The 56,859-nt window shown below is 71.9% G+C and carries 49 protein-coding genes and 5 pseudogenes (1 of these 54 running past the window's edge); 33 read left to right on the forward strand and 21 right to left on the reverse strand.

The features are described 5' to 3' along the window. Window positions 1-235 precede the first annotated feature (235 nt). The 5 genes from KGS77_RS33470 (at window position 236) to KGS77_RS33490 (ending at window position 5,781) form a co-directional block, all read left to right on the forward strand. The gene (locus KGS77_RS33470; protein WP_242587056.1) at window positions 236-676 is read left to right on the forward strand and encodes an Lrp/AsnC family transcriptional regulator; all 441 of its coding nucleotides are present in this window, start codon (window positions 236-238) and stop codon (window positions 674-676) included. A 142-nt stretch (window positions 677-818) separates the two neighbouring features. Beyond that, complete coding sequence (locus KGS77_RS33475; protein WP_242587057.1) at window positions 819-2,459, forward strand: amidohydrolase; 1,641 nt, start codon at window positions 819-821, stop codon at window positions 2,457-2,459. Window positions 2,460-3,173: 714 nt separating this feature from the next. Continuing rightward, window positions 3,174-3,482, forward strand: coding sequence for a hypothetical protein (locus KGS77_RS33480; protein ID WP_242587058.1), 309 nt, complete (start codon window positions 3,174-3,176; stop codon window positions 3,480-3,482). Next, window positions 3,470-5,026 (forward strand): apolipoprotein N-acyltransferase, encoded by a 1,557-nt coding sequence (gene lnt / locus KGS77_RS33485; RefSeq protein WP_242587832.1) that lies wholly within the window; start codon window positions 3,470-3,472, stop codon window positions 5,024-5,026. The genes KGS77_RS33480 and lnt overlap by 13 nt, the downstream gene beginning before the upstream one ends. After that, a complete protein-coding gene (locus tag KGS77_RS33490; RefSeq protein ID WP_242587059.1) occupies window positions 5,023-5,781 on the forward strand; it encodes a polyprenol monophosphomannose synthase in 759 nt (252 codons plus the stop codon). Before lnt ends, KGS77_RS33490 begins: the two co-directional genes overlap by 4 nt. 143 nt (window positions 5,782-5,924) lie before the next feature. Here the strand turns inward: KGS77_RS33490 and KGS77_RS33495 are convergent, their stop codons facing one another. Further along, window positions 5,925-6,173: a hypothetical protein gene (locus KGS77_RS33495; protein ID WP_242587060.1), complete on the reverse strand. Its 249-nt coding sequence runs from the start codon at window positions 6,171-6,173 to the stop codon at window positions 5,925-5,927. Window positions 6,174-6,328: 155 nt separating this feature from the next. Between KGS77_RS33495 and fxsA the strand changes: the two are divergent. Further along, window positions 6,329-6,906: pseudogene (gene fxsA, locus KGS77_RS33500) on the forward strand (FxsA family membrane protein). 185 nt (window positions 6,907-7,091) lie between these two features. On the opposite strand, the gene KGS77_RS33505 reads toward fxsA, so the two are convergent. The 3 genes and pseudogenes from KGS77_RS33505 to KGS77_RS33515 all read right to left on the reverse strand — a co-directional run bounded on the left by KGS77_RS33505 (window position 7,092) and on the right by KGS77_RS33515 (window position 9,324). Then, on the reverse strand, window positions 7,092-7,469 hold the full coding sequence (locus KGS77_RS33505; protein ID WP_242587061.1) for an RNA polymerase-binding protein RbpA: 378 nt from the start codon (window positions 7,467-7,469) through the stop codon (window positions 7,092-7,094). A 354-nt stretch (window positions 7,470-7,823) separates the two neighbouring features. Continuing rightward, window positions 7,824-8,621, reverse strand: a complete 798-nt coding sequence (locus tag KGS77_RS33510; protein ID WP_242587062.1) for a glycerophosphodiester phosphodiesterase family protein — start codon at window positions 8,619-8,621, stop codon at window positions 7,824-7,826. Continuing rightward, window positions 8,618-9,324 (reverse strand): annotated as a pseudogene (locus KGS77_RS33515) (hypothetical protein). Before KGS77_RS33515 ends, KGS77_RS33510 begins: the two are co-directional and overlap by 4 nt. Window positions 9,325-9,433: 109 nt before the next feature. Here KGS77_RS33515 and KGS77_RS33520 point away from each other — a divergent pair. Then, window positions 9,434-10,938: pseudogene (locus KGS77_RS33520) on the forward strand (PLP-dependent aminotransferase family protein). A gap of 37 nt (window positions 10,939-10,975) precedes the next feature. Here KGS77_RS33520 and KGS77_RS33525 read toward each other — a convergent pair. Beyond that, window positions 10,976-12,735 (reverse strand): annotated as a pseudogene (locus KGS77_RS33525) (hypothetical protein). 238 nt (window positions 12,736-12,973) lie between these two features. Then, a complete protein-coding gene (locus KGS77_RS33530) occupies window positions 12,974-13,168 on the reverse strand; it encodes a hypothetical protein (protein ID WP_242587063.1) in 195 nt (64 codons plus the stop codon). Window positions 13,169-14,070: 902 nt separating this feature from the next. Between KGS77_RS33530 and KGS77_RS33535 the strand changes: the two genes are divergently transcribed. After that, on the forward strand, window positions 14,071-15,078 hold the full coding sequence (locus KGS77_RS33535; protein WP_242587064.1) for an SGNH/GDSL hydrolase family protein: 1,008 nt from the start codon (window positions 14,071-14,073) through the stop codon (window positions 15,076-15,078). 894 nt (window positions 15,079-15,972) lie between these two features. On the opposite strand, the gene KGS77_RS33540 is transcribed toward KGS77_RS33535, so the two are convergent. After that, window positions 15,973-16,608 carry a hypothetical protein gene (locus tag KGS77_RS33540; RefSeq protein ID WP_242587065.1) on the reverse strand — a complete coding sequence of 212 codons (636 nt, stop codon included), beginning with the start codon at window positions 16,606-16,608 and terminating at the stop codon, window positions 15,973-15,975. Window positions 16,609-17,507: 899 nt separating this feature from the next. Further along, window positions 17,508-17,981 carry a hypothetical protein gene (locus tag KGS77_RS33545; RefSeq protein ID WP_242587066.1) on the reverse strand — a complete coding sequence of 158 codons (474 nt, stop codon included), beginning with the start codon at window positions 17,979-17,981 and terminating at the stop codon, window positions 17,508-17,510. A gap of 184 nt (window positions 17,982-18,165) precedes the next feature. Here KGS77_RS33545 and KGS77_RS33550 point away from each other — a divergent pair, with 184 nt between their 5' ends. After that, window positions 18,166-18,606: a YchJ family metal-binding protein gene (locus KGS77_RS33550; protein ID WP_242587067.1), complete on the forward strand. Its 441-nt coding sequence runs from the start codon at window positions 18,166-18,168 to the stop codon at window positions 18,604-18,606. Window positions 18,607-18,671: 65 nt separating this feature from the next. On the opposite strand, the gene KGS77_RS33555 is transcribed toward KGS77_RS33550, so the two are convergent. Then, entirely contained in the window at window positions 18,672-19,046 is a 375-nt protein-coding gene (locus KGS77_RS33555) for an RNA-binding S4 domain-containing protein (protein WP_242587068.1), read from the reverse strand. Window positions 19,047-19,149: 103 nt separating this feature from the next. After that, a complete protein-coding gene (locus KGS77_RS33560) occupies window positions 19,150-20,250 on the reverse strand; it encodes a Ku protein (protein ID WP_242587069.1) in 1,101 nt (366 codons plus the stop codon). Window positions 20,251-20,290: 40 nt separating this feature from the next. On the opposite strand from KGS77_RS33560, the gene ligD reads away from it, so the two are divergent. The 6 genes from ligD (at window position 20,291) to aac(6') (ending at window position 25,157) form a co-directional block, all read left to right on the forward strand. Next, window positions 20,291-21,187 carry a non-homologous end-joining DNA ligase gene (gene ligD, locus KGS77_RS33565; RefSeq protein ID WP_242587070.1) on the forward strand — a complete coding sequence of 299 codons (897 nt, stop codon included), beginning with the start codon at window positions 20,291-20,293 and terminating at the stop codon, window positions 21,185-21,187. A gap of 54 nt (window positions 21,188-21,241) precedes the next feature. Continuing rightward, window positions 21,242-22,105: a DNA ligase gene (locus KGS77_RS33570; protein WP_242587071.1), complete on the forward strand. Its 864-nt coding sequence runs from the start codon at window positions 21,242-21,244 to the stop codon at window positions 22,103-22,105. A 558-nt stretch (window positions 22,106-22,663) separates the two neighbouring features. Further along, a complete protein-coding gene (gene snpA / locus KGS77_RS33575) occupies window positions 22,664-23,326 on the forward strand; it encodes a snapalysin (protein ID WP_242587072.1) in 663 nt (220 codons plus the stop codon). A gap of 232 nt (window positions 23,327-23,558) precedes the next feature. Beyond that, on the forward strand, window positions 23,559-24,107 hold the full coding sequence (locus KGS77_RS33580) for a ferritin-like domain-containing protein (protein ID WP_242587073.1): 549 nt from the start codon (window positions 23,559-23,561) through the stop codon (window positions 24,105-24,107). 154 nt (window positions 24,108-24,261) lie between these two features. Then, window positions 24,262-24,597, forward strand: coding sequence for a YkvA family protein (locus KGS77_RS33585; RefSeq protein ID WP_242587074.1), 336 nt, complete (start codon window positions 24,262-24,264; stop codon window positions 24,595-24,597). Window positions 24,598-24,683: 86 nt separating this feature from the next. Then, window positions 24,684-25,157, forward strand: coding sequence for an aminoglycoside 6'-N-acetyltransferase (gene aac(6'), locus KGS77_RS33590; RefSeq protein ID WP_242587075.1), 474 nt, complete (start codon window positions 24,684-24,686; stop codon window positions 25,155-25,157). Window positions 25,158-25,197: 40 nt separating this feature from the next. Here aac(6') and KGS77_RS33595 read toward each other — a convergent pair whose 3' ends face one another. Both KGS77_RS33595 and KGS77_RS33600 read right to left on the reverse strand, forming a co-directional pair. Next, window positions 25,198-25,404 (reverse strand): hypothetical protein, encoded by a 207-nt coding sequence (locus KGS77_RS33595; protein WP_242587076.1) that lies wholly within the window; start codon window positions 25,402-25,404, stop codon window positions 25,198-25,200. Between the two features lie 63 nt (window positions 25,405-25,467). After that, on the reverse strand, window positions 25,468-26,292 hold the full coding sequence (locus tag KGS77_RS33600) for a carboxylesterase family protein (RefSeq protein WP_242587077.1): 825 nt from the start codon (window positions 26,290-26,292) through the stop codon (window positions 25,468-25,470). Window positions 26,293-26,651: 359 nt separating this feature from the next. On the opposite strand from KGS77_RS33600, the gene KGS77_RS33605 reads away from it, so the two are divergent. Then, window positions 26,652-27,638: an aldo/keto reductase gene (locus tag KGS77_RS33605; RefSeq protein ID WP_242587078.1), complete on the forward strand. Its 987-nt coding sequence runs from the start codon at window positions 26,652-26,654 to the stop codon at window positions 27,636-27,638. A 141-nt stretch (window positions 27,639-27,779) separates the two neighbouring features. On the opposite strand, the gene KGS77_RS33610 is transcribed toward KGS77_RS33605, so the two are convergent. Beyond that, complete coding sequence (locus KGS77_RS33610) at window positions 27,780-28,901, reverse strand: hypothetical protein (RefSeq protein ID WP_242587079.1); 1,122 nt, start codon at window positions 28,899-28,901, stop codon at window positions 27,780-27,782. 494 nt (window positions 28,902-29,395) lie between these two features. Between KGS77_RS33610 and KGS77_RS33615 the strand changes: the two genes are divergently transcribed. Continuing rightward, window positions 29,396-29,602, forward strand: coding sequence for a hypothetical protein (locus KGS77_RS33615; RefSeq protein WP_242587080.1), 207 nt, complete (start codon window positions 29,396-29,398; stop codon window positions 29,600-29,602). A gap of 40 nt (window positions 29,603-29,642) precedes the next feature. Beyond that, complete coding sequence (locus KGS77_RS33620) at window positions 29,643-29,918, forward strand: hypothetical protein (protein ID WP_242587081.1); 276 nt, start codon at window positions 29,643-29,645, stop codon at window positions 29,916-29,918. A 169-nt stretch (window positions 29,919-30,087) separates the two neighbouring features. On the opposite strand, the gene KGS77_RS33625 is transcribed toward KGS77_RS33620, so the two are convergent. Beyond that, on the reverse strand, window positions 30,088-32,595 hold the full coding sequence (locus KGS77_RS33625; protein ID WP_242587082.1) for a SpoIIE family protein phosphatase: 2,508 nt from the start codon (window positions 32,593-32,595) through the stop codon (window positions 30,088-30,090). Between the two features lie 411 nt (window positions 32,596-33,006). Between KGS77_RS33625 and KGS77_RS33630 the strand changes: the two genes are divergently transcribed. Next, window positions 33,007-33,918, forward strand: coding sequence for a hypothetical protein (locus KGS77_RS33630; RefSeq protein ID WP_242587083.1), 912 nt, complete (start codon window positions 33,007-33,009; stop codon window positions 33,916-33,918). A gap of 227 nt (window positions 33,919-34,145) precedes the next feature. Here KGS77_RS33630 and KGS77_RS33635 read toward each other — a convergent pair whose 3' ends face one another. Next, window positions 34,146-35,174: a hypothetical protein gene (locus KGS77_RS33635; protein WP_242587084.1), complete on the reverse strand. Its 1,029-nt coding sequence runs from the start codon at window positions 35,172-35,174 to the stop codon at window positions 34,146-34,148. Window positions 35,175-35,257: 83 nt separating this feature from the next. Here KGS77_RS33635 and KGS77_RS33640 point away from each other — a divergent pair, with 83 nt between their 5' ends. After that, window positions 35,258-35,848 (forward strand): GNAT family N-acetyltransferase, encoded by a 591-nt coding sequence (locus KGS77_RS33640; RefSeq protein WP_242587085.1) that lies wholly within the window; start codon window positions 35,258-35,260, stop codon window positions 35,846-35,848. Between the two features lie 34 nt (window positions 35,849-35,882). Here the strand turns inward: KGS77_RS33640 and KGS77_RS33645 are convergent, their stop codons facing one another. After that, complete coding sequence (locus KGS77_RS33645; protein WP_242587086.1) at window positions 35,883-36,224, reverse strand: SH3 domain-containing protein; 342 nt, start codon at window positions 36,222-36,224, stop codon at window positions 35,883-35,885. Window positions 36,225-36,560: 336 nt separating this feature from the next. Beyond that, window positions 36,561-37,853: an MFS transporter gene (locus tag KGS77_RS33650; protein WP_242587087.1), complete on the reverse strand. Its 1,293-nt coding sequence runs from the start codon at window positions 37,851-37,853 to the stop codon at window positions 36,561-36,563. Between the two features lie 73 nt (window positions 37,854-37,926). On the opposite strand from KGS77_RS33650, the gene KGS77_RS33655 reads away from it, so the two are divergent. The 6 genes from KGS77_RS33655 (at window position 37,927) to KGS77_RS33680 (ending at window position 43,745) form a co-directional block, all read left to right on the forward strand. Next, the gene (locus tag KGS77_RS33655; protein ID WP_242587088.1) at window positions 37,927-38,685 is read left to right on the forward strand and encodes a DeoR/GlpR family DNA-binding transcription regulator; all 759 of its coding nucleotides are present in this window, start codon (window positions 37,927-37,929) and stop codon (window positions 38,683-38,685) included. Between the two features lie 44 nt (window positions 38,686-38,729). After that, a complete protein-coding gene (locus KGS77_RS33660; protein WP_242587089.1) occupies window positions 38,730-39,599 on the forward strand; it encodes an HAD family hydrolase in 870 nt (289 codons plus the stop codon). Continuing rightward, window positions 39,599-41,059, forward strand: coding sequence for a cytochrome ubiquinol oxidase subunit I (locus tag KGS77_RS33665; protein WP_242587090.1), 1,461 nt, complete (start codon window positions 39,599-39,601; stop codon window positions 41,057-41,059). The genes KGS77_RS33660 and KGS77_RS33665 overlap by 1 nt, the downstream gene beginning before the upstream one ends. Window positions 41,060-41,154: 95 nt before the next feature. Then, window positions 41,155-42,174, forward strand: coding sequence for a cytochrome d ubiquinol oxidase subunit II (locus KGS77_RS33670; RefSeq protein WP_242587091.1), 1,020 nt, complete (start codon window positions 41,155-41,157; stop codon window positions 42,172-42,174). A 118-nt stretch (window positions 42,175-42,292) separates the two neighbouring features. Beyond that, window positions 42,293-42,691 (forward strand): YciI family protein, encoded by a 399-nt coding sequence (locus KGS77_RS33675; RefSeq protein WP_242587092.1) that lies wholly within the window; start codon window positions 42,293-42,295, stop codon window positions 42,689-42,691. Between the two features lie 292 nt (window positions 42,692-42,983). Next, a complete protein-coding gene (locus KGS77_RS33680; RefSeq protein WP_242587093.1) occupies window positions 42,984-43,745 on the forward strand; it encodes a hypothetical protein in 762 nt (253 codons plus the stop codon). 49 nt (window positions 43,746-43,794) lie between these two features. Here KGS77_RS33680 and KGS77_RS33685 read toward each other — a convergent pair whose 3' ends face one another. After that, complete coding sequence (locus tag KGS77_RS33685; RefSeq protein ID WP_242587094.1) at window positions 43,795-45,225, reverse strand: amidase; 1,431 nt, start codon at window positions 45,223-45,225, stop codon at window positions 43,795-43,797. Window positions 45,226-45,374: 149 nt separating this feature from the next. Between KGS77_RS33685 and KGS77_RS33690 the strand changes: the two genes are divergently transcribed. The 3 genes from KGS77_RS33690 (at window position 45,375) to KGS77_RS33700 (ending at window position 49,482) form a co-directional block, all read left to right on the forward strand. Next, window positions 45,375-45,980 carry a TetR/AcrR family transcriptional regulator gene (locus KGS77_RS33690; RefSeq protein ID WP_242587095.1) on the forward strand — a complete coding sequence of 202 codons (606 nt, stop codon included), beginning with the start codon at window positions 45,375-45,377 and terminating at the stop codon, window positions 45,978-45,980. Between the two features lie 277 nt (window positions 45,981-46,257). Next, on the forward strand, window positions 46,258-47,601 hold the full coding sequence (locus KGS77_RS33695; RefSeq protein ID WP_242587096.1) for a UDP-glucose/GDP-mannose dehydrogenase family protein: 1,344 nt from the start codon (window positions 46,258-46,260) through the stop codon (window positions 47,599-47,601). Between the two features lie 201 nt (window positions 47,602-47,802). Beyond that, window positions 47,803-49,482, forward strand: coding sequence for an MFS transporter (locus tag KGS77_RS33700; RefSeq protein WP_242587097.1), 1,680 nt, complete (start codon window positions 47,803-47,805; stop codon window positions 49,480-49,482). Window positions 49,483-49,542: 60 nt separating this feature from the next. On the opposite strand, the gene KGS77_RS33705 is transcribed toward KGS77_RS33700, so the two are convergent. After that, window positions 49,543-50,784 carry an aromatic acid exporter family protein gene (locus KGS77_RS33705; RefSeq protein ID WP_242587098.1) on the reverse strand — a complete coding sequence of 414 codons (1,242 nt, stop codon included), beginning with the start codon at window positions 50,782-50,784 and terminating at the stop codon, window positions 49,543-49,545. 199 nt (window positions 50,785-50,983) lie between these two features. On the opposite strand from KGS77_RS33705, the gene KGS77_RS33710 reads away from it, so the two are divergent. The 3 genes and pseudogenes from KGS77_RS33710 to KGS77_RS33720 all read left to right on the forward strand — a co-directional run bounded on the left by KGS77_RS33710 (window position 50,984) and on the right by KGS77_RS33720 (window position 54,469). Further along, a complete protein-coding gene (locus KGS77_RS33710) occupies window positions 50,984-52,126 on the forward strand; it encodes an NAD-dependent epimerase/dehydratase family protein (RefSeq protein WP_347404561.1) in 1,143 nt (380 codons plus the stop codon). A gap of 109 nt (window positions 52,127-52,235) precedes the next feature. Next, a pseudogene (locus tag KGS77_RS33715) lies at window positions 52,236-53,788 on the forward strand (NAD(P)/FAD-dependent oxidoreductase); the annotation flags it as partial. Between the two features lie 207 nt (window positions 53,789-53,995). Continuing rightward, the gene (locus tag KGS77_RS33720) at window positions 53,996-54,469 is read left to right on the forward strand and encodes an SRPBCC family protein (protein WP_242587099.1); all 474 of its coding nucleotides are present in this window, start codon (window positions 53,996-53,998) and stop codon (window positions 54,467-54,469) included. Between the two features lie 51 nt (window positions 54,470-54,520). Here KGS77_RS33720 and KGS77_RS33725 read toward each other — a convergent pair whose 3' ends face one another. Continuing rightward, entirely contained in the window at window positions 54,521-55,390 is an 870-nt protein-coding gene (locus tag KGS77_RS33725; protein ID WP_242587100.1) for an NAD(P)H-binding protein, read from the reverse strand. 58 nt (window positions 55,391-55,448) lie between these two features. After that, window positions 55,449-56,021: a TetR/AcrR family transcriptional regulator gene (locus KGS77_RS33730; protein ID WP_242587101.1), complete on the reverse strand. Its 573-nt coding sequence runs from the start codon at window positions 56,019-56,021 to the stop codon at window positions 55,449-55,451. Between the two features lie 331 nt (window positions 56,022-56,352). Here KGS77_RS33730 and KGS77_RS33735 point away from each other — a divergent pair, with 331 nt between their 5' ends. Further along, window positions 56,353-56,859: the 5' portion of an RICIN domain-containing protein gene (locus KGS77_RS33735; protein WP_242587102.1), read on the forward strand. 732 nt of this gene lie beyond the right edge of the window; the window shows 507 of its 1,239 coding nt (coding positions 1-507); its start codon is at window positions 56,353-56,355; its stop codon lies beyond the right edge, outside the window.

Here is a 56,859-nt window from a genome sequence, read left to right on the forward strand (position 1 = left end):
CGTCTTAAGGCGTCGCATGGTGTTCATCCCCTCGGGTGGGCCGAACGGGCCGCCGGCTTCTTGACGGCGGGCGGCCTCGGCCAAGACGAGCAATTCCCTTCATGCCGCGTGCATAATCGCGGCAGCCGGTGGGATGCCAGGGCATTGCTGTGGCATTCGTCACATGAACGGCGCAAGCGGCCTCACGGCCCGGCGCGCGCTGCGCATATGCGCCCGGGCACAGTAGGTTGATCGCGTGGAGGAGTTGGACCGACAAATCGTGGATCTGCTCGTCAAGGACGGGCGGATGAGCTACACCGACCTGGGCAAGGCCACCGGCCTGTCCACCTCGGCGGTGCACCAGCGCGTGCGCCGCCTGGAGCAGCGCGGTGTCATCCGCGGCTATGCCGCCATCGTGGACCCGGAAGCCGTCGGGCTGCCGCTCACCGCGTTCATCTCGGTCAAACCCTTCGACCCCAGCGCCCCGGACGACATCGCCGACCGCCTCGCCGAGGTCCCCGAGCTGGAGGCGTGCCACAGCGTCGCCGGTGATGAGAACTACATCCTCAAGGTGCGGGTGGCCACGCCCCTGGAGCTGGAGCACCTGCTCAGCCGCATCCGCTCGCTGGCGGGGGTCTCGACCCGTACCACCGTCGTGCTCTCCACGCCGTACGAGGCCCGGCCGCCGCGCATCTGACCGCGCGTCCGCGCCGGGGCCGGCCCTCCTTGAGGACGGGAGGCCCGCCCAGGGGGCGACCGGCCCCGTACACCGGGCACGTACGCCGGGCGCGCACGACCCGCGCGCCGGTCCCCTCCGTACAGGCGTCAGACTGTCCGTCATGAGTGAGCGCACCGCCGAACCGGCCCGGCCCCGTACCGTCCTGCTGCGCGGTGGGGAGGTGCACAGCCCCGCCGACCCCTTCGCCACCGCCATGGTGACCGAGGGCGGCAGCGTCGCCTGGGTCGGTGAGGAGGGGGCCGCCGACTCCTTCGCCGACGGCGTCGATGAGATCGTCCACCTCGACGGGGCGCTGGTCACCCCGGCCTTCACCGACGCGCACGTGCACACCACCGCGACCGGCCTGGCGCTCACCGGGCTGGACCTCTCCGGAGCCCGTACGCTCCCCGAGGCACTGAACCTGGTCCGCCGCTACGCCGACGACCGCCCCGCCGACAAGGTCCTGCTCGGCCACGGCTGGGACGCGGCACGCTGGCCCGAAGGCCGCCCGCCCCTGCGGACCGAGCTGGACGAGGCCACCGGCGGCCGGCCGCTCTACCTCACCCGTGTGGACGTGCACTCCGCCGTGGTGACCACCGCCCTGCTCGACCTCGTCCCCGGCATCCGGGAGCTGGCAGGGTTCCACGCCGACGCGCCGCTGACGGGCGACGCCCACCACGCCGTACGGGCCGCCGCGCACGCCACCGTCACCCCCGCCCAGCGCGCCGGGGCCCAGGCCGCAACCCTGGCGCACGCCGTGTCCCTGGGCATCGGCACACTCCACGAGTGCGCCGGCCCCGAGATCTCCAGTGAGGACGACCTGACCGCCCTCCTCGCCCGGGCCGCCGAAGGCAGCGGCCCGCGCGTCGTCGGCTACTGGGCCGAACTGATCACGAACGCAAAGGACGCCGACCGTATCCGGGAGCTGGGCGCCGTCGGCGCCGCCGGCGACCTCTTCGCCGACGGCTCCCTGGGCTCGCACACCGCCCACCTCCACGCCCCCTACGCCGACGCCGCCCACACCGGCACCGCCCACCTGGACGCCGACGCCGTGGCCGCACACGTCGCCGCCTGCACCGAAGCCGGACTCCAGGCCGGCTTCCACGCCATCGGGGACGCGGCGCTGACCGCGGTCACCGACGGCGTACGGGCCGCGGCCGAACGTGTGGGCCTCGGCCGCGTACGCGCCGCCCGGCACCGTATCGAGCACGCCGAGATGCTGGACGAGGCCACCATCGCCGCCTTCGCCGAGTTCGCGCTGACCGCCTCGGTCCAGCCCGCCTTCGACGCGGCCTGGGGCGGCGGCAGCGGCATGTACGCGCAGCGCCTGGGCGCCGGCCGGGCCCGTACCCTCAACCCCTACGCCGCCCTGCTGCGGGCCGGTGTCCCGCTCGCCCTCGGCTCCGACAGCCCCGTCACCCCCCTCGACCCCTGGGGCACCATTCGCGCCGCGGTTTTCCATCGCACCCGCGAACACGGCATCTCCGCACGGGCCGCCTTCACCGCCCACACCCGGGGCGGCTGGCGCGCCGTCGGCCGTGACGACGCGGGCGTACTGGTCCCCGGCGCGCCCGCCGACTACGCGGTGTGGCGCACCGGCGACCTGATCGTCCAGGCCCCGGACGAGCGGGTCGAGCGCTGGTCCACCGACCCCCGCTCCGGTACCCCCGGCCTCCCCGACCTCACCCCCGGCCAGGACCTCCCCGTGTGCCTGCGCACGGTCGTCGGGGGCCGCACGGTGTACGAGCGGCCGAACGAGTGACTTCGGCCGGGCACCTGCCGGGGAAGCAGGCGCCCACGGCCACTCGCCCCACCTGCGAGACTCCGCGCTGACCTGGCGCGACGCGAAAACCACGCAGGTGGGGCAACTGTTGACAGCAGGCGGTCGACGGCCGGTAGGTTCGGCCGAGTCCACCACAGGACGTCCGATCGGGAGACTTCCGCGCAGTCGTCGAACGCTGCTGGGCCATGGGACGGCACGCCTCACCGCGCGCCGTCACTGGGAGCCAGGTCCAGCACCTGCGGTACGGGACCACGGAAAGGTTTCAGCCGGGACGGGGGTCCCTCCCTGCTCCTTGAGAGCCTGGGGGAAGGTGCGACCCGGGTGGGGCCCGGTAGCTCAGTAGACAACGGCTTTCGGTCGACCCGCAGCCAGCGGGCGCCAGGTCGGCCCGAAGGGCGCCGGGCCCCGATCCGCACCGCGCGGCCGGCCGCGCCGCCCCGAGCCGCCCCGCCCCCTGCGCACGCTCACCCCCTCGCGTCCCCTTCTTCGTGTCCTCGCGTCTTCGCGCCGATGACCTGACGCCGATGTCCTCGTGCTGATGTCCTGGTGCCTGACGTCCTCGTGCTGACGTCCTGGCGTCTGATGTCCTCGCGCACCCGCGGTCCGCCACCGTGCCGCACCGAGGTACGGTCTGCTCAGCCACCGGCTCAGAGCCTGTGTCATCACCGCACGACCTTCAGGAAGGCCGCGACCGTGCCATCGGGCCCCGCTCCCCACGAAGACGACGTACCGGCCCGCGCCGTCGGCGGCGCCACGGGCGTCGCTCCCGCCCCCGCCGGTACGGCCGTACCACCGGACGACGACACCGCGACCGGCGTCGTCCCCGGTGACGCCGGAACCGCTCCGTCCGGAACCGCTCCGTCCGGGTCCGGCGGTTCCGAGCCGCCCAGCGCCGCCGAGCAGGCCGGCACCTCCGAACAGATCCCCGAGCGGACCTCCCGGCCCCCGAGGCAGCCGGCCCGCCCGCCCGTCCCGGCCGCCTCCGGCGCCTGGCCGCCCTGAGCCGCCGCGAGGCGCCGCGTACCGCCCTGGCCGCGCTCACCGGCCTCGGGATGGCGCTGGCCTTCCCGCCGTACGACCTGTGGCCGCTGTCCGTCCTGGCCGTCGCCGCGCTCAGCCTGCTGACCCGGGGCCGCACCGGCCGCCAGGGCGCCTGGACCGGCTTCGCCTTCGGCCTGCCCTTCTTCTTCCTCCTGCTGAAGTGGCTGCACGTCGTCGGCTGGGACGCGGTCCTCGGCCTCTCCCTCATCCAGGCCCTCTATATGGCCTTCCTGGGCGCGGGACTGGCCGTCACCTCCCGTCTGAGGCTCTGGCCGCTGTGGGCGGCCTGCCTGTGGATCGCCGAGGAGTGGGCCCGTGACCGGGTGCCCTTCGGCGGCTTCCCGTGGGGCCGGCTGGCCTTCGCCAACACCGGCTCGCCCTTCACGCCGCTGGCCTCGCTCGGCGGTGCGCCTTTGGTGACCTTCGCCGTCGCCCTGAGCGGTACGCTCCTGGCGTCCTCCGCCGTCGCGCTGTGGAAGCTGCGCGCCCCGGGCCGCTCGCTGAGCCGGGCCCTGCCGGCCGTCGAGGCCCTCGGGCTGGCCGCCGCCCTGACCCTCTGCGGCCTGGCGGTGCCGCTGCCCACCAAGGCCGCCGACACGGTCGACATCGCCGTCGTCCAGGGCAACGTCCAAAAGCCCGGCATGGACTTCCTGGGCCGCCCGATGATGATCCTGGACAACCACGCCGCGGCCACCGAGAAGCTGGCCGCCGACGTCAAGGCCGGCCGGGTCCGCAAGCCCGACCTGGTCATCTGGCCGGAGAACGCCTCCGACCTGGACCCGTACCGCTACCCGCAGGCATACGACCGGATCACCGCGGCCGTACAGGCGATCGGCGTCCCCGTACTGGTCGGCGCGCTGGTCGACCACCCCGAGAAGCAGGGCTACGTCTTCAACCAGGGCATCGTATGGGACCCCGTGAAGGGCCCCGGCGCCTCCTACACCAAGCAGCATCCGGTTCCCTTCGGCGAGTACGTGCCCTTCCGGGAACAGCTCAGCAAGATCATCACACGCTTCAAGCGGGTGCCCCGCAACTTCTACCCCGGCGACCACACCGGCGTGCTGAAGGTCGGCCCGGCCCGGCTCGGCGACGTCATCTGCTTCGAGATCGCCTACGACGAGATCGTCCGCGACACGGCGAACGCCGGCGCCCGCGCCCTGGTCGTCCAGACCAACAACGCCACCTACGGACGCACCGGACAGCCCGAGCAGCAGCTTGCGATGTCCAAGCTGCGCGCGGTCGAACACGGCCGGGCCGTGGTCACCGCCGCCACCAGCGGCATCAGTGCCGTCGTCGCGCCCGACGGCACGGTCACCCGGCAGATCCCGGAGTTCACCCAGGGAGTGCTGAGCGCGCGCCTTCCGCTGCGCGACGAAAAGACCGTCGCCGACCGCGTCGGTGCGGCTCCCGAGTGGGCGATCGCTATCGTGGCCCTTGTGTCCTGCGTCGCCGCGACTGTGATCGGCAGGCGTGGGCGTACGAAGGACGAGAAGAGGCAGCAGTGACAGACGGCGGTCAGCGGCAGTACGGTCCGCTCGGCACCATCTTGGTGATCATCCCGACCTACAACGAGGCGGAGAACATCAAGCCGATCGTCTCCCGGGTGCGGTCCGCCGTCCCCGAGGCGCACATCCTGGTCGCGGACGACAACAGCCCGGACGGCACCGGAAAGATCGCCGACGAGCTGGCGGCGGCGGACGACCAGGTCCAGGTGCTGCACCGCAAGGGCAAGGAAGGGCTGGGCGCCGCCTACCTGGCGGGCTTCAGGTGGGGCATGGAGCACGGCTTCGGTGTCCTGGTGGAGATGGACGCCGACGGCTCCCACCGGCCCGAGGAACTGCCCCGGCTGCTGACCGCCCTCAAGGGCGCCGACCTCGTCCTGGGATCGCGCTGGGTCCCCGGCGGCCGGGTGGTGAACTGGCCCAAGCACCGCGAGTTCATCTCCCGTGGCGGCAGCACGTACTGCCGGGCCCTGCTGGACGTACCCATCCGTGACGTCACCGGCGGCTACCGGGCCTTCCGCCGGGAGACCCTGGAGGGCCTGGGCCTGGACGAGGTCGCCTCGCAGGGCTACTGCTTCCAGGTCGACCTGGCCCGCCGCGCCGTCAAGAGCGGCTACCACGTGGTGGAGGTCCCCATCACCTTCGTCGACCGCGAGCTGGGCGACAGCAAGATGAGCAAGGACATCATCGCCGAGGCGCTGTGGCGGGTCACCGCCTGGGGCCTGGGCTCGCGGGTGGACAAGCTGCGGGGCCGCTGACGCCGCGGGGGAGGGCGACGGCCGGAGAGCGACGAGCAGGGAACGATGGCCGGGAAGTGATGGGCGGGAAGTGATGGCCGGACCCGGCCGGGGCGCACGAACGCTGCCCCGGCCGGGCCCGGCCACGGGTTTTTGGTGGTGGGTCAGTCGGCGGGCTCGTCCGGGGTCGGGTGGTCCGGGTGCACGCCGGGCCGGTGGACGGCACCGCGCCGGCCGGTGCCGGACACGTCGGTGTCGGGGACGTCCGCGTTCTGCTCGTCCTCCTCGCCGGTGTCCGGGCGGGTTCCCTCCCACGGGTCCGGCGCCGCCTCGGGCCCGCCGACCTGCTGGTCGGGCATGTCGCGGGAAATGCCCGTGCCGTCCTGCTCGGGCGTCTCGGAGCGTCGGTCCATCGCGGCGGTCCTCCTTGAGGGTGGGTGAAAGCCGTGCCGGGGTACGGGTGCCCGGGCGGACCGGCGCCATGCGTGCTGCCGACCGGAAGATGACCATGGAACGAAGGGGCACCCCGCGTCGGGGAGACGGCGGCTGTGCCAGGCACACTTGAGGCATGACGTTCGACGCCACGCCACCGCCCGGTTCCCGTCCTCCCGCGCGCTCGCGCGCCCGCCGGTTCGTGCCGCTGGGCATCGCCGCGTGGCTGGTGCTGGAGATCTGGCTGCTGACGGTCCTCGCCGGGGCCGCGGGCGGACTCGCCGTCTTCCTGCTGCTGCTCGCGGGCGTGCTCGTCGGCTCGTACGTGATCAAGCGGGCCGGCCGCCGGGCCTGGAAGGGGCTGACGGAGACCCTGCAGGCCGGCGGCGGAACCGGCGCGGGCGCGGCCGGGGAGCGCCCGTCCGCGGGCGGCGGCAACACGCTGCCGATGCTCGGCGGGCTGCTGCTGATCTTCCCTGGGCTGATCACGGACGTGGCCGGGCTGCTGTGTCTGTTCCCGCCCACCCGTGCGCTGATCCACCGCCGCGCCGAGCGGCTGCTGACCCGGCGGGCCTCCTACGCCCCGGGACGCTCGGTGACGCCTTCCAGCAGGCCAGGATGCACCGGCCGGACGGAAAGGTCGTCCAGGGCGAGGTCATACGCCATGACGAGCCGCCGCGCCCGCACCGTCAGGACCCGCCGCTGCCGCGCTGAACCACGGGCCGCGCACCAAGAGGGCGGCCGGGAAGAGGACACGGCCGGCGCTGCGGGCGCACCCCGACGAGGACTGCGGCCGGGGCCGGGAGAGGACACGACAAGGGCCGGGGCCACTGCGGAACAGTGGCCCCGGCCCTCGTCTTGCCGTTACCGGGATCGCCCGTTCGTCGGACGGGCGACCGTCAGGCGGACTTGCGGTTGCTGTCGCGCGGATGCACGGCAATGTTCATGGTGCCGGAGCGCAGGACGGCCAGCCTCTCGGCCAGCACCTCCTCCAGCTCCTCGCGGGTGCGCCGCTCCATGAGCATGTCCCAGTGCGTACGCGCGGGCTTGCCCTTCTTTTCCTCAGGGCCATCGCCATCCACCAGAAGCGCTTGTGCACCACATACCTTGCACTCCCACTCCGGCGGAATCTCGGCCTCTACCGAGAACGGCATCTCGAATCGATGTCCGTTCTGGCATGCGTACTCCACCGCCTGGCGCGGGGCCAGGTCGATGCCGCGGTCGGTCTCGTAGCTGGTCACCACAAGTCGCGTGCCGCGAAGAGCTCGCTCACTCATGAATCGTGCCTCCCGGGCTTGTCGCCCACAGGACAGGTGTCGCTGTCGTCGTCATCCGGTCAACGTCCGGTCGGCGGTGAAGATTCCCGTTGTCGGGACATGCGCCCACCCGTCGCCCACCACCGCCCGTATTGGAGGCGCTGCGCGCCGCTGCCTTCCTTCGTGCCGCCCCTTGTTGTACCCACCAGCGCCCGGTTTGTCACATCTGGCAACAGATGTCACCTAACGCCTTCGCTAGTTCAGCGCGCAGTAACGGTCCGCCTGGTGAGCCAAAGGCGTACACTACCGGCCCCTGCCCCCACACCTAAATCCGCCCCCCGTACGGCCCGTCGGACGCCTCCGCGGGCGGGCGGCTTATGCGGGGACCCAGGCTCCCCGCCCGGCCAGTACCGTCCGCAGTGTCTCGATGCGGTCCGTCATGATCCCGTCCACGCCGAGATCGAGCAGCGACTCCATCTGCCGGGCGTCGTTGACCGTCCAGACGTGCACCTGAAGGCCATGGGCGTGCGCCGCCCGCAGGAACAGCGGGTCCACCACGCGCACCCCGGACTGCCGGGCCGGCACCTGTACGCACACCGCGTCCCGCCGCACCGCCGCGCCCAGCAGCCGGTCCAGCGGCAGCCGCCCCCGGCCGTACGAGCGCAGCCGCAGACCGGCCACCCCGCGGACGCCCAGCGACGTCGCCAGGCGGACACCGGCCAGCCGCCGGGCACGGGCCGCCCGGGCCTCGGAGAACGAGCCGACGCACACCCGGTCCCAGGCGCCCGCACGGCGCAGCAGGGCGAGCAGCGGCTCCAGGGCCGCCTCCGCCTTGACGTCCACGTTCCAGTGCGCCTGTGGGAACTCCTCCAGCAGCTCCTCCAAGAGCGGCAGGGGCTCCCGGCCGGCCACCCGCGCCCGGCGTACCGACCGCCACGGGAGGGCGCCGATCGCGCCGCGGGCATCGGTGACCCGGTCCAGCGTCGCGTCGTGGAAGGCGACCAGCTTCCCGTCCGAGGTGGCGTGCACGTCGGTCTCCAGGTAGCGGTAGCCGGCCGCCACCGCCCGGCGGAAGGCGGTGGCGGTGTTCTCCAGGCCGTCCGCCGCTCCGCCCCGGTGGGCGAAGGCCAGCGGCGCCGGGTGGTCGAGGTAGGGGTGGCGTACGGTGATCACTTGTGCAGTATCGCGCGTCCGGACCGCCCCTGGCCCCGGGCCACCACGGGCGAGTGCTGATCGGCCAGACCCTTGATCGCGAAGAACCGCAGGGAGAACTGGGCGAGCGGTCCGATCGCCAGCGCGTAGAGCACGGTGCCGGCCCCACCGAGCCGCCCAGCAGGAAGCCCACCGCAAGCACCGTCACCTCCAGGCACGTCCGCACCAGGCGCACCGGCTTTCCCGTACGGATGTGCAGTCCGGTCATCAGGCCGTCCCGCGGCCCGGGGCCGAAGCGCGCGGAGATGTAGAGGCCGGTCGCCATGCCGTTGAGCGTGATGGCGCCGAGCAGCAGCGGGATACGCACCTGTAGGGCGGACAGGTCCGGGACCAGGGCCAGCGTCGCGTCCATCACCAGACCCAGCAGCACCACGTTGGAGACCGTGCCCAGCCCCGGACGCTGCCGCAGCGGGATCCACAGCAGCAGGATCAGCGCCCCCGACACGATCGTCACCGTGCCGATGGTCAGCCCCGTATGCCGTGCGATGCCCTGGTTGAGCACGCTCCACGGCTCAAGGCCCAGCCCCGCGCGCAACTGGAGGCCCATGCTGATGCCGTACAGGACCAGTCCGGTGTAGAGCTGGACGAGCCGCCGGGGGAGCCGCCGGGCGGATGCGGGCCTCCCCTTCGGTGCGGCCCCGGATCGCGTACGAGATCCCCTCATGGCGGACAAAACCTTCCCCCTCCTGGCAGGATTGGACTGATGCATGACACCCTGTGGCTGATCGGCAGACAAGATCCATGGCCAATTCGAGGAAGGTGGACCGCTCGATATGACGCAGTGGACTTCAGCGGTGGGTGCCGCGCAACTCGCCCGGCTGCTCCGGTCGCAGGACGCCCGGGACGCGGCGGTCCAGTTGGGCGGGCGCCGTATCCCGGCCTACCGGAGCCTGGCGGACGGCGTACGGCTCCTGGTGCTGGAGGGGCGGGTGCCCGTCGCCGCCCGGCTCCCCGCCGAGCGTGAACTCGCCGCCGCCCTCTCCGTCAGCCGTACGACGGTCGCCGCCGCCTACGAGGCCCTGCGGGCCGAGGGGTTCTTGGAGTCCCGCCGTGGATCGGGAAGCTGGACCGCCGTCCCCGCGGGCAACCCGCTGCCCACCCGCGGCCTGGAACCGCTGCCTCCGGAGGCCGCAGGTTCCATGATCGACCTCGGGTGCGCGGCCCTGCCCGCCCCCGAGCCGTGGCTGACCCGCGCCGTGCAGGGAGCCATGGAGGACCTGCCGGTCTACGCCCACACCCACGGGGACTACCCGGCCGGCCTGCCCGTACTGCGCCAGGCGCTCGCCGACCGCTACACCGCCCGCGGCATCCCCACGATGCCCGAACAGATCATGGTCACCACCGGTGCCATGGGCGCCGTGGCCGCCATCTGCCGGCTGATCACCCGCCCCGGGGAGCGGGTGGCGGTCGACTCCCCGTCCTACGCCAACATCCTCCAGCTCATGCGGGACGCCGGCGCCCGTCTGGTGCCGGTCGCCCTCGCCGAACGGCTCGGGGGCTGGGACATCCCGCCTGGCGCCAAGTCCTGCGGGACGCCGCGCCCCGCATGGCGTACGTCGTCGCCGACTTCCACAACCCCACCGGTACGCTCGCCACCGAGGAGCAGCGCCGCCGGATGGTCGACGCGGCCCGCGCCGCCGGCACCACCCTGGTCGTGGACGAGACGATGACCGAGCTGTGTCTGGACCCGGAGGTGACGCCGCCGTGCCCGGTCAGCGCCTTCGACCCGGCGGGCAGCTCCGTGATCACCGTCGGCTCCGCCAGCAAGGCGTTCTGGGCCGGGATGCGCATCGGCTGGGTACGCGCCGCCCCCGACGTCATCCGCAGCCTGGTCGCCGCCCGTGCCTACGCCGACCTCGGCTCCCCGGTCCTGGAACAGCTCGCCATCGCCTCCCTGCTGCGCAACGGCGGGTGGGAGGCAGCCGTCGAGGTCCGCCGCGACCAGGCCAGGGAGAACCGCGCCGCCATCGTCGCCGCCGTGCGGCGCCACCTGCCCGACTGGGAGTTCTCCGTCCCCAGCGGCGGTCTCACCCTGTGGGCACGCACCGGCGGCCTCTCGGGGTCGCGGATCGCCGAGGCGGGGGAGCGGCTGGGGGTACGGGTGCCCTCGGGGCCCCGGTTCGGTGTCGACGGCGCCTTCGAGGGCTTCGTACGCCTGCCGTTCACCGTCAGCGGCGCCGTCGCGGATGAGGCCGCGGTACGGCTGGCCGGGGCGGCGCGTCTGGTGGCGACCGGTGCGTCCCTGGAGACCGAGACGCTGCGGTCCGTAGTGGCCTGAGGCTACGGGGGCCCGGTCCCGGCCCCGGCGGCTGCGCTCAGCCCTCGCCGCGCGCGCTGTCCGCCCCCGCCGGGGCGGCGTCGGCCGCGGCCGGTTCCAGGGGCTCCTCCAGGAACTGCGGTTCCAGGGGTTCGGGTTCCAGGACCTGCAGTTCCAGGGCCTCCGGCTCTCCCGGCGTTCCCGGTCCTTGCGGCGCCTCCGGTCCTGCCGGGACTTCCGGTTCTCCCGGTGCCTGTGCCGCCCCCGTCGGCGCCGAGGGCTCGGCGGACTCCATCGGGACCGTAGGTTCCGGAAGCAGCGCCAGCACGGCCTGCCGGTGGGTCTCGCTGGTGGCGTCGTCGAAGGGGTCGGGCGTGGCCGGCACCTGGAGCCGGTGCACCGGACCGGAGCCGAGCCGGGCGTAGCCGCGCCCGGGCGGCACCTGAGCCGTCGGTGTGGTGTGCGGGGGCGCCCCGAGCACCGCCGCCACCTCCTCCGCCGTGGCCGGGCCCAGCACCACCCGGGCCCGGGTGTGGGTCCGTACGGGCTCCGTGAGCAGCTCCGCACTCTCGAACTGGTCGGCGACCGCCACCGTCACATGTGCCGCCCGTCCGTGCCGCAGCGGGACCTGGAGGAGCCGCTGTGGATCGTCCCGTCCTTCGGCCGCCGCCAGATGAGCCAGCGCGGAAGGGCGGTCCACGATGATCCACAACGGCCTCCGGGTGTCCTGCGGAGCAGGCCGTCCCGCCTGCCGCGAGCGGTTGGCGGTGATCAGCCGGCGCTCGGTCTCGTGCGCCGCCCACTCCAGCGTGGCCAGCGCCCCCGACAGCCCGCTCTCCACCCCCATCACCCCGGCCCGCCCGCTCAGACACGCGAACTCCCCGGTGCCGCTCCCGTCGATCACCAGCACGTCCCCGTGGTGCAGCGCCTGGAGCGTGACCGACCGCAGCAGCGTCGTGAGTCCCGACCCGGGGCGCCCAGCGCCAGCAGATGCGGCTCGGTGGACCGTGGCCCGGTCCGCCACACCACCGGCGGCACGTCCCGCGTCTCCCGGCCCTCCCCGCTCGCGTCCACCACCGGAAGCGTGCGCGGTACGGCCCCCGGGTCGGTGAACCCCAGGACGGTCTCGCCCGGTGCCGTGACGAACCGCTGCGCCGCGATGTCGGTCGGCAGCGCCGCGAGCACGGTCATCACCAGCCGGTTCGCCTCTTCGTCCCAGGCGAAGTGGTACTCCCGGCCGCGCCCCGACTTGGCGTGCAGGATCTGTTCGATACGGGAACGGTGCTCGGCCTCCCCGTCCGTGAAGTACGCCGGGTACCGCAGCCCCAGCCGCGCGATCCGGCCGTCCTCGTCGAACCCGTACTCCTCGAAGGCCCGCTCCCAGTCCCCGTCGTGGGAGTACAGCGGACGCGGATCGGCCTCGGCGCAGAAGTACGGCACCAGCGCCTCGTAGAGCGCCTGGAGCCGCCCGGCCGCCTCCTCGCCCGGCCCGGTCCGGACCGGCACCCGCTCCCGCCCCGCCCAGCCCGCCACACCCATCACCGCGACCAGCGAGAGCAGCGGCCCGTACGGCACCAGCACGATGACCAGCAGCGCGCCGGCCGCGCCGAACAGCACCGGGCCACGGCGTTCCTTGGGCAACGCCGCCCAGCGCAGCCGGCCGGCCGTGACCAGCCGGCGCAGACCGCGGCCGATGGTGACCAGCGGGTGGAAGACGTCGGTGACGCTGTAGACGGCGGTACGCGCCAGCTCACGGCCGCGGGCGAGCGGCACACTGCCGCCGCCGCTCAGGACGCGGTGCCAAGATCGCCGGACCACATCTTCTCCTGTTGTCGGTACTGTGCGGCGCTCCGGACGGCGCCGGGTCCGCGGGGAGCGCGGCTCGCGTGGCGCGGGGGACTCACGCGGAGGCGAGGGCGCCCGGGGCGGGCGGCGCGGGAAGCGCGTCGGGCAAGCGGTCAGGACGTGGGATCGGGGCGCGGAGCCAGGACGTGGGATCACAACGTGGGTCGGGGCGCGGGGCCGGGGCGTGAGACCAAGACGGGACGCGGGCCGCTCAGAGTTTGATGCCGCCCAGCAGGCTCGCCAGGCTCGCGCCCCCGGCCTTGATGCTGGGGGCGATCGCGGTACCCGCGAGATAGAACCCGAAGAGCGCGCAGACCAGAGCGTGGGACACCTTCAGCCCGTCCTTGCGGAAGAACAGGAAAACGACGACACCGAGCAGTACGGCGGCGGAGACGGACAGAATCATGACGTTCTCTCCTGAATGGCGGGGACGGTCACCATGAGTCCTTCCAGCCTCACAGGAAGTGCCAAGCTGTCAAAAGCGGCAAACGGGTGACGTCCCGCTGAAACCCACTGAATGGAGTACCCCGGATATCCGCAGGGTCCCACTGACCGCATACTTGCAGGTCAGACCGAATTACGGACGCCATCTCCGCCCCGGGGAAAGTAGCCGTCCGGACGAGCGCCGATACGACACACGCCGCCCTGGCCCCGCCATTGTTGACTGCGCGTCAGGGCCATACCGAAAAGCGGCCGGAGAAACCGCCGCCCCGCCGCCGTCAGCGGATCAGGCGTGCCCATGGCCCGCGGTACTCCTCCGCCGAAAGTGTTGCACCAGCCTCGTCCGGCGCACCGTGTGCCCGCCGTGCGGGCGCCCGGCCGGAATCGCCGCTGCCCCTGGTCGCGGTAGAGCGCGACGGCGGCGAAGGTCGCCTGCATTCTGGCGTCCCGGACCGCCGACGAGAGTTTCCGTCGCGGAAGGAAGGAAATGGCGAGCGTGCCGCCGAGAGCCGCCGAGAGCCAGTGAGATCAGCAGTCACTTATCCGACAGCCTGGTCCAGGATGTGCGCGCATGACAGGTCCAGTAAAGCCACGGAAAAGGCAGATCGCTGATCCGGTGGCCGCGAAGAGCGAGGCGGTCCGGTAGCAGCACAGACGGGCGCAGCGCAGAGCGAGGCGTTACGAAGGACGGCGAGACTGCTTTTGTTCGTCTTCCGTTCGTCAGGCTACTCGTCCGGGTGTGGGCGTGACTCCCGTACGGAGGAAATGCCGGGCCCCTGACGCTCTCTTTTCAAGTGGGGCGCGCTGTGCTTCCCTGGTCTGCCGATGAAGTGAACCTGACATCCGACACGGGGTGGGGGCGGCCGAATGGACAGGCGCTGGACATGGCCGCTGCTCACGGCCCTGGCGCTGGCTCTCGTGGGCGTGTTCGGCTGGACCGCCGTCTTCGCCTCGGACCCGACGGACGCCCCCGCCGGACCCACGGCCGCCGACGCCCCGCCACCGTCCGCCGCCGACTCCCCGGCCGCCACCGCGGGGCTGCTCTCCTCCCCGTCCCCGTCCCCGACCCCGCCTCCGTCGAGGCCCGCGCCCGCGGCCCGGCCGCCACGGGCGGCGGCACCCGTGCTCTATCTCGGCGACTCCCTGGCGATGGAGAACCAGCAGGTCCTGGCAGAGCAGGTACGGGCTTCCGGGCGATCGGTGCTGCGCAGCGCGCCGTACTCCGGTACGACGCTGTGCGACTACCTGGCCGGGCCGGCCGGGGGAGAGGCGAAGTCGCTGGTCCCCGCGCGGGACAAGGCGGCGGCTCTGGTACGGGCCGTGCGCCCGCGCGTCGTCGTCCTCCAGTTCTGGGGCAACTCCTGGGGCTTCACCCCCTGCATGGGCGCCATCGCCGCGGGCACGCCGGAGTACTACGCGCGCTACGCGGCCGATGCGCGAACCCTGACGGAGCAGATCGCCGCGGCGGCACGGAACACGGGCATCCCCCGACCGAAGATCATTTGGGTCGCCCAGGGGCCCGACGCCTTCCGTCCCGGCCGGGTCCGCCGCGTCAACGCCATCTACCGGGCCCAGGCCGCCGCCACCGGCGACCTCGTGGCGGACGCCGGAGGAGAGGTCAGCCCCGCCGGTGACCGTTACGCCTGGGCCCGGGAACTCCCCTGCAACGCGTACGAACGCGCCCACCCCGCCTACTGCACCCGGCCGGATCGCGACGGCGGCACCGCCCAACTGCACCGCCCCGACGACGCCTTGCACTTCTGCCTGGCGCCCACGACCACCACGCCGCGCCCCTGCCCCGTACGGTCGCCGGGAATCGTCCGCTACTGCCGAGCCATCGCCGCAACGGTCGACGGCTACCTCAAGAGCCTGTAGGCAACCTGGAGGCTGCCCCGTATGAGGGCACCCGGAGACCACGCGGGACAACGGCGTCCGGCAGTGGTGCCGGTCGAGGGGGAGGCCGATGGTCGAGTTGCGTGCTCAGGCGGTCCGCCGGGCAGGTGGCGAGCCGTTCCCGGGCATGGTGGAGGTCCGGTTCACGGATGCGAGAGGGCGACGATGGACGCTGGTCGACAAAACACCGGTCTTTGACGCCGGGGACACGCTGGGACCGGGCTCGGCCTTTCCGCTGGAAGTCGGTATCAGTTGCGTGGTTCGCGAACCGGACGAACCCCGGAGGGGCGATGAAACCGTCACGGTCTCCACCGCATTTGGGACTCGGGGAGACAGCAACGCATGAATACACCGTCATCGCCATTTCAAGCGGAGCGGTCTGGGTCTGACGGGCCGGCCACCCGGATCGGGGACCGGTGCTCTGGTCCCACTGACCCGGCCCGGCTGAAACGAGGCGGGCCAACACTTGCTCGCCGGATCTGACCTGACTGCCCATGAACTCAACGACGCCGGCGGGCCGGAACCGATGTGTCCGACTCCGCCCTGCGCTTGCTGTCGGCTCGGCTGCGGAATCGCCTACGCCCAACTCGCCGCCGGATGCGGCGTCGGACCACCACCGTCTACCGCGGCGGGAATCGCTCAGTGACGCCGCAGTGTGCAGGCTCGACGGCGAGGAGCGGCACCGACTGCGCGGCGATTGCCGTCCGGGCAGCGGCGGGCACTCCCTCAAGGGCGATGCGAGTGATCGGCACAGATCCCCCTCGCCCGCTGTCAGAGAGAACCTCGATCCGTGCCTCGTCCAAGAGGCCCTGGCTGCTCTGCTGCTGCCGAGCCGACTGGAGCGCTGGAGGCCGCCTGCGCTCGTCAGAAGGCAGCTCATCGCGGCTGCTGCCCTCTGACGAGCGCAGTGGGCAGTGCCGCGCCGAGGATCAGATCACGCGGCAGCGCCAGTTCGAAGCGCTGTTCCAGTACGGCGAGCGAGGCACGGTGCGCCGCATCCCGCTTCCGTTCCTGCGGGATTTTGGCCGCGATGATGTCGGTGCGGACGATGTCGGCGCCGGGGCCGGTGATCTCCTGCGACCAGGTGTACATGTACATGTCGAAGCCGCACACATAGTGGTCGTCGTGGAAGTAGGCGAATGCGGGCGGCGGGACCTTCGGGTTCTGTTTCTCGTAGTACAGCTCGAAGACGTGGACCCCGTCCCGGGATGTCCCGTCGTGGTATGCGGGCCCGAGGACGGACGGCCAGTGGCCGTAGGCGATGGCGAAGCCCAGGCCGGCGTGGTCGCCGTAGCGGACGGCGATGCTGTCGGTGTCGCCGCGCTCGGCGTCGAGCCGGTCGATAAGCTCTTCGGCCTGCGGCCCGGTGGTGGCCTGGACCGGTACGGGGCCGCCGGTGGCGGCGAGGCGGGCGGCGAGCTGTTCGCCGGTCAGGCCCCGGGCCAGCTTGATGTAGTAGCCGAGCCAGGAGATGTCCCCGTCGGCTATCCAGGTGATCCCGCCGGAACTCACTGCGTGTCTCCGTTCTCCGTTGTGGCGCGGCTCGGGACCGGGCACGGGGCCGGCCCCGTGCCCGGTCCCGAGCCGCATGTGCGGTGTGCGTCAGTATCGTGCTATCGGATGTCGCACGTGATCGTCGGTCCCTGACTGTTGTCTGTGGGGAACGTCTTCGGCACCGACGTGGAGAACGCCGCGTACGGTACTGCGGGGAGATCATCAGCTTGATCGCCACCTCGGCCCGGCAGGGAACGGCAGGTGACCGGCGGGCATCGGCAGCGGTGTGAAACGGGCCCACAGTGGGTCCGGCTTCCGGCTTCCTTCCCGACGCGGGGCGGCCACCGGCTCGGGCGCCCTTTTCCGGCCCTGCGGCCGGCCGCGACGAGGGAGCCATGGTGCCCGTTCGCCGTTCCAGACGCGCTGGATGGTTTCTTCAGGCCCCGTCTCCGTCCCGCGAGCTCATGGCTATGCATGTCCGCCGGGACGCAGGCTGATTGGCTGATTGGTGGATCTGAAACGCAGGTAGTGGACGTGATGAGGTCGACGTTCAGCGAGGGTTGCAGCGCGGATCGTCCAAACCTGAGCAGCGGTCGCAATGGATGTCCATCAACTCGCCTGTGGGAATCAGGTATCAGAGCTGGGGGTGGTGTCTCCGGGAGCTCCGACGCGGGCGCCTCCCCGGACGCGACGAGCGCCCCCGGAAGTGGTGTGGGCGACGAACCGGGTGCGCCGCCCGCCGTTGGTCATCCTGCGGACACACCCATGCCCAGCTCACCACCGGGTCCGGTGTCGGCACCACCACCGCCTACCGGCACATCACCGAGGCCGTCGAGATCCCGGACGGCACCAGAGTTTTACAGCGTCGTCTCGCCGTCCGAACGTGAGGCTGTCTACCTGCCTACATGCCTCCATGTCTACGTGGCGTCATCGCCTCGTCGTCTCGTCGTCTCGTCGCCCGCCTCGTGGAGATGAGCCTCGACCGGTCCCAGGTGCTGGTCGTGGGCCAGGACGAGGTCGTCCCCAAAGGCGAGAACGCGAATGCTTCCGCTCGCGAACCGCAGGGTGATGCCGACGGCGAAATCGAGGTTGCCGTGCTGGTAGCGGATCTCTCGGCCGGAGAGAATCCGCCGGCCGGTGAATCGGGTCATGGGGAAGCCGGGCGGGTCTTCTTCGACCGTGGTGTGGCCGTATTCGTCCATGTCGTAGGGGCCGTGGGGCCGGTTGATCTCCAGGGACAAGCCGTCACCCGGCGTGTGGAACCGCACGGGGCCGAGGCCGTCCATGTGCAGCCACATGTGCAGGAGGGAGGGCTCGGTCTCCTGGTGGTGGTGCCAGGACGTCGTCACATGCAGCAGACGCCTGTCGACCAGGTCCTCAAAGCTGATCATCCGTCGATGCTTTCACGGCGCTCAGTGATTCGGCACCGGTCAAGGAGGGTTCGCTGCGTCCGTCCTCCCGGCCGGGAGGACGGCACCGTGCCCGGCCACTATGAGACGCCTTGGGCGCATGCCCCGTGAGGTCCGGACACCCCCCTGGAGGCGGGGGCCGGAGCCGAGCCGTCACAATCGAGGGGTGTCCAAGAACCACGCGCGCCGGCGAACGGCGATCACTTCCACCTCGCCCTGCCCGTGCGGGCTCGGCCGTCCGTACGGTGAATGCTGCGGCAGCTTTCACCGGGGGCGGGCGAGCGCTCCTACGGCGGAGCGCCTGATGCGGTCCCGTTACAGCGCCTTCGCCGTCGGCGACGTCGCCTATCTGCTGCGGACCTGGCACCCCTCGACCCGGCCCGCCGCCCTGGACCTGGAGCCGGAACAGCACTGGACCCGTCTGGAGATCCTCGGCTCCACGGGCGGCAGCGCGTTCCACAACGAGGGCACCGTCGCCTTCCGGGCGCACTTCGTCCTGGGCGGGTACGAGGACAGTCAGTACGAGAACAGCCGCTTCGTACGGGACGGCGGGCAGTGGGTCTACCTGGATGCCCTGCCGGACACCGGGCCGACGTCCGGCGGCTGAGGCGGGCGGATAAGTGGGCAGGTAAGGCGGGCGGGTGAGTGGACGCGGCAGTGACCGGGCCGGACTCAGCGTCCGCGGAGCTGTTCGATCTCGCGGCGGTCGCGCTTGGTCGGCCGTCCGGTGCCGCGGTCACGGTGGCCGACGACCGCCATCGCCTCGCGCGGCGGAGGCGGCGGGCTGTTGTCGATGAAGCACTCCGCGGCGACACTCGCTCCCACGCGCTTGCTCAGGACGCGTGAGACGACGACGATCCGCTCACGGCCGGCGAGCCGCAGCCGTACCTCATCGCCCTTGCGTACCGCCTGAGCGGGTTTTACGCGCTCACCGTTGACGCGTACATGCCCGGCCCGGCAGGCCGCGTTGGCCTGTGACCGGGTCTTGGTGAGCCGGACGGACCAGATCCAGCTATCGACGCGCGTGGTCCCCTCGTCTGAAGCCATGGCATGACTCTAAGGGCCGCGGGCCTCCGACCGGAGCAATGACCGTCGACGAACCGATGCGCTGTGTGTGCCGGTCCTCACCACGCCGGTGTCTGTCTGCCTGCTACGCCGATGCCTTCTTGGTCTTCTTCGCCGTGCTCTTCTTGGCCGTACCGCTCTTGGCCGTACCGCTCTTCTTGGCGGTGGTCTTGGATGCCGCCGTCTTCTTGGCCGAGGTGTTTTTCTTGGTGTCGCCTCCCTTGCCGGAGGAGGAACCGGAGGAGGAGGCCGACCGCGTCCCGGCCGTCTTGCGTGGTGCCGTCTTCTTCGCGGCGCTCTTCTTCGCCGTCTTACGGGCCCCGATCGAGGTGACCGAGGCGGACCGCTCCTCCTCATCCCTTTCGCCGTCCCCCTCGCCACCGCCGTCCGCCCCGCCGCCTTCCCCGCGCGCTTCCCGGGCCGCTCGGACACTGCTTTCCAGCGCCGCCATCAGGTCGATCACCTGTCCGCCCTTCCTGACCCCGGTGTCCGGTGCGGTGGGTTCGCCGCCTTCGAGCTTGGCGGCGACCAGTTGCTCGACGGCCTCGCGGTAGTCGTCGTGCAGCTCACTGGAATCCAGTTCGCCCAGGGAGTCCATGAGCGTCTCGGCCAGGGTGAGTTCGTTGTCGCGGATCTTGACGTCCTCGCTGGGTACGACGCCGGCCGTCGGGCGCACCTGGTCCGGCCACAGCAGGGCGTGCATCACGATCGCCCCGTCATGCGAACGGAGCATCGCCAGGGTCTCGCGGCCGTGCATCGCCACCTTGCCGATCGCCACCTTCTCGTGGTGCTCCAGGGCCTCGCGCAACAGTGTGTACGGCTTGACTGCCGCGAGGCCGTTGGGACCCAGGTAGTACGACTTGTCCATCTGGAGGGGATCGATCTCGCCGGGGTCGACGAACGCCAGGATCGTGAGCGTCTTGGCGGTCGGCAGCGGCAGCTTGGCCAGGTCCTTGTCGGTGAGGGGCACGATCGTGTCGTCGGCCGCCTGGTAGCCCTTGCCGACCTCCTCGTTGGGGACCTCTTCGCCGTCCAGCTCGCAGACCTTGCGGTAGTGGATCCGGCCGCCGTCCTTCTCGTGGATGCGTACGAAGGAGACCGAGGCGGTGCGCTCGGTGGCGCTGTACGTCTTCACGGGGATGCTGACCAGGCCAAACGATATGGCCCCATTCCATACAGACCGCATAGTTCATCCCTTGTGTGGGATTTTGTGGGATTCTCATCCTATGTCGCCGATCACGCTCGTGGAGGGGCGGCGCCTTGCGCTGACGAACCTGGACAAGGTCCTCTATCCGGCCACCGGCACCACCAAGGCCGAGGTCGTCCACTACTACGCCACGACCGCCGACGCGCTCCTCGCCCATCTCCACGACCGGCCCGTCTCCTTCCTGCGCTACCCCGACGGGCCCGACGGCGAGAAGTTCTTCACCAAGAACGTGCCGCCGGGAACACCCGCATGGGTGCGGACAACCGAGGTACCCAGTTCCACCGCCACATCCAGGCGGCAGGTGCTCCTCCAGGACATGGCCTCTCTCATGTGGGCCGCGAACCTGGTCGTCGAGCTGCACACCCCGCAGTGGACCGCCGACCGGCCGCGCGTCGCCGACCGGCTCGTCCTGGACCTGGATCCCGGAGCGCCGGCCACGATCGTGGAGTGCTGTGCCGCCGCCCTGTGGCTGCGCGAGCGGCTGAAGGCCGACGGCCTGGTCGCGTACGCCAAGACCAGCGGCTCCAAAGGGCTGCACATCCTCGCGGCCATCGAGCCCACCCCTTCGGCGAACGTCACCGCCTACGCCAAGAGCATCGCGATCGAAGCCGAACGTACGTTTCCGGACCGGATCGTGCACAAGATGACCAAGGCGCTCCGGCCGGGCAAGGTCTTCATCGACTTCTCCCAGAACGCCGCCGCGAAGACCACGGCCACCCCGTACACGCTGCGCGCCCGCCCGCTGCCCACCGTCTCCACCCCCGTCACCTGGCAGGAGGTGGCCGACTGCACCGACCCGCGGGAACTGGACTTCCGGCACGACCAGGCCGCCGCACGCTACGAACGCGATGGTGACCTGCTCCGGCCGCTGCTGGACACCGGCGACGCCGGACCGCTCCCTCCAGGCCACCGGTGACCGCGCATGGATGCCAGCCCGCCGGCCATCCCTCTTCGGCCTCCCGTCGATGTCATGCGCCCCCGGCCAGCCGAGGAGATTCCCGCGCAGACCGGTACGCCGCCGGAGCTTCAGTACTCCCTCAAACTCGACGGCTTCCGCGCGCTCGCCTTCGTCCTGGAGGGCGGCGCGGCCGTCCTCCAGTCCCGCTCGCAGCGGGACCTGTCCAGGGAATTCCCCCAGATCGCCGCCTACCTGGGAAAGCATCTGCCGCCCGGAACCGTCCTGGACGGTGAGCTGTGTGCCTACCGGGACGGGCGGCTGAGCTTCACCGACCTGCTCCGCTCCCACGACGACCGGGAGCGGTCGGGTGTCCCGGTCTCCTATGTCGCCTTCGACGTCCTCGCCGTTCCGGGCGAGGACGTCAGGCCCCGGACGCTGGGGGAGCGCTGGGAACTTTTGGGAGTCGTACTGCGAGACGTCGGCCCGCCACTCCAGCGCGTCCTGGCGACGCAGGACGAGGAAACCGCCCGTGTCTGGTACCGCGACATGAGAGCCGTGGGCGTCGAGGGGATCGTGGCGAAGGCACTGAGCTCGACCTACCGCGGAGGGGCCACCTGGGCCTGGCGGAAGGTCCGGCATTCCGACACCCGGGACGGCACGCTCCTCGGTGTGTTCGGCCCGGCGGAAAGGCCGTACGGTCTCCTGGTCGCCCTGCCCGACGGCCGGACCGTGACGACCTCGCCCCGGCTGACCCCGATGCAGTCGCGGCAGGTGGGCGAGCTGGTGCGCGACCGCTTGGGAGAGCCGACGAACCACCCGGAGTACGCGGACCACGGACCGGTACGCATGCTCACCGAGCCTCTCCTCGTCGAACTGCGCCAGACCGCGGGCCGCCACGGGACCACGAAATTCGTACGCGTGCGGTCCGACGCCTGATGCCTGACGCGGTTCAGCTTCGCAAGGGCGGCGTGGTGGGCTTTCCGGCCGGTCCACCGATGTGCGAGTGACTTCGGTCGGCCTGCTTCTCGAATGCTCCGGTACGGCCATGATCGCGTTCCCCCGTATTTCCCCGTGTCTTGATCGACCGTGATTTATTCAGCGGTTCCTTTGATCTCCTCTGCTTTTCTTCCCCCTCTTCCCCTTCGCCTCCTTTCCCTTTCCGTCGTGCTCGTCGTCTCCGATTCCGCGTTTCCGCTGTTTCGTGTGATACCAGCATGGCCTCGGCGGGTGCGGGTGTAAATCACACGTTCGAGTGATGAGGCTGCGTGTTCGAATTCCCGGAGGCAAGGGCGCTGCGGATCCGTACATATCGGGCGCAGACGTCGCGTGGCGAGGGCGGGGAACGAGGGATGCGGCATGGCAGCGACGCCGTGGCGCAGGAGCGCCGACCGGGGGGTATGCGTCGGCGCTATCGCCATGTGCATTCATCCCTACGGCCCCCCTCCCCCTCCAGAATCCCGGTACCCAAACCGTTTCCGGACGACGAGGACCCCCATGAGACGCACCACCACCGTGCTTTCCACCGTGCTCGGCCTCGGCCTGACCGCGGCCCTCGGAGCCGGCCCGGCGACCGCCGCGACCGCCCCGCAGACCACCCCCCACACCATGCAGACGACCGCCGTCCAGTACGCCGGCTCCAAGGCGGAGGCCGCCGCCAACAAGGCGTTCTTCCAGGCGGTCATGAAGTCGGTCGCCGCCAAGCGCGCGGCGGTGCCCGGCGCGCAGAGCGTCACCGTCACCTACAACGCCAGCAACGCGCCGACCTTCCGCAGCCAGATATCGCGCAGCGCGCAGATCTGGAACAGCTCCGTGAGCAACGTCAAGCTCCAGGAAGGCGCCAACGCGGACTTCACGTACTACGAGGGCAACGACTCCCGCGGCTCGTACGCCAGCACCGACGGTCACGGCCGGGGCTACATCTTCCTCGACTACCGCCAGAACCAGCAGTACAACTCCACCCGCGTCACCGCCCACGAGACCGGCCACGTGCTCGGCCTGCCCGACCACTACTCGGGCCCGTGCAGCGAACTGATGTCGGGCGGCGGCCCCGGCCCCTCGTGCCAGAACACCTACCCCAACGCCCAGGAGCGCAGCCGGGTGAACGCCCTGTGGCGTTACGGCATCGCCGCGGCACTCGCCCCGGCCTCCCGTTCCTGATCCTCTCCGCCTGATACGGCCGTTCCGGGGTGGCGTCGGCACCGCCCCGGAACGGCCGTCGGCGTGTTCCGGTACACCTTCCGCGCGCGGTGAGCCGGGGCGTGCCCGGTGGCGCGGGGACCCGGCCAGGTGGAGGAACACCGGGTGCCGGACGCGTCCTACGGGTACACGTGTACGCACGCAGGCGTACAGATGACGCCCGATCAGCACGGACGGAAGGGTGTGCGACCCCGTGGCCGAGTTCCTGACAGACATTGAGACCATCCGTAACCGCGCGCGTATGGAGATCGAGAAGGGCCCGGTGACCGACGCCTACGGAGCCGACCTGGACCGGGTCCTCCAGGTGCTCAACGAGGCACTCGCCACCGAGATCGTCTGCACGCTGCGGTACAAGCGGCACTACTTCACGGCGTCCGGGCTGTACTCCGAGCCGGTTGCCGCCGAATTCCTGGAGCACGCCCAGGAGGAGCAGGAGCACGCGGACAAGCTGGCGAAGCGGATCGTGCAGTTGGGGGGCGAGCCGGACTTCGACCCCGACACCCTGACCAGGCGCTCCCACGCCCAGTACGACGCCAGCGCGGACCTGATCGCGATGATCAAGGAAGACCTGGTGGCCGAGCGGGTCGCGATCGCGGCGTACACGGAGATCGCCCAGTGGCTGGGGGAGAAGGACCCGACGACACGGCGGGTGTTCGAGGACCTGCTCGCCCAGGAGGAAGAGCACGCCGACGACCTGCGGGGACTGATCGAGCGCATCCCGCAGGGAAGCACCCGGGCCTGACCGGGCGGGGAGCACCCGGGCCCGGCGCGGTGATTCCCGCCGCCGACGGGCCGTACACCGGCGTGCCGCGGGTAGACGTCCGCCGTACGAGCCCGGTCCGCGGAGCCCGAGAGCCGTCCGGCCGGCAGGCGGGTACGGCACGCCGGGAGGCGCGATGAGCGGCGAACTGTGGACGGTTGTGGTGGTCGTGGCGGTCCTGGTGGCCGCGATGGCGGCAGTCGCGATCGTGCTGCTGGTCAAGGTGGTCCGCGCACGTCACATACTGCGCGCCGCCGGCATTCCTCTTGAGAACAAGATCCTGTACTGGGGTGCGATCCTCTACCTGATCTCGCCGGTGGATCTGCTGCCGGACCCGGTCCTGCTGGACGACATCGGGGTGCTTCTCCTGGCCCTGCGTTCCCTGTACGCGGCGGCCGACGCCGCGGGACTGCGCCGGAACCAGGACCACCGGCCGCCGCTCGCCGGCACACCGGACAAGCAGTTCGAGTAGCCGAGCAGCCCAGGCAGCCGACGTACGACTGGTGCCGCCACGCCCGTCCGGACCTTGCCCGGACCCCGCCCGGCGACAATCGAGGCATGGAACTACAGGGGAACACCGTCCTGATACGCCCGGTGCGGCCCGGCGAGGCAGAAATTCTCGACCGGATCGTACGGGAGCCGGAAGTCGCGGCCTGGTGGGCACCGCCGGAGGACTACGAGGGCATGCTGGCCGTCGTCCTCGACGGCGAGGCCGTCGGGGCGGCCCAGTACACCCAGGAGGACGACCCGGAGTTCCGGCACGCCGGTATCGATCTCTTCCTGACCGCCCGTGTCCACGGCCGGGGCCTGGGCACGGACACCGTACGCACACTGGCGCGGTGGCTGATCCAGGAGAACGGGCACCACCGGCTGACCATCGACCCCGACGCGGCCAATGCCGCCGCGATCCGCTGCTACGGGAAGGTCGGGTTCAAGCCGGTCGGGGTGCTGCGTGCCCACCGGCTCGACCACCGGACCGGGCAGTGGCAGGACGGGCTGCTCATGGACCTGCTCGCGCACGAATTGCGCTGAGCCCCGGCCCTCGGATGCGGGGCCGGGGCCCCGTACCGGCTCACTTGTGCTTGTGCTCGCTGTGCTGGCTTCCCTTCTTCTGGTAGGACATTCCGTCCGGCGTCGGGACCTGGATATGAGGAAGCTGGCCGAGGGTGCGCACGGCGGCCATGCCGAGGTGGGCCAGGGGCGTGGCCTGCGCGGAGGTCTGCTGCACGGCCACGATCGAGCCGGCCAGGAGGGTGGCGGCGGCAATCTTCTTGATCATGCCGTGCACAACGAATGTCCCACCGGACAAGTCACCCCGACATCGTGTCATCCACGAGGGGTGTCAGCGTCCGGCCGTCGGTTCGTCCGCTGCGGGCAGAGGGCTGGGAGCCGCATGGGTGGTGTGCGCGGCGTGCGCGGCACGGACGAGGATGCGGACGGTCGTCGCGCCGGCCCGCAGCACCGATGCGTCCGTGGTCGGCACACAGCGGTTCCTGGCGGGATCGTACGTGGTCATGATGACGCCGGCGTGATCGGTTTTGGGCGTCGTCAGATCGACGGGCCGACCGAGGCGGAGCGCAGCCGTTCGGAAGTCGACCGAATGCTGTACGTCCACGGCGGTGTCCTTGGTGCCGTGGATCAGATGGACGGGGACCGGAACGGCGGTCGAGCCGGTGGAGACGTCGGCGGTGGCGAGGTCGTCCAGGAGGACGGAGCCGGTGGTGCGCGCCGGCAGGTCGTAGCGGCCGGCGATACCGAGCACCGCGGCCGGCCGTCGGCCGCCGACGGCATCAGGACGCAGGGCGGTGCCCACGGCCGCTGAGGCGCCCGCGGACCAGCCGGCAACCGTGATCCGGTCGCCGTCGCCACCGTACGCCGCGGCCTCCCTCCGTGCGAATTCCAGCGAGCCCAGCAGATGGGCGCGTCCGCCGTCGGGCGCGTCGGAGCGCCAGTCGGGCACGAAGACCAGCAGGCCCTGTTCCGCCGCCGCGCGCGCCAAGGGGCCCAAGACGTCCCTCTCGTCGGGGCCGCGGCCGTGCCAGAGAAGCACGGTGGGCAGCGGCGCGGCGGCGTCGCCGCACCGGTTCGCCCAGTAGACGTCGATGAGTTTGCCGTACGGTCCCTGGAGGGTCTCGTACGTCGTCGTTTCCCCAGGGGCACCCGTCACCGCTGCGTCTCCTTGTTTCCTCGTTCTCATTCCGGCGGATGTCGGCTGAAGTTGGCCGAAGTCTGTCCGGAGTTTGCTGAAGTCTGCTGACCGATGATCACAGATCTTGTACGGCGAGGCGGCCGGGGGCCGGGTCGAGAGCTCGGATCCGGGGCCAGGGGCCGGGCGCTGAAGTGGTTTGACTTGGAGTGCGCTTCAACTTCTACCGTCTACGACGTGACGTACCGCCGCACCCGCCTTCCGGGCCCGGTGGCGCGTCGGCCGTGTGCCGCGCTCGCCAGGGCGCGGCAGCGGAACGCGTACCCGACAGCACGGACCGGCCCATGAGCCGGGGCGTGCACCTGCCAGGAGGTATCAGCATGACCGGCATTCCCACCCGTCGTCTCGGCGCACTGGAGGTGTCCGCACAGGGCCTCGGATGCATGGGGATGAGCCACGGATACGGTGCGTCGGACGACGGTGAATCCATCGCGACCATCCACCGCGCGCTGGACCTCGGTGTCACCCTGCTGGACACCGCCGACTTCTACGGTTCGGGGCACAACGAGGAGTTGATCGGCCGGGCCGTCGCCGGGCGGCGGGACCAGGTGGTGCTGGCGACGAAGTTCGGGTTCGCCAACCGGCTCGGCGAGCCGACCCGGATCCGGGGTGACGCCGCGTACGTACGCCAGGCGTGTGAGGCGTCGTTGCGCAGGCTGGGCGTCGACCACATCGACCTGTACTACCAGCACCGGGTGGACCCCGACGTACCGATCGAGGAGACCGTCGGGGCGATGGCCGAACTCGTCACGGCCGGCAAGGTGCGTCACCTCGGCCTGTCCGAGGCCGGTGCGCGGACCATCCGACGGGCCCACGCGGTGCACCCGATCACCGCGCTCCAGAGCGAGTGGTCGCTGTGGACCAGGAACCTGGAGGCCGGGATCGCCCCGCTCTGCCGTGAGCTGGGGATCGGCCTGGTGCCGTTCTCCCCGCTCGGGCGCGGTTTCCTGACGGGGCAGTACACCTCGCTCAAGGGGCTGTCGGCCGATGACGTACGGCGCACCCAGCCACGGTTCGCGGACGGCAACCTCGAACGGAACCTGGCCGTCGTGGAGAAGCTGCACACGCTGGCCGCCGCGAAGGGCGTCACCGCCGGACAGCTCGCGCTGGCCTGGGTGCAGCACCGGGGCGCGGACGTGGTGCCGATTCCGGGGACGCGTCGGCAGAAGTACCTGGAGGAGAACCTCGGCGCGCTCGCCGTCGAACTGTCCGCCGACGAACTCGCCGCGATCGACGCCGTCGCGCCGGCCGACCGGATAGCCGGGACCCGCTACGACGAGCGCAGCCTCGCGTTCGTCGACGGCTGATCCGGTGAACGGTGATGTGGTGAACGGTGATGTGTCGCACGCTGATCCGCTGAACGGTGCCCCGAGCAACGGTGTCGCGGTCAACGGTGCTTCTGGGAAACGGTGCCCCGGTGCCGGCGGCGCATCATCCGGGGACGATAGCTACTCGTACATGATGTACTCCGGCTGCGGGCGCAGCGCCAGCACCTCTTTCGGAGTCATCAGGCGACTGTGCTCGGCATCCTCCTCGTAGAAGAGCTTGAAGCCACTGTGCAGCCCGGCGGGCATGGCGGTGACCAGGTGGCGCCAGGTGGTGCGTTTCATGCCCGGTGAGCCGATGCCGTCGACGCTCTTGATGAGTGCCACGCCCGGCGGCGGACGCAGCGCGGTCTGATCGCGTACGACGGAGGCGGCCACCTGGTGGAAGACGAGCGGCTTTTCCGGCAGGCCGTACTCGCCGACCAGTTCGGAGAGATAGCGGGCGACACGGGTCAGTTCCCGGCCGCTGGTGTGTCCGTAAGTGTGCCCCGGTACCTGTCCGGGGCTCATTTCCCACTCGGGGTCGAGGGCGATGCCGACGTCCGGGTGGACGAGCCATTCGCGCAGCGCCTTCACCTCCGCCATGACCGACGAGCGACCCGGCTGGATGTTCAGCAGGAGCAGAGCGCGGTGTTTCCGGGCGGTCCGGAGATAGCGCCGGATGGTCCGGGAGGAGGTGCGGGTGCGGTACAAGCCGTCCGGGCCGGCCGTGGCGTTGGCGACGGTCGCCAGGAGTTCCAGCACGGGCAGCGGCTCGCGACCCTGGGCGTACCTCTGTGCCAGCTTCTCGGTCTCGGCCGCCCGGCGGTCCGGGTCGCCGATGCCCAGGCGGCCCAGTGCCGCGGCGCCGGGCAGTCCGCAGTAGCCGACGAGGCGGTGACGGGGGAACAGTTCCCGGCCACCGCGCGGCAGTTCCGGGCGTCGGGCCGGCCGGCGACCGGGCGGCGCGGGGGATCCGGCGGGGGGAGCGGGGGCGCCCCTGCCCGCTCCGCCCTCGTGCGCCGCGCCTCCGTGCCGCGCGGAGGAGGACACGGACGAGGGCGCGAAGGAGGAGGGGGAGGCGGACGGTGACGGGCCGGTGGACCAGCCGTCGTAGGCGGCCTCGGCCCGCCGTGACGGTTTCGCACAGGCGGTCAGCAGCCCCAGACCGAGGGCGGCCGTGGCGGTCAGCGCCCCGCGTCGGTCCCACGCCGGGCCCGGGGCCGGCCCCGGCTCCCCCGACGCCTGCCGCCCCTGCGCCCGCACCCCGGGATTTCCCTCGCCATCCCCTTGGCATTTCCCTTCAGGCGCCTCCGGGTGTTTCCTCCCGCCTTCTGTTCGCTCTTTTCGGTGCGGTTTTCCATATGACGCGGGTCCGTCGGGTGCGATTTCAGCCACGTCGTCTCCGTCTCACCGGGGCCCGGCCGGAAAGCCGGGCCTGCGCGTCGTCAGCTCGCGGGGAGGATGACTGCCCGCTCACTGCGCCTCTCCATGCCACCCGGCGCGAAACCCCTGACTCCCTCGTACGCTGCCCGGTGCCGCGGACGGTGCGGGACGGTGCGAGCCGGGTGGCCGGGCACCTGCTGCCCCTCCTGTGGGAGCGATACCGTAAGCGACGACAAGCGAAGGGCGTAGCGTACGGGCGGGCGTTCGTACCCGTAAGGCACCTGTACCGTAGGGCGCCCGCACCGCGAGGCGCCCGTACCGTGAAGGCGCCCGCGCCGGGTCGCCTCGGCGAAACGACGTACCGGGAGCTCCAGATGAGCCACCAGCCAGCCGGTGAACGGCAGCAGCTCGACCCCGTCACCGCCGATGCGGTACGGGCGTACGCGGCGAGGAAGCGGGCGGCGGCCGACAAGCTCGCAGCCGTACTGGAGGACATCGCCGCCAACGGTCTTCCGGCGCTGGAGGACTGCACTCCCTGGGAGGAGATCCGCGACCGCAAGCTCGCGGATCTCCTGCGCTGACGGCGACCCGGCCCGCCACCCGGAAACCGGACACCTTCCCATGGGCAGGCACGGTCCCCGCCGTACCCGGCTGACCTTCAGCGACTCCGCGGCCCGGCAACTCGACGAGGTGACCACCGAGGCGGAAATCCACGCGCTGGACCGCGCCTTGGTCGCCATCAGCGTCGACCCGGACATCGGCGTGCCGATTCATGCTTCCCGCCAGGATTCCCGGCCCGCGCTCCTGGAATACGCCGACGAGATCGAGGACGTACGGATCGTCTACTTCGTGACGACGCTGCGTTCCGTCGTGGTCGTCGCCTACATCGAGACATGACCGGTGCGACGGCACGTCGTCGAGCACCTTGACGTGGTGCCGTCGCCCCGTACGTTCCGACGGACGCGGCGGTGGAGGCGCTGGGGGAGTCAGCTACCTGCTGGACCGGGCCGGAACCTGAGCGGTTCCCTTCGAGCAGCCGGATCACACCGGGCAGCGGTACCGCGGTTCACGTCGAGCGTTCGATGACGAGGAGGGCCGCGTCGTCCTCCAGGTCGCCGCCCGCATGGTGCAGCAGGTCCGTCCGCAGGCATTGGACCAGGCTGTCCAGCGACTCGGTGGCGTGTTCGCGGACGCGGTACGCCAGCGGGTAGAACAGGCCGTTGCCGTCCCGGGCCTCGATGAATCCGTCGGTGTACAGGAGCATGCGGTCGCCGGGGCCGAAGGGGACGGTCTCCACGGTGTGGTCGACGCCCACCAGGTCGGCCATGCCGATGGGCGCACCCGGCTTCTCGGGCACGCACTCCCACACTTCGCCATCGCGAACGATAAGTGGCTCGGGATGACCGCAGTGCACCAGCCGTGCGATCGGGGCGTCGGGGATCTCCACCAGGACCGCCGTGGCGAACCGTTCGGTGTATTCCTCCCCGTGCACCACCTGGATCTGCCGGTTCCCGCTCTCCTCCAGCCGCTGCGCCACGGTCACCAGCGACTCCTCCTGGTACGCCGCCTCCCGGAAGGACCCCAGCAGCACCGAGGCCGCGCCGACGGCGGGCATCCCCTTGCCCCGTACGTCACCGATGAGCAGCCGTACGCCATACGGGGTGAGCAGCCCCTCGTAGAAGTCGCCGCCGATCCGGGCCTCGGCCTCCGCGGCCAGGTACGTGCCACGCAGCCCGAGCGAGTCGATGCGCTTGGGCAGCGGGCGCAGCAGGGCCCGCTGTGCCGTCTCGGCCACCGAGCGCACATGCCGCAGTTCCCGCTCGCGCCGTTCACGGATCGCGCAGCACAGGAGGCTGGCCAGGGAGACGGCCACCAGCGCCACCAGGGTCACCCGTGGTTCGGCCTCCGACCAGACGTCCTGGACCAGCCCCAGGAGAGCGAAGGCGGCCAGGGTGAGCGCGGCGATGCCCGCGGTGGCCCACACACCGAGCAGGGCCCCCGCCAGGACGGGTACCGCCGCCATCACCGGGCCGACCTGGAGCCAGACGGGGGTGCTGAGGTCGATCACCGCGAGCACCGCGAGCAGCACCACGGGGATGAGCAGTGACAGCCTGCGCACGCGGGCCGTATGGGCGCGGTCAGTCGCGCTCGGTGCCGGCTTCTCGTGCATGACTTCCTCTCCGTCGCGTCCACCGTGGCGGCTGCCGCCGGGACGTCTGTGCGCGCGGCGCCCGCCCGCGGGGACTCGTCCTGCGATCCGTCCTGCGATCCGTGGTCCGAGCCGTCCCGGTGCCGGCCGCCCGGGTGCGGGGTGCCCGCCGCGGTGCGGCGAGCCGGCCGGGCGGGGCCCCTGGTCCCCGAGGTCGTCCAGTGCCCGGTCGAGGATCATCAGGAGGTGCCCCTCGGCGGCCTGTGCCTCCAGACTGCCGTGGCGGCGCCCGGTCGGCTCGGCCAGTTGCCGCCATGCGAGCCGGGTGGCCGGAAGTACGGGATGCGGACGGCCACCTTTGCAGCCGCGTACGCACAGGGCGGTGCCGTTCAGCAGACGGGCGTAACCGGCGTCGAACGGCAGGCCCCGGGAGGAGCCGCAGGCCGGCTGCTCCGTACGTGACGGCGGGGGTGGTGACGGTGGGGGCGACTGTGACGGTGAGGACGCCGGGGGCGGCGCGGGCGAGGCGGAGGCGGTGGCCGATGTCCCGCGGTCCAGGGCGCGGGCGGCGGCGACGGCGTCGGCCGCCACCCGCTCCAGCGTCGCCAGCACGTCCCGGTCCAGATGCCACACCGCCCGCCGGGCCCTGGTCCGGGGATTCCAGCGCAGGCTTTCGTGCGCCTGGTCCAGTGCCAGCCGCGCTTCCTGGACGACGGAGGCCAGCCGCTCCCGCCACCGCCGGTCCAGGACGTCCTCGGGGCGGGCTCCCTCGGTGACGGCGGTGGCCAGCCCGTGGAGGACCCCGGCCAGTTCCCCGCGCAGCCGGTCCAGGGCCGCCTCGGCGGGCCGCAGCCGCAGCGGCGGGACCAGGAGCAGATTCACCACGATGCCGACGGCCACGCCGAGCGCGATCGCCGCCAGGTGGGGGAGCAGTTCATCCCGTAGGTGGCTCTGGCCCAGGAGAAGGACGAACAGACAGGTGATCGGTACGTGTATGCCGTGTGTGCCGAGCCGCTCGTGCCCGGCCACCAGGAAGGACAGCAGCAGGGCGCTGCCCAGGGCGTACCAGGTCGGGCCGATGAGGAAGGCGGCGGGCAGGGCGATGAGGGCTCCCAGCGCACAGCCCGACGCGTACTGGAGGCCGGCCGTGCAGGAGCGGAAGACGGTGGGGTGGACCACCAGCAGCGCGGCGAGCGCGGCCGGGTAGGGCTGGCTCTGCTCCAGTACGGCGCGCGAGAGCTGCCAGGCCAGCACGCCGGCCACGCTCGCCCGGGCGGCGAGTGCCCACCGGCCGAGCCAGGGCGTGGCTCGCGCACGGGCCCGTACGGCCAAGGTGGCGGTCAGGTCGGCGGTCCGGCGGGTGTCATGCCCGGCGCCCTGCCCGGCCGACCAGCCGTGGTCCCGTTCGCGGGCCTGACCGGGCACCCTGCCGAGCACCCGACCGGGGCCACGGACGAGCACCCGCCCGGGGCCACGGATGCGCCTGACCGCACCCGAAGACGCCCATGTCTTCCACACCTGCACCTTTGATCACTACCTCCGCTTGCACCACATCGACCCATGTCCCTTTTCCTGGTCAATGTCCGTTTATGTAAGGCAGCTATGTGATCCAGGTCACTCTTTTTGGTTGGGTTGTGAGTCTTGGGGTAGTCGGGGGAGAGGTGAAAAGGAACCGGAGCGGTCGAGCCGGCCGCGTCATCGCACGGGTTCGCTCCGCGGGCACGCGTGCCGGCGAGACGGGCGTGGCGCATGGATCTGGCCGCCGTTTCCGGGTCCGATGGGGTGGATGCCGACGTCGATGCCGATGTCGCTGTCTCTCGGCCGCGTAGGAGAAACGTGTCTGGTGCTGATGGGCCGGCTGCCGGCCGGGTCGTGATCCATGTGGCGGGGCTGTTGCGTGCGCAGTGGCACCGGATCATGGACGCACCGTGGCAGGCCGTACGGAGCCGGCGCTGCGCCGCGGTTCCCGTGACCTGCGTCGCGACATCACTCGTCGTGATCTTCCATACGATGGCGCTCACCGAACCGGGCGCCCGCCTGGCCTGGCTGCTCGGTGGCGTACGCGTGGACCTCCCGCTGTGGCTGGCCATGGCGCGGCTGCCCCTCTCGCTGTTCGTACCCGCTCCCGACCTGCCGTGGTGGGGCGCGGTCGCCCAGGTCCTCGTGGTCTTCGCGGTCGCCGAAGTGACGCTCGGGCGGGTGAAGACGGTGGTCATCTCACTGACCACGACCGCCGCGGCGACCCTGTCCGTCAGGGTCCTGATCGCCCTCGGCCCGGATCACGTCTTGGCGGTGCCCGCCGCCCAGACCCACCTCGCCGACACCGGCCCGTCCGCCGCCGTACTCGGTCTGCTGCTGTGCATCGGCTGGACGCGCCGCGCCCCCGTCGTGTTCCTGAGCACCCTGATGACCGGCATCGTCGAGTGCGCCTTCACCCACACCCTCTCCAGCAGGGGGCATGTCGCGGGGACCGCCGCCGCGCTGGTCTGCGCCGCCGTCCTCCGCCCGGGCGACCGGCTGCTGAAGAAGCTGTCCGGACGCCGCACGGGCACGGGCGAGGCGGCGGGCACGGGCGAGCGCGCGGGCGAGAGCGGAAGCGGTGCAGCCGTGGGCGCCGTCAGCAAGGCCGCACACGTGAGCCCGCGCACCAGTGTGGGCACGGGGACGAGTGTGGGGGCGGGTTTGGGAACGAGCGTGCCCGTCACACACCGCGCCACGGGCGCCGAACTTCGGGAACACGGTCCCTGACCGGACCGTCCGTCCGGCGGGGTTGCCGTAGCTCGCGCCGGTCCCGCTGCCGGGGCAGCAGACCGTCACGGATTCGATCGTTGCCGTAGAAGGCGGACTCCCTGCGCCTGCCGCGTACGGTGACGGACACCCGGGTGCGCCGCTGCCGGGCCCGTACAGAGGCGACCGGTGTGCCGGACGTGCCGAGGGCGCCGGGCAGCGCGGCGGGCGGTGCGGCGACGGACGCCTCAGGCACCTCGTACGCCCTCCGAGCCGGTCCCGTCGTCGTCCAGCCGGTCGAACACCGGCCGCAGTACGCGCCGGACGGCGGCGCGCACCTGGTTCCTGGGGCGCGGTACCCCGGCTTCCGGCCCGTCGAGCCGCGCGAAGTGCGGGGTTCCGTCGGCCTGGAAGTGGACGACTCCTTTGAGGGAGCTCTTCCACAGCGACCCGGCCGGACCCGGCGGGTAGTCCGGCAGCGAGGGAGGGGGCCGTCGCTCGGTCCGCCGCCGCTCCGGCAGGGCCGACTCCCGCTTCGCCTCCCGCCGGAGTTCCACGGCGACCAGCGCCCTGAAGCCTTCGTACGCCTTGGGTTCCATCGGAATGACCAGTACGAGCCGCTCCGGTGGCACCGTACGCAACGCGACCACCAGCTCCCACATCAGCGCGGGCCCGGGGCCCACCGCCAGGACGACCAGCCGGGCCCGGGACATCAGGTCCACAATGGCCGGCTGCCAGTCGGCGTCCGTCAGCCGGAGGCGGTCCGCGCCCGCCTCCGGCAGCCGTTCGCCCGGCCGGCCGGCGGCGACCACCGGGCCCAGCGGCCGTAACGCGGCGACGAGTTGTTCCTCTTCGCTGTCCCCGGACAGGATGATGTCACTGACCGTATGGGCACTGCCGTGGGTGATCGGCCCTTCCAGTGCCGCCCGGTGCCGGTCGTCCGCGAACGACCGCAGATAGAGCACGAACGGCCCCGGCCCGACCTCGCCGGGCGAGTTCAGGATCGTGGCGAAGTGCCGGCGTCCGCGGCGCGCCAGTTCGCGGCCGGCCAGTACAACCGCGCTTCCGGTCACCATCATTCCCGGGTCGAGGAGGTACACCTCCCACCACGTACGGGAGCCGCCCGCCGGACCGCCCGCCGATTTCCACCGGGCGAACCCGGCTGTCACCACCAGCGCGCCGAGGACGAGAACCGCTCCGCCCGCCGTCCGCAGCAGCGTCCCGCGTACCCGTGACTGCGCCGGCCCCCGGTCCGGTTCGCCCGCCGATTTCCGCATGCCCGGCCTTCCCGGCCACTTCCGGTTCGCTTGGAAGGAATTCTCCTCGTCTCACGTCACGCCTGCTGGCATGATCGGCAAATATGACGCCTTCATCTGTGACCATGCCCTGGCCGGCCTCGCCGGTCACACCGCGGCTGTTACTGCGTCCCGTCGAGCCGGACGACGGCCCGGTCCTTTCCCGCCTGTTCACCGATCCGGAAGTCCGTCGGTACCTGGGCGGCCCGGTCTCCGCCGAGCGGATCGCGGTGCTCGAAAAGGCGGCGGTGAACCATCCCGGTGTCTTCGCCGCGGTGAGACGGTCGGACGGGGCCGCTCTCGGTGCGGTGACCGTGCAGCCGGACTCCCGCGGGGACGGGCGGACGGAGGTGTCCTACCAGTTCCTGCCCGAACACTGGGGCCACGGCTATGCCCGTGAGGCGGTGGCCGCGGCGGTCGCCTGGGCACTGGAGGAGATCACCACCGCCCGCCCGGTGGTGATCGCGATCACCCAGGAAGCCAACAGGCGTTCGTGCCGACTGCTGGAATCCCTCGGCATGGAGAAGGCCGACACCTTCGTCGAGTGGGACGCGCAGCAGGTCATGTACGCGATCGACCGTGCGGGCGGGCGGCTCTTGGCCGATGACGGCCGAGGCAATGGAGACATGCCGGCCGGTGATTCAGGCACCGGCTGAAGCCCCGGGTGCCGACCGGAAGGTCAGACGCTGATCAGCAGTCCAGATACGCGACGTGGATCCAGACGCCTGTCGGGCCGCCCCACAGGTCACCCATGACCCAGGACCCTTCCCGCCCGTGGGCGTTGAGTTTCTGCCCCCTGTTCACCGTGCCCATGACCGGGTACTGAGAGCCCGGCCCGGACCGGTAGTTGACGCCGTTGTCGTTGACCGTGCACACGACGTCGGCGGTCGTCGGCGGCACGGCCCGCTGTACGGCGGCGGCCGGCGCCGGAGCGGTGCCGTGGGCCGTCGGCAGCGCGGCGGCGGGCTGTGCGGTGGCCAGTGCCAGAGCGGCGACGGCCCCGGCTCGGGCGAGCGCGCGTGTGATGGACATGGGACCTCCTCGGGTGGGGCCTTCGGGAAGCCGGGAACGAGCTACGGCTGCCGACGGCCGGGAACCTGCCCGGCAGGGACCGCCGCCGGGCAGAATCCAGTACATCGCGCGTCAAATGCCAACTGATGGCGGTAATACTGCATTTCACTCGGTAGCGTGAACTGGGCAGGCAAAATGTTTGGTCCCCGTTTCACCCGTGTTGCCGTTACTTCCCGTTCGGGCAACTACCCCGCTCATACGGCTCATTGGGTCGGTGCCGGACGCTGGAAGACCGCGCCCGGCCTCGCGCCTGACCTCCGGTCCGCTTTGGTGAACCGGGTCGGCTGCGCTCGTCTCTCAGACTGGTCCTGCTGTGGTGTTCCTCTGCGCCGGGGTGCGGTCCTTCGTGGCCTCGCCCTCCTTCCGGCCGTGGGTGTGCGCTGCCGGGCGCAGGATGCGGGCCGTGCAGGCGGCGACCAAGCAGAAGGCGACGGGGAGGAAGAAGGCGAGGTTCAGGGGCATGAGGTGGGTGAGCGGTCCGATGACGGTGGGGCCGGCGAGCATGCCCAGGTAGCCGAGGCCGGCGACGCGGGAGACGTTGGTTCCGGCGTTGTCGCGGTCGGCGTGGCCGGCGGCGCTGAAGAGTTGGGGGACGCAGCCGGACAGGCCGACGCCGAAGACCGTCCAGCCGGCCAGGGCGGGGGCGACGGCGGGGGAGAGGGCCACCGCCGTCAGGCCGAGGGCGGCCACCCAGGCGCCGTGGCGTACGACGGCGACCGGGCCGAAGCGGGCGGCGAGACGGTCGGTGAGCAGCCGGCCGACGGTCATGGCGGTGGCGAAGGAGCCGTAGGCCAGGGCGGCGGTGGCGGCGGGCGCGTCCAGGACGTCCCGCATGCTCAGGACGCTCCAGTCGTTGGCGACGCCCTCGCACAGCATCAGCAGCATCGCGAGGACGGCCAGCGCCCAGATGCGGGCGGGAGTCCTGGGCCGGGAGCGGCGGAACGTGGGGCCGGTGGTGGCTGTGCCGGGGCCGGCGCCGGGGTCGGTGGCCGTGCTCGTACTTGTGCCGGTGGCGGGGGAGGAGACGGCGGGTTCGGGCCGGAGCAGGGCGGGCGTGGCCGGCGCGGTGACGGCGAGGCCGAGGGCGGCTACGCCGGTCAGCGTGGCCGCCGCGCTCCACCCCCAGCTCAGCGTCCGGGCGCCGACGAGCGAGGCGAGCACCCCGCCGACCGAGTAGACCGCGTGGAAGGCGGACATGATGGGCCGCCGGTAGGCGTGTTCGACCTGGACGGCGTGGGTGTTCATGCTGACGTCCAGGCAGCCGTTGCAGAAGCCGAGGAGCAGCAGGGCCGCACCCAGGGACCAGACGCCGCCGGCCAGGCCCGGCAGGACCACGGCGAGGCTGCACAGCGCCGCGCCGGCCGGTACGGCCTTGCGCGCACCGAAGCGGTCGGTGAGCGGCCCGGCCGTCTGCATCCCGACGAAGGCCCCGCCGCCGAGCAGCAGCAGGAGCCAGCCGAGCACCGCGTGGCTGATTCCGGCACGGTGCTCCGCGACGGGGATGTGGACGATCCACATGCCCATCACGAACCCGTTGAGGGCGAAGAAGACGAACGTGGCCAGCCGCGCGGACCGCAGTGATCTCTCCATGTTTTCGAACGTAACAAACAAGGTGAGCGTTCGTAAGCTTGCCCAGCGATCGTGATTTGTGTTCAATACGTCCATGGTGAGTACAGACCGACTGAAGCGGATCACCGACGCCGTACGGGAGGCCGGACAGTTGACCGTGGCGGAGCTGGCTTCTCTGACCGACGCGTCAGAGATGACCGTCCGCCGCGACCTGGACACCCTGGCCGGACAGGGCGTACTGGAGCGCTACCGGGGCGGGGCCCGCAGCCTGCTGCTGCGCGGCGAGGAACCGCCGTTCGCGCTGCGGGCACAGGAAGAGGCGGCGGTCAAGCGGCGCATCGCCGCCGAGGTCGCCGAACTGATCGCCGACGGCGAGTCGGTGGTCGTCGACAGCGGCACGACCTGCCTGGAGGTCGCCCGCGCCCTGACGCACCGCCGGCTGACCGTCATGCCGCTGTCCCTGCACGCGGCCAACGCCCTGACCGGTGCGCCCCGGCTCCAACTGCTGCTCCCCGGCGGCGAGCCGCGTCCGGGCGAACTCGCGCTCACCGGTCCGCTGGCCGAGGCCTCGCTGGCGGCACTGCGCTTCGACACCGCCGTCATCGGCTGCTGCGGCCTGAGCGCAGACCAGGGCCTGACGGCGTACGACCTGGCCGACGCCGCGATCAAGCGGGCCGCGATCGCCTCGGCCCGTCGCGTCATCGCCGTCGCCGACGGGACCAAGTTCTCCCGTACGGCCCTGGCGTTCGTCACGCCCGTCTACGCGCTGGAAGCCGTGGTCACCGACGAGGGCGCCCCGAAGGAAGCGGTCGACGCGCTGTCGGTGGCGGGCGTGACGGTACGGAAGGTGTGAGCGGCCCTATGAGGACGGTCGGCGGGAAGAAAGGAGCGGTGGGTATGGACGCCGGAACGCAGGACGCGGGCGCGGAGGGAGGCACGGACGTCGTCCTGTTCGACATGTTCGGGGTCATCGCCCGCCACCAGTCCCATGAGGGCAGGGAAGCGCTGACCGAGCGGGCCGGGGCGCCCGCCGCGGCCTTCTGGGAGGCGTACTGGGCGCTGCGTCCGCCGTACGACCGGGGAGCGGTGACCGCCGAAGCGTACTGGCGCGCGGTGGCGACCGCCCTGGACACCTCCTATGACCAACGCCGTATCGCGGATCTCATAGCGGCCGACGTGGTGAGCTGGAGCGCCGTCGACGACGCCATGGTCGCGCTGGTCGGGGAACTGCACGCGTCCGGGCGGCGGATCGCGCTGTTGTCCAACATCCCCGAAGAACTGGCCGCCCACTACGAGCGGCACCACCGCTGGCTGGAACGCTTCGAGATCCGCGGCTTCTCCTGCCGCATCGGCCACGTCAAACCGCAGCCCGCGGCTTATGAGTGGTGCTGCCGTGCGCTGGGCGTCGCGGCGGACCGGGTGCTCTTCGTCGAGACCGGGCGGAGAACGTCCGGGCCGCCGAGGCCGTGGGCCTGCGCGGCCACCTGTTCACCGGGCCGGCCCCGCTGCGGCAGGCTCTCACCGGGCCGGGCGCCGCCGCCCCGCGGGCGTAGTCCGGCGCGCGAGGGGAACCCCGTACGGGGGTGGCGGGCGCCCGCCGGCCATGGATGTCCGCCGGTCATGGGCGCCCGCCCCGCCTGTGGCCCCGCCTGTACGGACGCCCGCCCGGCCCGCCCGTACGCGCACGCCCATCGGCCCCGCCGGTCAGAGGTGGCCGACCGGTGGCTGTACGAATACGGCGCGCACCGTGAGCGTGAGGAGTCGTGATGCCCCTCGGCGAACACCTGACGGCTCAACTGACCACCCACCTCCCGGTGCTGTCCGCGCTGACCGACCCCGGCCTGCGGGAGCTGGCCTCACCCGCCACCCCCGGAGACCTGAAGGCCGCACGCGCGCAGATGGGTTTCTCCCTGGCCTGGCACATCGTCCTGGCCTGCCTGGGCGTGGGCATGCCGCTGCTGACGCTGGCCGCGGAGTGGCTCGGCCTGCGGACCGGCGACGCCTCCTACCGGCTGCTCGCCCGTCGCTGGGCCCGCGCGATGGGCGTGCTGTTCGCCGTGGGCGCGGTTTCCGGCACCATCCTCAGCTTCGAGATGGGGCTGCTGTGGCCGGGCCTGATGGGCCGTTACGGGCAGGTTATCGGCCTGCCGTTCGCCATGGAGGGCATCGCCTTCTTCATCGAGGCGATCTTCCTGGGCATCTACCTGTACGCCTGGGACCGGCTTTCGCCCCGTACGCATCTGCTCACCGGTGTACCGATCGTGATCGCCGGGATCGCCTCGGCCTTCTTCGTCGTGTGTGCCAACGCCTGGATGAACCAGCCGCGCGGTTTCACCGTACGTGACGGCGAGGTCGTCGACGTCGACCCGCTGGCCGCCATGCTCAATCCGGCCAGCCCGCCGCAGACCGTGCACATGATCCTGGCCGCGCTGATGGTGGCGGGCTTCGTCACCGCCGGCGTCTACGCCGTCGCCCTGCTGCGGGGCCGCGACGACCGCTACCACCGGGCCGGCTTCTTCATCCCGTTCGTCTTCGCCTCGGCCCTCACCCCCTGCCAGCTCGTGGCCGGGGACTGGGCGGCCAGGTTCCTGGCGGACTTCCAGCCCGCCAAACTCGCCGCCATCGAGGGCGTCTACACCACCGGCGGCCACGTCCCGCTCACCCTGGGCGGCATCGCCCAGGACGGACGACTGCGGTACGGCCTGGAAATCCCCGACGGGCTGTCCCTGCTGGTCGGTTCCCGGCCCGGCACCGTCATCAAGGGACTGGACCAGGTCCCGGTCCCGGAGCATCCCCCGGTCACCGTCGTCCACCTCGCCTTCGACGCGATGGTCGGGCTGGGCGTCTTCCTGCTGCTGCTCGGCCTGTGGCTGCTGATCGCCTGGTGGCGCACCCGGCGCAAGGGGGACGGCAGGGTGCTGGCCCGCCGCGGCAGCCGCCTCTTCCTGGCCCTGTCCGCCGTGTCCGGAGTGGCCGCGGTGGTGGCGTTGGAGTGCGGCTGGACGGTGACGGAGGAGGGGCGGCAGCCCTGGGTCGTATGGGGGCTGCTGAACGTGCGGGACGCGGTCAACCCCGCGCCGGGGCTGATGGCGGGGCTGTGGCTGGTGCTCGTGGTCTATGCGGTGATGACCGTGGCCACCGTGTACGTGCTGCGCCGGCTGGCCCGCGGGAAGCCGGTGCCGGTCGCTCCCCAGGAGGACGACGTGACCTCGTACCCGGTCGTATGAAGTCGTGAAGCCATAAAGCCGTGAAGCCGTGAAGCCGTGAGGTCATGAGGCCATGAAGCCGGCAGGACCGGGCGTAGGACAACGGAGGCAGGACGATGCTCGCTGACGTGGCACTCGCCGTGATGTGGACCGGCCTGACCTGCTACGCGCTCTTCGGCGGCGCCGACTTCGGGGCCGGCCTGTGGGACCTGCTCGCCGGCGGCAGCGCCCGCGGCAGGCCACAGCGCTCACTCATCGAGCACACCATCGGCCCGGTGTGGGAGGCCAACCACGTCTGGCTGATCTTCGTGGTGGTGATGCTGTGGACCGGGTTCCCGGCCGTCTTCGCCGCAGTGATGTCCACTCTCTACCTGCCGCTGACCTTCGCCGCGCTGGGCATCATCGCGCGCGGCGCGGCCTTCGCCTTCCGCAAGGCATGCACGGAGCTGTGGCAACAGCGCCTGTTCGGGGCGTGCTTCGCCCTCTCCTCGGTCCTCACCCCGTTCTTCCTGGGTACGGTCGCCGGGGGCATCGCCTCCGGGCGGGTCCCGCCGGGGCAGGCCACCGGCGACCTGGTCCGCGGCTGGATCAACCCCACCTCCCTGCTCGGCGGCGTGCTGGCCGTCCTGACCTGCGCCCACCTGGCGGCGGTGTACCTGTGTGCCGACGCCGCGCGTACCGGCGCGCCGGCGCTGGTGACCGCCTTCCGGCGGCGTGCGCTGGTGAGCGGCCTGATCAGCGGGGCGGTGGCGCTGGCCGGCATCGCCGTCCTGCACGCGGACGCCCCGGAGCTCTTCCACGGCCTCACCCACCGGGCACTGCCGGCGGCCGTGCTGTCCGCGCTCTGCGGGGTGGCCGGGATGCTGCTGCTCGTACGGAACCGGTTCGCTCTCGCCCGTGGCTGCGCGGCCCTGGCGGTCGCCGCCATCCTGTGGGCCTGGGGCGCGGCCCAGTATCCGGTGATGCTCCGGCCGGGCCTGTCGGTCACCGACGCGGCGTCCACCGCGCCCGTACTCGCCGCAGCGCTGATCGTCTTCGCGGCCGGGGCGCTGCTCCTGATTCCCTCGCTGGTCTGGCTGTACGTCCTCTTCCAGCGGCGGGAACCGGCCCGGCCGCCCGGCTCCGGGACACCCTGACCGGTTTTTTCCGCCGTTTTCCGCTCCGGGACGTCGAATCCGCGGCGTGAGCTTCTACATATATGTGGGAGCACCCGCCAGGGGTGCCGGCACGCACCGGAATGTGAGGTCCCAGGACATGAAGTACATGCTGCTGATGCAGTTCAGTGAGAAGACGGGCATCCCGCCGATCAGCACCTGGTCGTCGCAGGAGGTACAGGCGCACATCGCGTTCATGCGGGAGACCAACCAGCGGCTCAGCGACGCGGGGGAACTGGTCGACGCCCAGGGACTGGCGATGCCGGAGACGGCCAGGATCGTCCGTGCGCGCGGTGGCGGCGAACCGGTGGTGACCGAGGGCCCCTTCCCCGAGACCAAGGAGTTCCTGGCCGGCTACTGGATCGTCGAGTGCGACGGCCCCGGGCGGGCGGTCGAACTGGCCGCGTCCGTCTCGGCCGCGCCCGGCCCCGGTGGCACCCCCTTGAACATGCCGATCGAGGTGCGTGAGGTGCTGTCGGGCCCGCCCGGCGAGCTGTGAGGCCGGTCCGGGGCTGATCCGTCCCGGTCGGCCTGCCACCCTGCCCCGAGTCTTCGTCACCCGGCACAAGACCCCGGCGTAGGAACCCGGCACCCCTCGTCGAACCACCCCGTCGAACTACCCCCGGCGAAAATCCCCCGGCGAAAAATCCCCGGCGGAAAGCAGCGAAACGATCTACGATCGCCTCCGGAACACTGCTCCACGCACAAGGGGGTCCCGGAGTGCTGTCGGCCCAGACCGTGACGCCGGGCGGGGTGCCGCACGGTGACGAAGACACAGGAGCGTCACTGCCATGCGGTTAGAGACCATCGGCACCTGGCTGGAGAACGCCGGCATCCTCGCCCTGTGGCTGGTGGTCCTCCTCCGCGCCCCGCAAGGCGTCCGCAGCAGGGATCACCGGCCGTTGTGGTTCGCGATTCTCATGATCGCGCTGGCCATGTCGACGCACCTGGAACCGGTCACCGCCCTCCTCTCCCACCTGGTTCCCGGTCCGCACTGGATCGACCTGACGACCCATCTGTTCAGCATCGTGGACGCGGCGGCCGTCCTGTGGTTCGTCCTCCAGGCCACCGGACGGCAGCGGCACACGGCGCCGGTCTTCGGCGCCGCCCTCGCCGTCATGGTGACCCTGGTGCTCCTGGACGTCACCGCACCCGCGCACGCCCGGAACCAGATCAGCCCGTCCCCGGACACCCCGGGCGTCCCGGACGCCTACTGGTGGGTCTTCTTCGCCTTCCATCTGATCGCGGACACCACCTGCGGATTCGTGTGCTGGAAGTACGCCCGTAACGCCACGGCCCGGTCCCGGCGTCACGGGCTGCGCCTGTTCGGCACCGGCATCCTGCTGGCCTCGCTCCTGTGGGTCCTCAAACTCCTCTACCTCCAGACCCGTTCCGCCGCCTTCGCCCCGCTGTTCTCCCCCGTCACCGGCGCCGAGGCCCTCTTCATGGCCGCCGGCGCCGCCCTCCCCGCCCTGCCGCTCCTGCGCGCCCGGCGGCAGCGGGAAGGGCGTCGTACCGGACCACCCGATGTGCGCCCTGCCGACAACTGGTGACACCACCGGGTTCCGTCGGTGAACGGCCCGGTTCCGTACGGCCGAAGGGTCAAGCGGTCCGGGCCGCCGCACGCGGGTCGAGCGGTGTGAGGACACCGAGGCGGTCCTCGATCGCCTGGGCAGCGGACAGGCACAGGTCCTCGCGGAAGGCGCGGCCGATGACCTGGACCCCCTGCGGGAGGCCGTCGGTCACTCCGGTGGGCACGGCCACGCCGGGTACGCCGACGAAGCTGGTCGCGCTGCACAGGCGCATGCCCGAGGCGACCCGGTCCCGGCCCGCCCGGTCGCGTGATTCCAGACCCGGCTCGACCGGCGGCTCGGTGAAGGACGGGCCGAGCAGCAGCGGGTATTGGCCGAGGAACTCCGCCCACGAGCGGCGGATGTTCATCCATGTGCCCATCAGCTTCATGAACTCCGCCGCGTCCACGGGCGGGGTCTGATCCATCGCCATCTGGATGTAGCGGTCGCCGCCTTCGCCGAGGAGCGTGCGCACCATCGGCCAGGACGGGGCGAACTCGGTCACCGTGATCTGGTTGTACGCCTTCAGGGCCTCGTCCAGCCGCGGTACGTCCGCCACCTCGCACACCTCGTACCCGGCGTCGCGCAGCGCGTCGGCCGCGGTGGCCACGGCCTTTTCCACCGTGGGGTGGACGCCGTGCCCGCCGGGGTCGGCCACGACCGCGACCTTGACCGGTCCGGTCAGCGGTGCGCCGTAGGCGGGTACCGGTACGGCCCGCGGGTCGCGCGGATCGGTCCCGGCCAGCGCCTCGTACGCCAGTCGCAGATCGCCCACGGTCCGGGCCAGCGGGCCGTCGGTGACCAGGACCTGGGAGGCCGGGCCGGGGTCGTCCGGGCCCAGCACGCGGTGGTCGGCGGGGAACCGGCCGGTGGACGGCTTCAGCGCCGTGACGCCGCAGAACTGGGCCGGTACGCGTACCGATCCGCCCGAGTCGTTGCCGAGTCCGAGTGCCGCCATGCCCGTGGCGACGGCCACCGCGTCGCCGCCGCTGGAGCCGCCCGGGGTCCGGCCGCTGTCCCACGGGTTGACCGTGTCGCCGAACAGTTCGCTGCGGGTGTGCATCCCCGCCAGGACCAGCGTGGGGATGTTGCTGTGCCCGATGGGGATGGCTCCGGCCGCGCGCAGCCGGGCCACCGGGGGCGCGTCGGCCGGCGCCACCAGCTCGCGGAAGCGCGGCACGCCGAACGTGGTCGGTACGCCTTCGACCGGGGTCGTCTCCTTCACGGTGAACGGTACGCCCGCCAGCGGGCCCAGCGTCTCACCGGCGGCCCGCCGGCGGTCGGTCTGCGCCGCGGCCTCGCGGGCGCGCTCCGCCATCAGTTGCGTGACCGCGTTCACCTGCGGGTTGACCTCGGCGATGCGCTCCAGGTGGGCGTCGATCAGCTCGGCGGCCGAAATCTCCCCCTCGCGCACCGCCGCCGCCTGCGCGGCGGCCGGCATCTCCCATAGGGCGTTGTGCATGATCCTGCCTTCCTCATCGTTCCGATGCGCTTGCATCGGATAAGGAACTGTACCCTGGAACCGATGCGAGCGCATCGAATAAAATTGCGGCACACGGCGCGGGGCCACCGCGCGGCGTGCGGTACCGCGGAACAGGGAGGCGTCCGGGCATGCCCAAACAGGTGGATCACGAGAGCCGGCGCCACCTCATCGCCGAGGCCGTCTGCCAACTCGCCGACGAGCACGGGCTGGAGGGCGTGACCCTGCGCGATGTCGCCGCCCGCGCGCAGGTGTCGATGGGCGCCGTCCAGCGGTGCTTCCGCACCAAGGAAGAGATGCTCGTGTTCACACTCGGGCACATCGGCGGGCAGGTCGGCGCCCGCGTACGGGCCTGCCTGGTCAGGAGCCCGGCCCAGTCGGCCGGCAGCGTCCTGGGCCACGCCGTCACCGAGATCTCGCTGCTGCGGGACGAGCACCGGGCCGAGGCCAGGGTCTGGCTCGCCTTCGTCGCGCAGGCGGCGGTCAGCGACGCCCTCGCCGGGCCGCTCAAGGCGAACTACGCGGTGCTGCAAGAGCTGTTCACCCGCCTGATCCGGGAGGCCGCCGAGGGCGCCGGCCGCCAGGCGCCCCTCGACGCGCCACGCGAGGCCCGTACCCTGCTCGCCCTCGCGGACGGCCTCACCACGCACGTCCTCGTCGGTCATCTCACCCCCGCGCAGGCGCAGGAGGTTCTCCATGAGCACCTGCGCGGCCTCTGGGGGCGCCCGGCCCGTTGACGTGGCGTCCGGTGGCTGGCCAGGGGCACGTGCTCCGGCTGCGGGAGCGGGCCGGACGGGTGACAATTGACTCCATTGGCGCGTTATGCGACAAGCCGACCAAGAGCGCCAATGGCCGCAGCGCCGATACAACGCAACGCACCGACACAACGGACTGACAGAACGAGCTGGACAGACCGAATCAGCGGTACCACCGGGCTTCTCCCGGTCGCAACACACCGCCGGGGCCGAAAGGCGGAAAGGCGGGGGCCGGGCGGTTCGAAGGAGCTGGTTTGTGATGCGGGTCGCCGTCGTAGGACAGGGTTACGTGGGACTGACGGGCGCCGTCGCGCTCACCCACCAAGGTCATCAGGTCACCGGGATCGAACAGGACCCGGTGCGGCTGCGCACATTGAACGCCGGCCGGGCGCCGGTCTTCGAACCGGGACTGCCCGAACAGCTCTCGGCCGCGCTGGCCACCGGAAGGCTGCGCTTCACCGACGGCGTGCGGGAGAGTCACCGCCGGGCGCCCTTCGACATCGTGCTGATCACCGTGGGAACACCGCCCGGACCCGAAGGGGCCGCGGACCTCACCCAGGTCAGAGCCGCGCTGGACGACGTCCTCAGCCTGCTGCCGGCCCCCCGGGTGGTGCTGAAATCCACCGTGCCACCGGGCACCAGCGGCATGCTCGTGGACGAGTATCCCAAGCTGCGCGAGCGCTACGCGTACAACCCCGAATTCCTCAACCAGGGCAGCGCGCTGGACGACTGGGCCGCCCCGGCCCGGATCGTGGCCGGCGCCTGGAGCCGGGAGAGCATGCGGACGCTGCGCGAACTGTACGCGGGGGTCTCCAGCCCCTGGGTGGAGACGACGCCCACCGGCGCCGAGATGATCAAGTACGCGAGCAACGCCTTCCTGGCCACGAAGATCAGCTTCGCGAACGAGGTCGCCCGGATGTGCTGCGGACCGGACATCGACATCGACCACGTCATGCAGGGCGTGGGCTACGACCCCCGTATCGGCCACGCCTTCCTCCAGCCGGGCCTGGGCTTCGGCGACTCGTGTCTGCCCAAGGACACCGCCGCGCTGGCCCGCTGGGCGAGCAGCGTCGGCATCCCGACCCCGCTGCTGCACGCCACCATCAGCGTCAACGAGGCCCAGGCGGGACTCGCCGTCCAGACCCTGCGCACGGAACTGGACGGCACCCTGTCCCAGGCCACGATCGCGGTCCTCGGCGTACGGTACGAGCCCTGGAGCGACGACCTGCGCGCGGCTCCCAGCCGTACGGTTGTCCCCGCGCTGCTCGGCCAGGTCGGGCGGGTCCGTGTCTGGGACCCGGCCACCGACGCCCGTATCGTCGCGGACCTCTTCCCCGGCGCCGAACCGGCACCGGACCTGACCGCCGCCCTCGACGGTGCCCACGCCGTCCTGCTGCTGACCGAATGGCCGCAGGCCATCGAGGCGGACTGGTCGCACCTGGCGTCCCTGCTCGCCGAGCCGCGCCTGGTGATCGACGGCAAGAACTGTCTGCATTCCGAGCAGGTGACGGGTCTGCCCATCCGTTACCGCAGCGTGGGCACCCGTCTGCCCGCACCGGCGGTGACCGGCACCGGCCTGTCCGACCCCCAGTTGGAGGCATGAGGACCGGCGCGGACCCCGCAGCCCCGCGCGGCCGGGGCGGTGGCCCATGGTGGTGGGCCGCCGCCCCGTTCTCGTGCGTACGCGGGCGGCGGACCCCCTCCGTACGGCGGCGGACCCCTCCGTACGCTCGTGGAGCGCCGAGGCACGTCATGGCCCATATTGGGTGATGAGGGGCAGCGAAAAGGCGAGGAGAGCGTACCGGTGAATCAGCCCCCCGTGCTGGACGAGACGCCCGCCCCCAAGGGGTCCGCGGAGCCCTCGGTATGGGCGCCGATGCGCCGCCGGATGTTCCGCGCGCTGTGGATCGCCCAGCTCGCCGCCAACATGGGCACCTGGATGCAGACGGTCGGCGCCCAGTGGCTGATGGGTGACCTCGGCGGCGGCTCGCTGCTGGTGGCGCTGGTGCAGACCGCGACCACCCTGCCCGTGTTCGCCCTGGTGGTCCCCGCCGGGGCGCTGGGCGACATCCTGGACCAGCGGCGGCTGCTGCTCGGCGGCCAACTGATGATGTTCCTGGGCGCGGCCGGGCTGGCCGCCGTCACCGCCGCCGACGAGGTGACCCCCCTCTCGCTGCTGGGCCTGACCGCCCTGATGGGCGTGGGTGAGGCGTTCTCCATCACCTCCTTCCAGGCCATCCAGCCCGAACTGGTCAGCCACGACGAGATCCACCAGGCCGCGCTGCTCAACAGCGCCAACGGCAATGTCGCCCGGGCCGCCGGCCCCGCCCTGGGCGGTCTGCTGATCTCGGCCACCGGACCCGCGGCCACCTTCGCCCTCAACGCCCTGTCCTTCCTGGGCGTCCTGATCGTGCTGTACGCCTGGCGGCGCCCGGCGGCGCACCGGCCGCTGGGGTCCGAGCACATCCGCGGCGCGATCCGCGCGGGCGCCCGCTACGTACGCCGGGCCCCGATGTTCGGGGCCGTCATCGGCCGCTCGGGACTGTTCATGCTGTTCGCCGGCGGACTGTGGGCGCTGCTGCCGGCCATCGCCCGCGGGCCGCTGGGGATGAGCGCCGGAGGATACGGGCTGCTGCTCGGCAGCGTCGGGGCCGGTGCCGTGCTCGGCGCGATCGCCCTGCCCGCGCTGCGGCCCCGTATGACGGTCAACGCGATGGTGACGGCCGCCATGGTGCTGTACGCCGCCACCATGGCCGTGATCGGCCTGGTCGCGCACCCGCTCGTCGCCGCGGTCGCGCTGATCGTCTCCGGACTGGCCTGGGTGACCGTCTTGTCCACGCTCTCCGCCTCCGCGCAGATCCTGCTGCCGGTCTGGGCCCGGACCCGGGGGCTCGCCTACTACCAACTGGTGTTCATGGGCGGTCAGGCGCTCGGCGGGGTGGGGTGGGGCCTGGTCGCCGACCGGCTGGGCGTACGGGCCGCGTTCGTGGTCGCGGGCGTCGGGCTGCTGCTGTCCACGGCCGCCGGCACCCGGCGGCTGCCCCTGCCGGCCGGCCACATCGACATGGAGCACGTCCAGCACTGGCCCGAGCCGGAGGGCATGCAACTGCCCGGCCGCAACGCCGGGCCGGTGCTGGTCACCGTCGAGTGGCGGGTCGACCGGGAGAACGTCAACGCCTTCGTCGAGGCGATGCGCCCGGTCGGCCAGGCCCGGCGGCGCACCGGGGCCACGCTGTGGGGGCTGTTCGAGGACATGGACGACCCGACGGTCCTCCTGGAGACGTTCACCGTCGTCTCCGAGCGGGAGCATCTGCGCCAGCACCTGGAACGGGGCACCAAGGAGGACCAGGAGCTGGAGGCGCGGGCCAAGAGCCTGACCCAGCCCGGCAGCCGGCCGGTCGTACGTCACCTGATCTGGGCGTACGCCCTGGACCGCGACGAGGAGCTGACGTCCCACCGGCACGCCTCCTCCAGCGTCCCCTGATCCGTCCCGTACCGCCCTCCTACGGCGGTACGGCGGCCCGGGCGCAGCAGCCCGGGCCGCTCACGGCTGCTCCGTACGGTCCCGCGTACGACCGACCCGCAACCGCCCCCGCAACTTGTCCGCCAGCGGATACTTCTCCCGCTGCTCCCGGGACTGCCGGTCCAGCTCCTCCACCAGGCGCTGCGAACGCTTCTCCACGTCCAGCTCGTCCAGGATCCGGTCGACCTCGGCCAGCAGGGCGCCGTGCAACTGCCACTGCCGGGGATGCTCCTGCACGGCGTCCAGGAGCATATGAGCCACGACCTCGCGGCTGGCGCGGCTGGCGGCCAGCTCCTTGACCAGCCGCTCCTCCGCCTCGTCCGCGTTCACGCTGACCTGGGTGGTGATCAGTACGGCGAAGCTGTCCACGGCCCGCGCCATGTGGCGGAACAGGTCCCGCAGCGCCGCGGAGATCTCCGGCGGGAAGAGGGACTCCCTGGTCCGGGCCTTGGCGAGGTCGGTCAGCGTACGGCACATGGTGCGCAGCACCACGGCGCTGATCTCCAGTGTGTCCAGGCCGGTGCGCAGCACGACGCGGAAGAGCAGGCCTTCCTTGACCCGGGGGTTGAGCCGCAGGCTGTCCTCCGCCTGCCGCAAGGACGCGTCCACCTGGACGATGTCGTGGTCCAGCTTGCGCGCCTCGTGCAGCCGGGCGGCGGCCTCCGGCACCGGCGTGTGCCCGGTGACCTCCTCGCCGAGGTTCAGCAGCAGCCGCCGCATCCGGCCCGCGAGGTCCTCGATGGACTCGCTGGCGGGCTGTACCCACACCGGCGGCGCGAACAGCACGTTGAACAGCAGCCCGACCACGGCGCCGATCAGCGTCTCCAGCACCCGGTCCCACGCCGTCTCGGCCACCCGGGTCACGCCCAGCACCAGCATGGCGCTGATCGCCACCTCCGGGACGAACTCACCGGCCCGTACGAAACGGCCGATCACCAGCGAGGCCAGGATGATCAGCCCCAGGCTCCACCACGTCAGCCCCACCAGGGCGCTGAAGCCGATGGCGATGACCACCCCCACCACGACGGCGTTCACCCGGCGCATGCTGGTGGTCAAGGTCGCGTACAAGGTGACCTGGACGACGAGCAGCGCGGTCAGCGGGGCGGTCAGCGGGGCCGGCTCGCTGCTCAGCCACAGGGCCACGACATAGGCGATCACGGCGGCCACGGTCGAGCGGACCGTCTGCACGGCCACCGGCTCCCGGCGCCACCGGACAAAACTCAGCAGGGGATCGGTTCGTTCGGGCTCGCTTCGTTCAGGCACGCTTGGCTCTTTCCCCGATCTTCGCCTTCCATCTCATCCATCTCTCCCATCTCATGCCCACCACCGCAGTCTGTACGTCACGCCGCGTCCCGTACGTCACGTGATGCACATACGACCCGTGCGTAGCCATGAGGTGTACGGGGTACCCACCGGCACCACGGGGCGCACGGATGTACGCCCCTGACGACAGGAGGCGTCCATGGCACCCATGGCAGCCATGTCGGCGGGTCCCGTCCGCGGCACGCCCGCCGCCGGTCCCGGGCCGCGCGTGGTGATCACCGGTGCCACGGGGAACCTCGGCAGCGCACTTGTGCGCCGGCTGGCCGCCGACGACCGGGTGGCCGAGATCGTGTCCGTCGCCCGCCGCCCCGCCGGCGAGGCGTTCGGCGGCCCGGGAGGCAAGGTACGGCAGGTCTGCGGCGCGGCCGGTGACGTCCGTACGGCGGATCTGGGCGCCCTTTTCCGGGGCGCCGCCGCCGTGGTGCACCTGGCCTGGGTCTTCCACCCCACCCGCCACCCGGACGCGACCTGGGAGACGAACGTGACGGGGACCGGACGGGTACTGGCCGCCGTCCACGCGGCCCGGGTGCCGGTGGTGCTGCACGCCTCGTCCGTCGCCGCCTACTCGCCCGGCCCCAAGGACGGGACCGGCGAGGGCAGTGGCGTGGACGAGAGCTGGCCGACCCATGGGTGGCCACGGTCCGCGTACTGCCGGGAGAAGGCGTACACCGAACGGCTGCTGGACGTCTTCGAGCACGACCACCCGGCGGTCCGGGTCGTACGGCTGCGGCCCGGCATCGTCCTTCAGCGCAGCTCCGCGGCCGAGCAGCGCCGCATCTTCGCCGGCCCCTTCGTCCCGGGCCGGCTGCTGCGCCCCGACCGGCTGCCCGTCCCCGACCTGCCCGGCCTGCGCTTCCAGGCCGTGCACGCCGAGGACGTCGCCGAGGCGATGTGCCGGGCCCTGCACGAGCCGGTCGACGGCGCGTTCAACCTGGCGGCGGCCCCTGTCGTGGACGCCGCCATGCTGGCCGCCACGTTCGGCACCCGCGTCATCGGGCCCTTCCCCGTACGGCCGGTACGGGCGGCCCTGGACGCGGCCTGGCGGCTGCGGCTGTCCCCGCTGCCCGTCAGCATGTTCGAAGCCATCCTGCGCTTCCCGGTTATGGACACCGGCCGGGCCGCCGCCGAACTCGGCTGGCGGCCACGGTCCGCGCAGGACACGGTCAGGGAATTCGCACAGGCACTGCGGGAGGACGCCGGAGGGGCCACCCCGCCCCTGGCCGCACCCCTGCCCGGAGGCCGCGTACAGGAGATCGCCGGCGGCCTGGGGGAGCGCACATGACGGCGCCCGCCAGGACGGGCGGCGCACCGGCCACCGCGCCCGCGGCCGTACCGCTTCCCGCGCCGCCGCCCGGACCCACACCGCCCGGACCCCCAAGAGGAGCACGCGCATGAGCGAGACGGCCGACGCGGTGGTCATCGGGGCCGGCCCCAACGGGCTGGTCGCCGCCAACGTCCTGGCGGACGCGGGCTGGCAGGTCCAGGTCTTCGAGACGCAGCCGGAGCCCGGCGGAGCGGTCCGCAGCGACCGCGGCCTCCACCCCGACTACGTCAACGACGTCTTCAGCTCCTTCTACCCGCTGGCCCGGGCCTCGCCCGTCATACGGGAGCTGCGCCTGGAGGACTGGGGCCTGACCTGGAGCCACGCCCCGGCCGTACTCGGCCACCCACTGCCCGACGGCACCTGCGCCCTGCTCCACCGCGACCCCGAGCGCACCGCCACCGGCCTGGACGCCGGCACCCCGGGCGACGGGGAGGCGTATCTGCGTCTGGTGCGGCTGTGGGAGCAGATCGGTCCCCAGGTGATCCGCACCATCTTCTCGCCCTTCCCGCCGGTACGGGCCGGGGCGCGGCTGGCGGCAGCGCTGCGTGGCGCCGGCGGGCTGCGGATGCTGCGCATGCTGATGCTGCCGGTGCGCCGGCTCGGCCAGGAGGACTTCCGCGGTACGGCGGCCCCCTGCTGCTCTCCGGCTGCGCCCTGCACGCCGACTTCGCCCCGGAGTCCGCCGCCTCCACCGCCTTCGGCTGGCTGCTGGCGATGCTCGGCCACCAGTACGGATGGCCGGTCCCGGTGGGTGGCGCGGGCGCGCTGACCGAGGCGCTGCTGCGCCGGCTGAAGGCCCGCGGCGCCACCGTGACCTGCGACTGCCGCATCAGCCGGATCGCGGTCCGCAAGGGCCGCGCCGCCGGGGTGGTGACCGGCGACGGGCAGTACGTGGCGGCCCGGCACGCCGTCCTGGCCGACACCGCGGCCACCGAGGTGTACGGCGGGCTCGTCGGCTGGGAGCACCTGCCGTGCACCCTGCGCGACGACATGCGCCGCTACCAGTGGGACCATGCCACCTTCAAGGTCGACTGGGCGCTGTCCGGGCCCATCCCCTGGACGGCACCGGACGCCTCCCTGGCCGGTACCGTCCACCTCGCCGACTCCGTCGACCATCTGACGCGGCACGCCGCCCAGTTGGCGACCGGACAGGTCCCCGACCGCCCGTTCGCCCTCCTGGGCCAGATGACCACCTCCGACCCGCACCGCTCACCCGCGGGCACCGAATCCGCCTGGGCCTATACCCACGTACCCCAGCGGATCAGGGGGGACGCGGCGGGGGAGGACGTCGACGGCCACTGGGGACCGGGACAGCGGGAAGCGATGGCCCGGCGCGTGGAGGCCGAGGTCGAACGCCGGGCCCCCGGCTTCACCGACCGCATCCTGCGGCGCCGCGTCCTGGCGCCCCCCGACATGGAGGCCAGGAACCAGAACCTGGTCAACGGCGCGCTCAACGGCGGCACGGCCCACGTCCACCAGGAACTGATCTTCCGTCCGGTCCCGGGCAGCGGACGGCCCGAGACCCCGCTGCCGGGCCTCTACCTCGCCTCCGCCTCCGCCCACCCCGGGGGCGGCGTCCACGGCGCGTGCGGGGCCAACGCCGCCCGCGCGGCCCTGCGGGCCCGGCGGCCGGTCGCCAAACACCTCCTGGCCCCGGCGCTGTTCGCCCTGCAACGCAACCTCACCGGCGGCGCGCGCAACGCCGGCCCGGGCTCGGCGGACCCCACCACCTCCCGTACGCGGCCCGATCCGCCCGGACCGCCCGCCCGGCCCGGCCCCGGCGGCACGCCGGACCCCGTCCCAGATCCCGGAGCCGGAGACTGAACCATGGCCATACGACACGTCCTGATCCCCGCGTCCGTGGATGCCGTGTGGTCCGTACTGTGCGACGGCGACAAGTACCAGCAATGGGTCGTCGGCCCCACCGCCACCGAACAGGTCGACGACCACTGGCCGCAGCCCGGCGCGGCGGTCCGCTACCGCGTGGGCCCGGGTCAGGGCCTCCTCAAGGGCCGTACCGTCGTGCGCATCTGCGTGCCGCGCGAACGCCTGGAACTGGAGGCGCGGGCCGGCCGGCTGGGCAGCGCCCGCATCGCCATCCGCCTGCTGCCCTGGGGCGAGGAGTGCATCGTCATCATCGACGAACACCCCCTGCGGGGCATCGGCGCCCACATGCACAACGTCGTCCTGGACGCCTTCCTGCACGCCCGTCACCGCCGTATGCTCGTCAACCTGCGCAATCTCGTGGTCAAGACGGTCCGCGAAGGGCAGCACGGCCCGGCCGCGCACAAGCCGCCGTGAGGAGCGGCGGCCGGCAGGTGGCTGACAGGGTCTAGCGGCGGCCGACAGGGTCTAGCGGCGGAATTCCTCGGCGTGGTCCCGGGCCCACCGGGCGAAGGTGCGGGCGGGGCGGCCGGTGACGTCCTGCGCGGTGGGCAGGGGCCCCAGCGCGGCGGGATCGAAGTCCAAGGCCGCGTCGGGGTCCGTCGCCTGCCCCGAGTAGTCCTCGAAGCCCAGCAGGAAATCGGCGTTCTCGGCCGCGAACCCGCCCTGCCGGAGGTAGATCTCCCGGGCCTCATGCGGGCTGACCACCTCGAAGCGGATCTCCTCGCCCAGGGCCTCGGCGATCAGCTCCACCTGGCGGCGCCGGGAGAGCAGTTCGGGACCGTTGAGCGTGTACGCCCGCCCGGTGTGGCCGTCCTCGGTCAGGGCCAGGGCCGCCACCTCGGCGATGTCCCGTTCGTGCACGGGATACCAGGCGGCGTCGGGATCCGGATCGCGCACCGTCCGCTCGGCGCGGATCGACGGGCCCCACAGGGCGAGCTTGTTCGTCGCGAACTCCCCGGGGCGTACGTGGGTCCACTCCAGCCCCGATGCCTCCACCGCCTGTTCCACCGGCAGATGGAAGCCGGTGTCCAAGCCGCCGGTGACCGCCCCGGAGGAGAGCACCACGACGCGGCGCACCCCCGCCGCGCCGGCCAGTGCCACCACTTCTTTCGCGGTGGCGGCGACCGGGAAGAGGAACATCGCCCGCGCCCCCTCCAGCGCGGCCGTCAGGCTCTGCGGACGCCGCAGGTCCCCCGGGAAGACCTCGACGCCGGCGGGCAGTTGCGCGGAACGCGGGTCACGGGTCAGGGCCCGTACGGCATGGCCCTTCTCCAGGAGGAACCGGATCACGTTCCGTCCGACGTTACCGGTCGCCCCGGTGACGAGAACCGTCATGACAACACCTTTCGCTCGCTCATCGGACGTGCGGGTCTCTTTTGGACGCGTGGGCCGCTCACGGCCGGATGCCGTGCTCCAGCGTGCGGATGACGGAGGTGAAGGCGCCGTGGTGGGGCAGCGTTCCGGTGCTGACCGCCTGACACCCGGCGCAGACGTGCGCCCACAGCACATGCTCGATCCACGCGCCGTCGACCTCGGCGTCGAAGTCCCCCTCGGTCTGGCCCCGCGCGATCAGAGCGGCCACCGCCTCCGCCGCCGGGTCCGGCTCCCCGCGCCCGGCCAGTGCCTGGCTGATCCGCGGATCGCCGTACAGGAAGAGCACCTGGTCCCCGACGTCCAGCATGGCCGCCACCAGCCGGCGCATCGACTCCCGTGCCGGCCCCTGGTCGATCCGCGCCTTGCGCAGCGCCTCGTCCAGCAGCCGCAAGGAGTCCTCGACGACCGCCGCCACCAGCGCCTCCCGGTCCGGGAAGTACCGCTGCAAGGTGCTGCGCCCGACGTCCGCCGCCGCCGCGATGTCCGCCAGCCTGGCGTTGCGGTCACGGGACAGCGTCCCTGCCGCGGCACTCAAAATGGCCCGCCGCGTACGGCCACGGGCCCCTGACTCCGAACCGGTGGAGCTGCTCACGTCAGCGAGAGTACCACCGTGAAGCCCGTAACGGGCCTTGGAAAATCCTTTATGGGTCGCCGATGGCCCATAAAGGGGCTTGTCGGTGGCGTGAGTGCCCACGTTGCGTGAGGGTGAGGAGCGGCATGGCGGGTGAGCGCACCGCATAGCGGACAGCCGGGCAGCTCCCGCGGCAAGGGTGTCCGCCACCCGGGACGGGACGGCCGCTCGTACGTCAGTTTCGTTACCCGCCGGTGGAGTTGGCCGAGTTTGCCGGTCGCGGAGGTCAGCCGGGACTCCTAGGGTGAGGCAGCAGCAACGGCGCCGTGCCCATCCGACCACGGGAGCACCCATGAGCGTCACAGCACAGGGCACCTACCTCATCAAGAACGAGCAGAGCGGGTTGTACCTGACCGTCAAAGGGTTCGACAAGAACGTTCCGGCGGACATCGTGCAGGAGAGGCTGCACGACTGGCCGGAGCGGGCGAGCCAGGCGTGGCGTCTGCTGCCGGGGCAGGCCGGCAAGGACAGCTACCGGCTGCAGAACCAGCACAGCGGGCGCTATCTGCAGATCCGTCATGCCAGCAAGGAGAGCGGCGCGCACGCGGAGCAGGCGCACCTGGAGGAGAACAAACCGGCGTTCCAGAGCCAGACCTGGCAGCTCAGCGGCAACGGCGACGAGGTCTACCTCATCACCAACGTCCACAGCGGCCTCAAGCTCAACGTACGGGGCAACCTCAACACCGAGGGCACCCCCATCGACCAGTGGCAGGAGCACGCGGCCGGACAGTTCCGCGGCTACCAGCTATGGCGCCTGGAGGCCGTCGAGCCCCGGGGCGAGGCCAAGGCACTGGACGCG

It is taken from the genome of Streptomyces sp. MST-110588 (genome assembly GCF_022695595.1).
Lineage (GTDB): Bacteria > Actinomycetota > Actinomycetes > Streptomycetales > Streptomycetaceae > Streptomyces.

Excerpts from the sequence above, each read along its gene's own strand:
- KGS77_RS33475 (WP_242587057.1), top strand. The coding sequence starts at position 819 with ATGAGTGAGCGCACCGCCGAACCGGCCCGGCCCCGTACCGTCCTGCTG.
- KGS77_RS33495 (WP_242587060.1), bottom strand. The coding sequence starts at position 6,173 with ATGGACCGACGCTCCGAGACGCCCGAGCAGGACGGCACGGGCATTTCC.
- KGS77_RS33505 (WP_242587061.1), bottom strand. The coding sequence starts at position 7,469 with ATGAGTGAGCGAGCTCTTCGCGGCACGCGACTTGTGGTGACCAGCTAC.
- KGS77_RS33530 (WP_242587063.1), bottom strand. The coding sequence starts at position 13,168 with ATGATTCTGTCCGTCTCCGCCGCCGTACTGCTCGGTGTCGTCGTTTTC.
- KGS77_RS33535 (WP_242587064.1), top strand. The coding sequence starts at position 14,071 with ATGGACAGGCGCTGGACATGGCCGCTGCTCACGGCCCTGGCGCTGGCT.
- KGS77_RS33545 (WP_242587066.1), bottom strand. The coding sequence starts at position 17,981 with ATGATCAGCTTTGAGGACCTGGTCGACAGGCGTCTGCTGCATGTGACG.
- KGS77_RS33555 (WP_242587068.1), bottom strand. The coding sequence starts at position 19,046 with ATGGCTTCAGACGAGGGGACCACGCGCGTCGATAGCTGGATCTGGTCC.
- KGS77_RS33560 (WP_242587069.1), bottom strand. The coding sequence starts at position 20,250 with ATGCGGTCTGTATGGAATGGGGCCATATCGTTTGGCCTGGTCAGCATC.
- ligD (WP_242587070.1), top strand. The coding sequence starts at position 20,291 with ATGTCGCCGATCACGCTCGTGGAGGGGCGGCGCCTTGCGCTGACGAAC.
- KGS77_RS33570 (WP_242587071.1), top strand. The coding sequence starts at position 21,242 with ATGCGCCCCCGGCCAGCCGAGGAGATTCCCGCGCAGACCGGTACGCCG.
- snpA (WP_242587072.1), top strand. The coding sequence starts at position 22,664 with ATGAGACGCACCACCACCGTGCTTTCCACCGTGCTCGGCCTCGGCCTG.
- KGS77_RS33585 (WP_242587074.1), top strand. The coding sequence starts at position 24,262 with ATGAGCGGCGAACTGTGGACGGTTGTGGTGGTCGTGGCGGTCCTGGTG.
- KGS77_RS33595 (WP_242587076.1), bottom strand. The coding sequence starts at position 25,404 with ATGATCAAGAAGATTGCCGCCGCCACCCTCCTGGCCGGCTCGATCGTG.
- KGS77_RS33605 (WP_242587078.1), top strand. The coding sequence starts at position 26,652 with ATGACCGGCATTCCCACCCGTCGTCTCGGCGCACTGGAGGTGTCCGCA.
- KGS77_RS33615 (WP_242587080.1), top strand. The coding sequence starts at position 29,396 with ATGAGCCACCAGCCAGCCGGTGAACGGCAGCAGCTCGACCCCGTCACC.
- KGS77_RS33620 (WP_242587081.1), top strand. The coding sequence starts at position 29,643 with ATGGGCAGGCACGGTCCCCGCCGTACCCGGCTGACCTTCAGCGACTCC.
- KGS77_RS33635 (WP_242587084.1), bottom strand. The coding sequence starts at position 35,174 with ATGCGGAAATCGGCGGGCGAACCGGACCGGGGGCCGGCGCAGTCACGG.
- KGS77_RS33640 (WP_242587085.1), top strand. The coding sequence starts at position 35,258 with ATGACGCCTTCATCTGTGACCATGCCCTGGCCGGCCTCGCCGGTCACA.
- KGS77_RS33645 (WP_242587086.1), bottom strand. The coding sequence starts at position 36,224 with ATGTCCATCACACGCGCGCTCGCCCGAGCCGGGGCCGTCGCCGCTCTG.
- KGS77_RS33650 (WP_242587087.1), bottom strand. The coding sequence starts at position 37,853 with ATGGAGAGATCACTGCGGTCCGCGCGGCTGGCCACGTTCGTCTTCTTC.
- KGS77_RS33655 (WP_242587088.1), top strand. The coding sequence starts at position 37,927 with ATGGTGAGTACAGACCGACTGAAGCGGATCACCGACGCCGTACGGGAG.
- KGS77_RS33660 (WP_242587089.1), top strand. The coding sequence starts at position 38,730 with ATGGACGCCGGAACGCAGGACGCGGGCGCGGAGGGAGGCACGGACGTC.
- KGS77_RS33665 (WP_242587090.1), top strand. The coding sequence starts at position 39,599 with ATGCCCCTCGGCGAACACCTGACGGCTCAACTGACCACCCACCTCCCG.
- KGS77_RS33670 (WP_242587091.1), top strand. The coding sequence starts at position 41,155 with ATGCTCGCTGACGTGGCACTCGCCGTGATGTGGACCGGCCTGACCTGC.
- KGS77_RS33675 (WP_242587092.1), top strand. The coding sequence starts at position 42,293 with ATGAAGTACATGCTGCTGATGCAGTTCAGTGAGAAGACGGGCATCCCG.
- KGS77_RS33680 (WP_242587093.1), top strand. The coding sequence starts at position 42,984 with ATGCGGTTAGAGACCATCGGCACCTGGCTGGAGAACGCCGGCATCCTC.
- KGS77_RS33685 (WP_242587094.1), bottom strand. The coding sequence starts at position 45,225 with ATGCACAACGCCCTATGGGAGATGCCGGCCGCCGCGCAGGCGGCGGCG.
- KGS77_RS33690 (WP_242587095.1), top strand. The coding sequence starts at position 45,375 with ATGCCCAAACAGGTGGATCACGAGAGCCGGCGCCACCTCATCGCCGAG.
- KGS77_RS33695 (WP_242587096.1), top strand. The coding sequence starts at position 46,258 with ATGCGGGTCGCCGTCGTAGGACAGGGTTACGTGGGACTGACGGGCGCC.
- KGS77_RS33710 (WP_347404561.1), top strand. The coding sequence starts at position 50,984 with ATGGCACCCATGGCAGCCATGTCGGCGGGTCCCGTCCGCGGCACGCCC.
- KGS77_RS33720 (WP_242587099.1), top strand. The coding sequence starts at position 53,996 with ATGGCCATACGACACGTCCTGATCCCCGCGTCCGTGGATGCCGTGTGG.
- KGS77_RS33725 (WP_242587100.1), bottom strand. The coding sequence starts at position 55,390 with ATGACGGTTCTCGTCACCGGGGCGACCGGTAACGTCGGACGGAACGTG.